Below are 55,930 nucleotides of genomic sequence, written 5' to 3' on the forward strand. Positions count from 1 at the left end.
GGCGCCATCGATCCGGGCCGCCTCGAACACCTCGGGGTCGATGCCGCGGATGGCGGCGATGAACAGCACCATGTAGAAACCGACGAATCCCCAGATCATCACGAACATCGAGGCCGGCATCGCGGTCCGCGCATCACCGAGCCACGCGTAGTTCTCGAACTGGTGCAGCCCGATCTTCGTCAGCACGGCGTCCAGGATGCCCGAGCCCGGCGTGAACACCTGGGCCCAGATCAGGCCGATCACGATCGCGGGGATCACGTACGGGAAGAACGAGACGATCCGGTAGAAGCCGGAGTTGCGCAGGCCGCGGACGGTCCCGGTGCCGGAGCCGCCGACTGTCACCAGCGTGGCCAGCGTCAGCGCCAGCACGATCGTCACCAACGGCACGACGATCGCGAGCTCGACGTTGTTGCGGACGGCCTTCAGGAAGATGTCGTCGTGGAACAGCTTGACGTAGTTGTCGAAGCCGACGAAGTTCATCCCCGAGGTGAACCCTGACCAGTCGGTCAGCGAGTACCACAGCGCCTGCACGAACGGGGAGACCACGAAGATCACGAAGACCGCCAGCGGCAGGCCGAGGAAGACGACCATGAAGCTGACCCGGTCGAAGGTCAACGGCCGGCGGCGCCGCCGGGGGGGGGGGGGCCGGGGGGCGCCCCCCCCCCCCCCCCCCACCACCCACCCCCCCCCCCCCCCGCGCGGCGGCGCCCCGCCGTGGCGTGCCCCCCCGCCGCCCCCCCCCCCCCACGACTCCGCCATCTGCCGCTGCTGATGAGGTTCCGGAGCTAGAGTGGGCATGTGCCCACCATAATGGGCACCTGCCCACTCGCGTCAACGGAAGGGGTGTCATGCCGACGGGTGTGGCCATGCGCGACGTACGCGAGCAGTTGTTCGACGCCGCCGAACGCGTGCTGCTCCGAGATGGGCCGGACGCGTTGACGAGCCGGGCCGTCACCACCGAGGCCGGCTGCGCGAAGGGCGTGCTGCATCGGCACTTCACGGACTTCGACGCATTCCTGACCGAGCTCGTCCAGGACCGGATCCGCCGGCTCGGCGGTCAGGGCGATCTGCTGCTGGGATGTGTCGGGCGCGGGGCGATCGCCGACAACCTCACCGGCTTCCTGACCGAGTTGTTCAGCTCGGTCGCCGTCGCGATCGTCGGGTTGACCATCTCCCGGGACGGACTGCGCGCCAGGCTGCGGCAATCAAGCCCCACCGGGGTTCCGATCCTGACCGAGGCCGTCGCCGCGATCGCCGGCTACCTGACAGCCGAGCGCGATCGCGGGCGACTCGACGCCGGTGCCGATGTCGACACACTGGCACTGACCCTGATCGGATCCGCGCACATGCTGTTCGCCGACCGGACCGGCACGCCGCCGAGTCCCGAGGCGGTGCAGCGGCTGGTCGGGTCCGTCGTACCTCAGACCAGCGTGGGCTGAGTGTTGCCCGCTTCGGTGATGCCGCGGCGCATATCGACGCGGGAGAGCAGGGCCAGGCCGATGAGGAAGAAGACGCCGAGGGCAACGATCGCGGGCCGGTAGGAGCCGGTGATCTGGTGGACCAGGCCGAAGACCAGCGTGCCGAGCCACGACGTACCGCGCTCGCCGGCCTGGTACAGCGAGAAGTACTCCGCCTCGCGGCCCTTCGGGATCAGCTGGCTGAACGCCGACCGGGACAGCGCCTGGGTCCCACCGAGGACGACGCCGATCGCGACGCCCATCGCCAGGAACGGCGCGATCTGCTGGGCCGGGAGCAGGAAGCCCGCGATCACGATCAGCATCCAGACCACCAGCCCGCCCATGATCGTCAGCTTGGTCCCGAACCGGCGGGCGAACCGCCCGAACGCGAGCGCACCGAAGAACGCCACGAACTGCACCAGCAGGATCGTCGCGATCAGCACCTGGGTCTCGAACCCGAGCTGCTTCTCGCCGTACGTCGACGACACCGAGATGACGGTCTGGATCCCGTCGTTGAAGAACAGGTACGCGATCAGGAACAGCAACGTCACCGGGTAGGTGCGCATGTGCTTGAGCGTCGCTGACAGCTGACCGAAGCTCTGCCGGACGATGTTGCCGCGCACGGGCTCGACCAGGACCGGTGGGCGGTTCCGCAGTTTGGTGAACGGGACGAACGTGAACGCGCCCCACCACAGGCCCGCGCTGAGCAGGCTGAGCCGGACCGCCGTCCCTTGGCTCAGGCCGAGCGCGTCGTGGGCGGTGACCACGCCGAGGTTGATCGCGAGCAGGATGAAGCCGCCGAGGTAGCCGAACGCCCAGGCACGCGACGAGACGTCGTCCCGTTCGTCCGGCCCGGCGATGTCGATGAGGATCGAGTCGTAGACGACCAGGGACGACCCCAGACACAGGTTGCCGATCAGCAGGAGGAGCGCCCCGAGCTCCCAGCGGCCGCCGCCGACGAACACCATGCAGCAGGCCGCGAGCGCGCCGGTCCAGGCGAAGCCGCACATCAGCAATTTCTTGCGCGCCATCCGGTCCGCGATCGCGCCGACGACAGGCAGGAACAGGGCCGACACCAGCGTCGCGACCGTGACCACGTAGAAGGCGAGCGAACCGGGGGACAGGCCCAGCCCCAGGACGTCGAGGTTGGTGTGGCACGGCTTGTCCGTGGTCCCGACGTACCCGCAGGCCGCGGTCTCGGCGACGGAGGTCAGGTACGGCGCGAACAGCACCGTGCCGACGGTGGTGACGTAGCCGGAGTTGGCCCAGTCGTAGAGGCTGAACCCCCAGTACTCCCGCTTGTCGACCGCCGCCGGGGCGGAGAGAAGTCCCATGCGCAGGAGTGTGTCAGGTCCGGGGTACGAAGCGGCGTACCCGCGGATAACACTTCAGTGGCCGATTTCCTGCCACTGTCCGCGCTCGATGAGCACGTCCCGGAGGACGTCGGTGCGGTCGGTGATGATGCCGTCGATCCCGGCCTCGAGCAGGCGCCGCATGACGGCCGGATCGTCGACTGTCCAGACGTGTACCTGCTTGCCCAGGGCATGGGCTCGCCGGATCAGCCCGGGCGTGAGCACTCGGAGCGGACCGTACTGCTGCGGAATCTGCAGGCAGGCCCCGCGCGCCTTCAGCGGGATGGGCAGGAACCGGATCAGCACTGTCTCCCAGTCGCCGTACCCCGTGCACAGGCGCGGCCCCAGCTCGCGCCGGATCCGGCGTACCCGGGACTGCGAGAACGACGAGACGCAGACGCGGTCGATCGCGTTCGCCGAGCGCAGTACCCCGGCGGCCGGGTGCAGCCCGTTCTCCGCCTTGATGTCGAGGTTGAACCGGATCTCCGGGAGGTGTTCGAGCAGTTCGTCCAGCCGGGGGATCGGCTCGTGGCCGTTGATCCTCGCCTTGCTCACCTCGGACCATGGCAGCTCGGCGACCACGCCGGTCCGGTCGGTAACCCGGTCGAGCTTGCTGTCGTGGAACGCGATCACGACCCCGTCACTGGTGGCGTGCAGGTCGGTCTCCAGGTATCGGTAGCCCAGTCCGACCGCGTGCTCGAAGGCGCGCAGCGAGTTCTCGTAACCGATGTTGTCCGGGTGCCTTGCGCCGCCACGGTGGGCCATCGCGATCGGCCCGTCGTGGTCGAGGTAGGGGTACACGACAGGAAGTATGTACCGTTTGCGTGGTGACGCTACTCAGCCCCCGCCCCGACCTGTGGACCCTCGACCCCGGCGTACTGCACCTGAACCACGGTTCGTATGGCGCAGTGCCGCGGCGTACCCAGGAACTGATGTCCGCCCTGCGCACCGAGACCGAGACGAACCCGATGGCGTGGTTCCGCTCGGTGGCGGACCAGTTGACCACGAGCCGTCTCGAGTTGGCGTCGTACCTGCGGACCGACCCGGCCGGCTTCGCCTTGATCCCGAACGCCAGCGCCGGGGTGACCGTCGCGCTCGCCACCGTGCCGATCCCACCCGGCAGCCGGATCGTGCTGACCAACCACGCGTACGGCGCGGTCCGGTACGCCGCCGAGCGGTTCGCCAAGGCCAATGGGGCCGAGGTTGTCGTGGTCGACGTACCGCTGGAGGCCGACGACGAGACGGTCGTATCGCTGATCGCGGGTCAGCTCGACCAGGCGTCCGTGCTCATCGTGGACCAGATCAGCTCGGCGACGGCGATGGTGTTCCCGATCGGGGACCTCGTCGCGCTCTGCCGGGATCGGGACGTGGCGATCGTGGTCGACGGAGCGCATGCACCGGCCCTCATCGACGCGCCGGCCGCCGACGGTGCCGACTTCTGGACCGGCAACTTCCACAAGTGGCCGGCCTCGCCGCGGGCGACCGCGGGCCTGGTGGTCGCGGAGAAGTGGAGGTCGGAGACGCTGCCGCTGATCGTGTCCTGGTCGGAGTACGACGAGCGGATGCCGGAGCGCTTCGACATGCAGGGCACGTACGACTACGTCCCCTGGATCGCCGCGCCCGAGTCACTGCGGGTGCTGGACGAACTCGACTGGCCGGTACGACGCTCGCAGCTGAGCAACCTGATCGACGAGGGCGCTCGCATCATCGCGAAGGCCCTGGCGACCGGTGTCGCCGAGATCGCGCGTCCCGCCGCGACGATGCGGCTCGTCGAGCTGCCGTCGTCCGTCGACCTCACCGCCGGGGAGGCGTTCAAGGTCCGGGTGTCGCGTGAGCTGAAGGCCGAGATCACGCTGACCGGCTTCGACGGCCGCGGCTTCATCCGGCTGTCAGCTCACGCCTACAACTCGCTCCAGGACTACAAGTCCCTCGCCGAGCGGTTGCCTGCGTTGCTCTGAAGGTCGCTGAACGACCGCTCGCCGTGCACCGCCAATTCGGCCAGTACGGCGGCGGGGTCGCCGGCCTCGACGAGCTCGAGCAAGGTCCGGTGCCGACCCACGTGCTCGTGGAGGTCCTCGTAGAAGTGCTCGCGGGCGTAGAGATTGCGCGCCATGCAGAGGAGCAGCTGTTGCTGCACTGACGCGTACGCCTCCTCGAGCCGCCGGTGTCCGGCGAGAGCGATCAGCGAGGCGTGGAAGCGGTAGCCGGCCTGGACGAGACTGCCGCGATCCTCGGCGTCTGCGCAGTGCTCCATCTCGGCCAGCGCCTCCTGCGCGTCCTTGAGCCGGTCCGGGAATCGCACCGGCACACCTAGCTCGATGGCGAGTCGCTCCAGCGCGGTGCGAAGCGTGAGGATCTCGAACACGTCCTGGTCGGTCAGGGTCGCCACCATCGACCCTCGACGCGGACGGGTGACGATCAGGCCTTCCTGCTCGAGCACCCGCAACGCCTCGCGCAGGGGAGGCCGGCTGATGCCCAGCTGCTCGGTGAGCCGTTCCTCGATCAGCCGCTCACCCTCGGCCAACTCACCGGCCAGAATCATCCGCCGGATCGCATCGGCCGCGAGCTGAACCAAACTCGGAGACCGCAACCGCTGCTCTGTCATGCCTCATTCTCACCTGCGATCTTGTCAGCGTCGACTATCTATTGTAGACAATAGTTCATAGACGATCTGGTCGTTGACCTGGAGGCGTCCGTGACCGATGACATCGATCGAACCTCGCCCGTGGGTTTCGCTGGGCTCGGCAATCTCGGCCATCCGATGGCGCAGGCACTGCTGCGCGACGGGTGGCGGCTCACGGTGTACGACCGCGACGAGCGGCGTACGGACGGGCTGGATGCCGAGATCGCGGCCAGGCCCGCGGACCTGGCGGGCTGCCGGGTGATCGGCCTGGCCGTGCCGGATGACCAGGCGGTGACCGAACTCGTCGACGAACTGGCGCCGGTCCTTCAGCCCGGCTCGGTCGTCCTGGTGCACAGCACGATCTTGCCCGCGACCGCGAAGCGCCTTGCACAGAAGGCGGAATCGCATCAGGTCGGGCTGCTCGACGTACCCGTGAGTGGGGGAGCGGAGAGGGCGCTGTCTGGTTCTTTGACGGTGATGGCGGGCGGTCGGGCCGAGGTGCTGAATCGGGTCCGGCCGGTGCTCGACTCGGTGGCGGAGACGGTGCTGCATGTCGGGCCGGCGGGTGCCGGAGCCGCGGTGAAGTTGGCGAACCAGTTGATGATGTTCTCGGCTCTCGCGGGGGTGCACGAGGCGCTCGAGTTGGCCGCGGCGTACGACGTACCGGAGCAGACGGTGCTGGACGCGGTGTCGACCAGCACAGGCGAGTCGTGGATCACGCGGAACTGGGGATTCTTCGACCGGGTCGCGGCGGCGTACGACGCGGGCGGAACGCCGGTACGGGACAGACCGTGGGCGAAGGACCTGTGGGACGTCGTCGCCGCGGCGCGCGACTCTGACGTGCAGGTCCCGGTGGCCGGTCTGCTCGCGCAGCACCTGGCCGAGCGGGTGGAGGCCCATGCGCGGAAGGGACCCGCCTCGTGAAGAGCTCCCGCACCGGCCGCGAAGGTCTGACCGCCTATTTGTTCCTGAGCCCGTGGCTGATCGGCATCGTTCTGCTGACGCTCGGTCCGATGCTGTACTCCGCCTATCTCGCCTTCACCAGCTACGACCTGCTGAGTCCGCCACGGTGGATCGGGCTGGACAACTTCCGTCGCATGTTCACCGCGGATCCTCGCTATCTCTCGTCGGTCCGCGTGACCCTGGTGTACGTCGTCGTGTCCGTCCCACTGCTGCTCATCGTCTCGATGGCGCTGGCGTTGTTGCTGGACAAGGGAATCCGGTTCCTGTCCGGCTACCGCGCACTGTTCTACCTGCCGTCACTGATGGGTGCGAGTGTCGCGATCGCGGTGCTGTGGCGGCAGATCTTCGGCGGCACCGGCCTGGTGAACCAGGTGCTCAGCCTGTTCGGAATCACCCGCGGCAGCTGGGTCGGGAGTCCCGGTACGGCGTTGTGGACAATCGTCACGCTGAACCTGTGGGCGTTCGGCGCGACCATGATCATCTTCCTGGCCGGTCTTCGGCAGGTGCCGGCGGAGCTGCACGAAGCCGCCGCGGTCGACGGCGCCGGACCCATCCGCCGGTTCTTCAGCGTCACGCTGCCCTTGATGACGCCACTGATCTTCTTCAACCTGCTGCTCGACACGATCCACGCGTTCCAGGCGTTCACCGGCGCGTTCGTGGTCAGCCGCGGATCCGGGGGACCGGCCGACTCGACCTTGTTCTACACGCTGTACCTGTACCAGCAGGGATTCGCCGAGCTGAAGATGGGCTACGCCTCTGCCATGGCCTGGACCTTGGTGATCGTGCTCGCTGCCTTCACCGGCTTCCTGTTCCTCACCGCGAAGCGCTGGGTCTACTACGGAGACGAACGATGACGAGCGTGTCGATCCCCGCCCGCCGCGCCCTGCTCGGCCGGCGTCGTACCACCAACCCGTTCGTCATCGGGATCATCCGGCACGCGTTCCTGATCGCCGTGCTCGTGGTGATGCTGTACCCGGTCGTGTGGATGGTCGCGGCGTCGTTCCGGCCATCGGCTGAGGTGATGAACAGCCTCGGATTGTTCAGCCGGCACTACACGCTGGACAACTACAAGCACGGCTGGTCCGCGGGTCAGCTCGACTTCTCCCGCTACTTCCTGAACTCGATCGCGATCACCGCGTTGTCGATTGCCGGCAATCTGTTCGCCTGCTCGCTGACGGCGTACGCGTTCGCCCGGCTGGAGTTCCCGTTGAAGCGCGTGCTGTTCGGGTTGCTGCTCGGCACCATGCTGCTGCCGTACCACGTCACGCTCGTGCCGCAGTACATCTTGTTCAACGAGCTGGCCTGGATGAACACCTACCTCCCGCTGGTGGTGCCGAAGTGGCTCGGCGTCGAGGCGTTCTTCATCTTCCTGATGGTCCAGTTCATCCGCACGCTGCCGCGTGAGCTCGACGACGCCGCCCGGATCGACGGGTGCGGTCACTGGCGCACATTCATCCGGATCATCATGCCGCTGTCGCTGCCCGCGCTCGGCACCACCGCGCTGTTCACCTTCATCAACAGCTGGAACGACTTCCTCGGCCCGCTGCTCTACCTGAACCGCCCCGAGCTGTGGACCGTCTCGCTCGGCCTGAACTCCTTCCTCGACGTCACCGGGGAATCGGCGTACGGCTCGCTGTTCGCCATGTCCACCCTCGCGCTGGCCCCGATCGTCGGCTTCTTCCTGGGCGCCCAGAAGCTGCTGATCGAGGGCGTCGCGACCACCGGCCTCAAGTAACCCTGTGGAGATCCTGATGAGAAGAATCGGTACGACGGCCCTGGCCTGCGCGGCCCTGTTGCTGGTTGCCGGATGCAACGGAACCTCGGTGTCCGACAGCACTGCCGGCGGTGGCTCGGACGGCAAGGACGGCAAGGGTGAGGTCAGCGGCAAGCTGCAGCTCACCTTCTGGGGTGGTGCGGCCCGCGCACAGAAGACGAACGCGGTCGCCGACATGTTCGTGAAGGAGCACTCCGGTGTCACCATCGACCGGCAGAACGCCGACTTCGGCAACTACTTCAACAAGCTGAACATCCAGGCGTCGAGCCACACCCTGCCGTGTGTCATGCAGCTGCAAGGGCGCCAGCTGAACGACTACACCAAGCGCAAGGTGCTGCTGCCATTGGACCCGATGATCGAGTCCGGCGCGATCAAGGTCGACGACATCCCGAAGGAGATCGTCGACACCGGCCGCGGCCCCGACGGCAAGCTCTACTTCCTGCCGTACGGCGCGGCGTACGACGCGGTCGGTGTGAATCAGACCCTGGCCGATCAGGCAGGTGTCGGGCTGCCACCCGACGGCTACGACTGGACGCAGTACACGGAGTGGATGACGAAGGCGTCGGCGAAGCTGCCGAAGGGGACGTTCGCGGCCGGCTCGCGTGGTGGACTGCCGAACTTCTTCATCGCCTACCAACTGGCCAACGGCAAGCAGTTGTTCACCGACGACGGCAAGCTCGGCTTCACCAAGGAGTCGCTGATCGAGTACTGGAACATGTGGGAGAAGCTCCGCACGGCCGGTACGACGATGGGCGCGGATGCCCAGGCGGATGAGCCGGAAGGCGCCGAGCAGGGCTTCATTGCCCAGGGCAAGCTGCTCACCGACAGCATTCCCGGCAACGCACTGACGCCCGCGTCCGCGACTCTGGCCAGCAAGCCCGGCGGGCAGAAGCTGACCACGTTGCCGATGCCGTCCGGCCCGTCCGGCGGCGGGAACGCGATGTTCACCTCCGGCTTCGCGATTCCGACGAACTGCGACAACATTCCGACCGCGGCGGCGTTCATCGACTTCTTCACCAACAACCCTGAGGCCGGTGCGGTCTTCAAGTCCGACAACGGCGCCGCGACGAACCAGAAGGTCCTGCAGGCCCAGGTCGACGACCCGAAGCTGGCGCCGCTGAAGAAGCACGAGCTGGAGCTGTACCAGCAGATCGTGGCGAAGAAGCCTCCGACGATCCTCTACCCGCCGGGCTACCAGGCGACGTTCGAGTCGGCGTTCACCCGCGCGTACGAGGAGATTGCCTTCGGCAAGAAGTCCGTGCAGCAGGCGGCCGACTCGTTCTTCACCGAGGCGAATGCGGGGCTGGGCGGCTGATGACCGACACGACGGGGGACGGTGCCGGCGCGCTGGAAGGCTTGCGGGTGCTGGACCTCACCCAGGTGATGGCCGGACCGTTCTGCACGATGCTACTGGCGGATCTCGGCGCGGACGTGATCAAGATCGAGAACCCCCGGACCGGCGACCAGACCAGGCGGTCGTGGGGTTACCCCGTCCACGGCGAGGACAGTCGTGCGTTCCTGGCCTTGAACCGGAACAAACGGAGCGTGTGCCTGGACCTGAAGGAGCCGGACGACCTGGCGGCGTTCCGCCGGCTGGTGGAGTCGGCCGACGTGGTCGTGGAGAACTTCCGTCCCGGCGTGACGCGCCGGCTCGGCGTGGACTACGACACGCTGGCCGCGATCAACCCGCGGTTGATCTACGCCAGCGTCTCCGGCTTCGGCCAGACAGGCCCGTACGCCGATCGGCCCGGGTACGACCTGATCGCACAGGCGATGTCCGGTGTCATGAGCATCACCGGTACGTCGGACGGCACTCCGGTCAAGTGCGGTCTGCCGGTTGGTGACCTCGGCGCCGGAATGTTCTGCGCGCTCGGCATCGTGGCCGCCGTCCATGCCCGGGCGAGGACGGGGGAGGGACAGTACGTCGAGACGTCGCTCTTCGAGGCCGCATTGGCCATGTCCGTCTGGGAGTCAACGGAGTACTGGGCCACCGGACAGATCCCACAGCCGCTGGGCTCGGCGAACCGCATGTCGGCGCCGTACCAAGCACTGCGGACGAAGGATGGGTACGTGACGCTGGGCGCGAACAACGAGCGCCTCTGGCAACGACTGTGCGCAGCTCTGGAAGCGACCGATCTCGAGGTGGACCCACGCTTCGTCACCAACACCGATCGGATGGCGCACCGCGACGAACTGGCCGCGGAGCTCGAAGACCGGCTGGCCTCCGGAACGACGGACGAATGGGTGACGCTGCTGCTCGACGCCGGCGTACCCGCCGGACCGATTCGCGACTATCGGCAGGTGCTGGACGAGGATCCCCACGTCAAGGCCCGTGGCATGGTGCAGGAGGTCGACCACCCCGTCGAGGGACGGGTCCGGGTCCTCGGGTCACCGGTCCGGATGAGCGGGACGCCGGCGCGGATCCGGCGGCATCCACCCTTGCTCGGCGAGCACACGGAGGAGGTCCTCGGCGAATGAGTTCGCTGGAGGTCGAACGCGACGGCGCGATCCTGCGGCTGACGCTGTCGAACCCGGGCCGCCGCAACGCGATCACCTGGCCGATGTACGACGCCCTGGAGCAGGTCGAGTCGACCGTCGACGGCGACCGCGACATCCGGGTGGTCGTACTGCGGGGCGCCGGGGGCGAGGCGTTCGCCGCCGGAACGGACATCCGGCAGTTCACCGACTTCACCACCGGCGAGCAGGGGGTCGAGTACGAGCACCGCGTCGGTCGCGTGCTCGGGTCACTCCTGCGGATCCGAGTCCCGGTCGTCGCGGTGGTCGAAGGTCCTGCGGTCGGGGCCGGGCTCGCACTGGCCGCATGCAGTGATCTCGTGGTCGCCACACCGGACGCCATGTTCGGCGCACCGGTCGCCCGGACGCTCGGCAACACGCTGCCACCGCCGGTCCTGGCGCGGCTGTTCCAGCGGCTCGGTGCCGGCCGGACGATGGCGATGGTGCTCACCGCTCGGTTGCTCTCGGCAACGGAGGTGGACGGCTTCGTCACGGAGGTGATCGAGCGCGAGCAGCTGACGGCCCGGGTCGAGGAGCTGTTGGAGCGGATCTGCTCCAACGCTCCGCTCACACTGGCGGCACTGAAGGAGGTCGAGCGGCGGGTCCTTCGTGACGGCGCGGCAGCGGAGGCCGACGACGTACTGGCGGCCGTGTATGCGAGCCGAGACTTCCAGGCTGGTGTGGCCGGCTTCCTCAGCCACGAACGCGTCGAGTGGGAGGGACGATGACGGTCATTGACGCGCACCACCACTTCTGGCGAGTGGCGGCGCAGAACCAGCCCTGGCGCGACGACAGGCACGACGCCATCGCGCGCGACTACACACCCGACGATCTCGCCACCGAGCTCGCCGTCGCCGGAGTCGACCAGACGGTCCTGATCCAGTCGGTCGACGAGTCTGCCGAGAACGACCGGCTGGTGCGTTACGCGGCCGAGGCGCCGTACGTCGGAGCGGTCGTCGGGTGGCTGCCGCTGTCGGATCCGGTCGCGGCTCGCGAGGAGTGGAAGCGCAGCGGCGATGTCTTCCACGGCGTGCGATGTCTGGTCGGCCGGGATCCCCTGGACTGGCTGAGCCGGCCGGCGGCGGTCGAGTTGTTCACGGATCTGGCGGCGGCTGGAGTGAGCTGGGACGTCGTACCGGTGACCGCCGAGCAGACCGCCGCGGTGATAGGTCTCGCCGAGGCCGTGCCGGACTTGCGGATCGTTGTCGACCATCTCGGCAGGCCGCCGATCGACAGCGGCGGGTGGGAGCCGTGGGCGACCCAACTCGCTCAACTCGCCGCCTCACCGCGGGTGGCGCTGAAGGTGTCGCTCGGCATCGACCTGCTCACTGCCTTGCCCACATGGCCGGACGAGGTCGATCGCTATGTCGCCTGGGCGGTCGAGTGCTTCGGTGCCGATCGGCTGATGCTCGCCAGCAACTGGCCGGTGGTCGTACTGCGGGCGTCGTACCAGGAGGCGTGGTCCGCGCTCCGCGCGACTGTCGAACGCTGCGTCTCAACCCCCGACGAACTCGCGGCCGTGCTCGGAGGTACGGCCGCTCACAACTACCGAACGAAAGGTCAGCCCTGATGACAGAGACTGCCAAGCCGAACGACCTGTCCAGCCTCTACAAGCATCTGCGGGTGGTGGATGTCGCCGACGCACTCGACGGCATCGGGTACTTCGACATCGGGCTGATGTCGCCCGAGGTCCGGCCGCTATGGCTCGGGATGAAGTTCTGGGGCCGCGCCGCGACCATCCGCGCGGTGCCGTCCAACCGGCCGATGTGGAAGCTGGACAGCACCCAGGACATCGTCGAGGCGCACCGGATCTGGTTCGAGGAGACCGGCAATGTCAGACTGCCCGGCGACCTGGAGCCCGGGCACGTCGTGGTGATGGACGCCGGCGGCGGCAAGGAGGTCGGCTTCTGGGGTTCGGAGAACGGGATGGGCGCGGTGAAGTCCGGTGCGGCCGGGATCGTCACCGACGGGTACTGCCGGGACACCGCGGAGATCGTTGCCCAGCGCACCCCGATCTGTTCGCGGGCTCGAGGTCGCACGATCATCCCCGGCCGGATCAAGGTGGTGGAGACGCAGACCACCGTCGCCTGTGGTGGCACGCAGGTGAGCCCCGGCGACATGGTCGGCTGCGACGACGACGGCGTCATCGTGGTCCCGGCCGAGGTCGCCGACGAGGTCGCGGTCCACGCCCGCGCGATCCTGCTTGCGGACATGCGGGCCCGGCGCAAGCACTACGAGGCCCTCGGCATCAAGCCGGACACCTCCGTCGACTACGAGGCAGTCGAGGCGTACTACGCCGGCGTCTGACCGACTGTCGGTGGCGGCGGTTAGGGTCGCGGACCATGATCGAGACTTCGTACAACACCGTCGCCGCCGACTACCACCGACTCCTGAAGGACATCCTGCTGGAGCAGCCGTCCGAGCGGCCCGCTCTGGACCGGTTCGCCGAGCTGGTCGGGGACGGGCCGGTCGGCGACCTCGGGTGTGGCACGGGGCGGATCACGACGTACCTCGCCTCGCTCGGACTGGATGTGTTCGGCATCGACCTGTCGCCGGGGATGGTCGGGGTCGCCCGCCAGGAGTATCCCGATCTGCGGTTCGAGGTCGGGAGCCTGTTCGACCTCGACCTGAAGGACGACGAGTTGGCCGGCGCTCTCGCGTGGTACTCACTGGTCCACACGCCGCGCGAGGATCTCCCGGCCGTGTTCGCGGAGATCTTCCGGGTCATGCGGCCGGACGGCTACCTGATCCATGGCTTCAAGGTCGGCGGTGGGAGCCGGCACCTTTCCCACGCCTACGGTCATGACGTCGATCTGGAGGTCTACACGTTCGATCCTGCCGATGTGTCCGCCCTGCTGGCCGACGCCGGGTTCGCCGAGGTCGTGACGATGCCGCGCCCGCAGATCCCGGGCGAGAAGGACCCGCAGGCGGCGGTGATCGTTCGCAAGCCGGAGTGATCAGCCCTTGACCGCGCCTGATGTCAGGCCGGCGACGATTTGGCGGTTGAAGAAGAGGAACATGATCAGGGGCGGGATCGTGATGAGCAGGATGTCCATGAACAGGAGGTTGTACTGGGTGCTGAACTGGCCGGAGAAGTTGTAGAGGGTCAGCTGGACGGTCGCGTTCTTGTCGCCGGGCAGGAAGTACAGCGGGTTCACGAAGTCGTTGAACACGTTGACCGACTGGACCACGACGACGGTGATGATGACGGATCTGAGCAGCGGGAAGATGACCCCGAAGAACAATCGCAACGGCCCGGCCCCGTCGATGATCGCCGCCTCGTCGAGCTCGCGGGGAATGGTCGCGACGAACGCCCGGAACAACAGGATGCAGAACGACAACCCGAACGCGATCTCGATCAGGATCAAACCTGGCATGGTCTTGAACAGCCCGATCTTCTGCAGCACCCAGATCGTCGGCACGACGGCCGGCGGGATGATCAGCCCGGACAGCACCAGGAAGTTGATGAAGCCGTTCCACTTGCTCTTGCGGCGCTGCAGCACGAACCCGGCCATCGCCGCCAGCACCACCATCCCGGCGACGCTGGCCACGGTCAGGATCGTGCTGTTGATGAACGCGATCACCAGCATGTAGTCGCGGGCCTTGACCACGTCGACGAAGTTCTGCACGAAGTGGAACTGGTGCGGCCAGGCGAAGTCCAGGTCCGCGGATTGCTGCCGGTCCTTCACCGCGGTCAGCACGATGAACGCGAACGGGATGATGAAGACGACGATCGAGGACACGATCGCGACCGCGCTGAGCAGGTAGCTGCGGCCCGGTCGGTGGTTGACGAGTTCGGCGGTGCTCACATGTCCACCTCCTTCCGGTTCAGGAACCACGACAGCGGCAGGATGATCGCGGTGACGACCAGGAACAGGATCACGTTGCCGGCCGTGGACAGACCGTAGAACCCGGCCTGGTACTGCTTGTAGATCACCGACGAGATCACGTCCGAGGTGAATCCGGGTCCACCACGCGTCATCGCCCAGATCAGCTCGAACGACCGCAGGCCGCCGATCAGCGACAGGATGATCACGGTGACGGTGGCCGGCTTGCACAGTGGCAGCACGATCCGGCGGAACGACTCCCACGACCCGGCGCCGTCCACCCGGGCGGCCTCCATGTACTCCCGAGGGATCGACACGATCCCGGCGATGTAGATCAGGGTCGCCAGCCCGACGCCCTTCCACACATCGACGGCGGCGATCGACATCAGCGCCCACTTCGGGTCGGTCAGCCACCCGGGTCCCTGGATGCCGAGCACGCCCAGGGCCCCGTTGATGATGCCGCGCTCGGGGTTCATCAGCACCTGGAAGAGCAGGCCGACGCCGACCGTACTGACCAGCACCGGGAAGAAGACGACCGAGCGCAGGTACCCGCGGCCGATGATCTGCGAGGTCAGCAGGACGGCGAGCAGCAGGCCGAGCACGACCTTCGAACCCGACGTCACTACGGCGTAGATCAACGTGTTGGTGAAGCCCTTGACCAGGGCCGGTTCCTGGAAGAACGTGATGAAGTTCTCCAGCCCGATGAACTTGGACTCGAACAGGCTCCACCGGGTCAGGCTGTAGTAGAACGAGGCGAACGTCGGAACGAGAAACAGGACGGTGTAGATCACCGCGGTCGGCAGGTAGAACCACAACGAGTACGGCTTGTAGACCTTCCCCCCGGCCGCCGGAGCGGCCGGGGTCGCGTCGCTACGCGAGCGCGGGCGAATCGAAGTGATGGCCACAGACCTTCACCAACCAGCCAGTCCGAGCTGCTGGGCCTGCTTCTTGACGTCCTCGTCGTACCGGGCGGCGCCGTCCTTCGCCTTCCGGATGCCGGAGCCCACCTCGACGGTGATCTGCTCCAGCGACGGGCCCTTCACCGGCGACAGGAACTCCAGCGCCAGGCTCGACGAACCCTCCTTGTCGAGGTACGGCTGCATGTCCTTGATCGACTGCGGTACGCCGTCTCCCAGCGTGCAGCCCTTGACCGCGTACGGGCCGGTCGGTGCGCCGGCCGTGTTCTGCGACGCGCAACCGTCCGGGCTGGCGACGAACGCCTGGAACTTCTTCGCCGCGTCCAGCTTGTCGCCCTCGGTGGTCTTCGGGATGTAGAGACCGCCCGGGGTCCACAGGGTCAGGCCGTTCTTGCTCGCGTCGTCACCAGGCAGCGCGAACAGGCCGACGGTCTTGGCCGCGTCGGGGTAGGTGGCGACCATGTTCGCGACCACACCGGACAGGATCGGGTAGTGCGCACCCTTGCCGGTGGCAAGCATCTTGAGACCGTCCGGGAGCTTGGCCGAGGCGAAGTCCTTGTTCTCGTACCCGGCGTCGTGGACGGCCTCGGTGTGCTCGAATCCCTTCAGCGCGGCCGGCGACGTCGCGTACTTCGCCTGGTTCTTCGTGTACTTGTCCGCGAAGTCCGGCTCGGCCGAGGACACGTTGTGGAAGTCGCCCAGCACGAACAGCTGTGAGGTCCAGGTCTCGCCGTAGGTCTGGATCACCGGCGCGACTCCGCCACCGGAGGCCTTGATCTTGGCGTTGTTGGCCATGAACTCGGCCCAGGTCTTCGGAATCTTCAGCCCGAGCTTGGTGTAGACCGGGATGCTGTAGAGGACCGCACCGCCCTGGAACCCGCCGACAGGTGCCCCGTACACCTGGTTGTCGGCGGTCACGGTCTTCTTGAAGTTCTCGTCGAGGTCGGCGACCCACGGCTCGTCGTTGACCGACAGCAGGTTCTTCTGCGGTGCGATCGCGTTGAACAGCGACCCGGTGTTGTAGTTGAAGATGTCGACCATGTCACCGGTGGACAGCCGGGTCTTGATGATGTTGTCGCCTTCGGTGCCACCCGGTCGGGTCTCCACCTTCACGGTGATGGTCGGGTTCTTCGCGTGGAAGTCCTTGGCGAGCTGCTCGGCTTCCTTCACGTCCTGATCCTGGTTGGTGGTCAGGTACGTGATCTCGACCGAAGCACCACCACCGGCGTCGTCACTGGAACCGAGACTGCCCGCGCTGCACGCGGTCAGTGCGAGTGAGCAGGCCGCAAGGACGGCCAGTCCTCTCGTGCCTGGGCGGAACGTCATCATGACCTCCAAGGGATGTTTCATCAGGGCATCTGCAGCGGGGCGGAGTCGTCCAGGTGGTTGGTCAGTTGTTGTCGAGAAGGGCTTCGAGCCTGGCCTGAAGAGCTTCGGCGCTGGGGGAGAAGCCACGGGGGCTGATGGCTTCGACCAACTGGTCCGCGGGGTGGTCGAGGTACCGCTCCAGCCGGCCGGCCAGGTCGGCGTCGTCGGCGACGACCTCGGTCTCCTGTGCCGCCGCGGAGATCTCGTCCCAGCTCGGCTCGTGGTCCATCAGTTGCCGGATGCTCGCATCCGCGGGCAGTGCCGGGGTCGCGGCGTACGTGTCGTCACCGGTCCATTCGTGCGTCCCGTGGCCGACCTCGACCTGCTCGTCCGCACCGGGTACGGCGACCTGCGCGCGGGCGCCGACCGGGACGGTCACCGTCAGCGTGATCCGGCCGTCGGCGCGCGTCCACGAGACCGCCGCCTCGCCGTACGGGGTGAGGTGCTTGGCGGAGACGCTCGTGAGGTGCGAGGAGAACAGCGGGCGTACCACGATCGTCCGGTACCCCGGATCGCCCGGTGCAAGACCTGCGACCCGCCGGTGCATCCAGTCGGCGACCGCACCGAGAGCGTAGTGGTTGAACGACGTCATCTGGCCGGGGTTGATGCTGCCGTCGGGCAACATGCTGTCCCAGCGTTCCCAGACCGTCGTGGCTCCCATCGTCACTGCGTACAGCCAAGAGGGGCAGCCTGTCTGTAGCAGGAGGCGGTACGCGAGGTCGGGATGTCCGGAATCGGCCAGCGCGTCGGCCATCAGCGGCGTACCGACGAATCCGGTGCTGATCCGGAAGCCCGATGTCCGGACGAGGTCGGCGAGACGTTCGCCGGCACGTTGACGTTGTGCGTCGGTGGGCAGCAGCGCCCACTGCAGGGCGAGCGCGTACGTCGTTGCCGCGTCACTCAGCACGCGACCGCCGTCGGTGGCGTACTCCGCTGCGAACGACTGCCGGACCCGCGCGGCCAGATCGGCGTACTCGCCGGCCAGCTCCGGGTCGCCGACGACCTCCGCGGCCTTGGCGACGACCTCGGCTGAGCGGGCCAGGTGTGCGGTCGCGATGACGTCGGGGTCGGCCTTCGCCCGGAAAGGGTTCTCCGGCGGCGCGGTCGGGTCGAGCCAGTCGCCGAACTGGAAGCCACCGGACCAGAGCAGGTCGCTGCCGGCCAGGTTCGCCATCTTGTCGACCCACGCACGCATGCTCGGCAACTGGCGGGCGAGCAGACCCGCGTCGCCGGTGCGCTCGTAGATCACCCACGGCACGATCGTTGCCGCGTCACCCCATGCGGCCGTGGCCGGACCGTTGTGCTTGAGCACGTCCGGGATCACGAACGGCACCGAGCCGTCCTTCTGCTGCTCGGCGGCCAGGTCGGCCAGCCAGTTGGTGAGGAAGCCGGCGGTGTCGAACAGGAAGCTCGCGGTGGGCGAGAAGACCTGGATGTCTCCGGTCCAGCCGAGCCGCTCGTCGCGTTGCGGGCAGTCGGTCGGTACGTCGACGAAGTTGCCGCGCATGCCCCAGACGACGTTCTCGTGGAAGCGGTTGAGCAGGTCGTGCGACGAGTCGAACCAACCGGTGCGGCGCAGGTCCGATCCCACGACGACTGCTTCGAGGTCGTCGAGCCGCAGTTCGCTGACGCCGGTGATCTCGGCGTACCGGAAGCCGTGGAAGGTCAGCGGCGAGTCCAGCGTGACCTCGTCGGGCCCGGCCAGGACGTAGGAGTCGGTGGCCTTGGCGGTCCGCAGTGGGCGTACGCCGAGCTCGCCGTTCTCGAGCACCTCGGCGTGGCGCAGGACGATCTCGTCGCCGGCCGCGCCGCCGCGGACTTTCAGGCGGATCCGGCCGACCACGTTCTGGCCGAAGTCGACCAGCGTCTTGCCCGTCGGCGAGCTCGTGATCTCGACTGCGGGCACGATCTCGGTGATGCGGACCGGCGGGCCGTCGGGTGCGACCAAGAGGTTGAGGTCGGCGTCGAGTACGTCGACCGCGGTGGCGTCGCCCGGTGTCCGGCGGAGGTCCGTGCGCTGGCCGTCGTACAGGTCGTCGGCGACGACGGCGCTCTCGCGTGCGGTCCAGGAGTCGTCGCTGCCGAAGGTGTGGACCTGTCCGTCCTCGGTCGTGACCTCGAGCTGGGCGAGTACGGCGAGACGATCGCCGTACAAGGAGTTCTTGCCGTGGAAGCCGAGCCTGCCGCGGTACCAGCCGTTGCCGACCAGGAACTCGAGCCGGTTCTCGCCGGACCGCACCAGGCCGGTCACGTCGTACGTCTGGTAGCGGAGCCGCTGCTGGTACGCCGTCCAGCCCGGGGCCAGCTCCTCGTCGCCGACACGTTCGCCGTTGAGCTCCGGCAGGTAGATGCCCTGCGCGGTGGCGTAGAGGCGGGCCTTGACGATGCCGTCGGGCAGTTCGGCGACGCCGCTCAGCAGGGGAGCGGGGGAGCCATAGCTGTTGCCTCGCGGGCTGACGAAGCGTGCACTCCAGTCGGCCGATGTGAGCAGACCGGCCTCGACTGTCGCGGGCTGGCTCCAGTCACTCCACTCGTCGTTGCCACGCACTCGCACCCGGACCTGCGCCGACTGCCGCGACGCGAGTGGGTCACCGGGCCAGGGGACAAGGACCTGGTCGGGGGACTGGACCGTGTACACCTGCGCCGAGCCGGTGGTGATCTCCACCTCGTACGCCGTCTGCGCGTACTCGGCGTCCGCGGTGGGGATCTGCCACGACAGCCGTGGGGTCGCGGTACCGATGCCCACCACGGGTCCGGCGTCGGTGCGGTGTTCGAAGCGGAGGAAGGCGGGTGCGGCGAGGTTCGACATAAGACTCCAACCGGCGAGTGAAACGATTCATTGGGTGCTGTGGCGAAACGACTCGATGCGTTACGGATTGATGGCGGAGAGGTTTCGCCTGTCCCCCGATCCTGCGACCGATCGCCGCCGGGGGCTAGCCCGGAGTGCACTCGCGCTAGCACAAAATGCACCTTGGCCCGTATCGTGAGGCATGGCCGACGAGCCAGTGAGGACCAAAGGGACGCTGCTGCACTTCGTCGAAGGGACGATCGTGCACGCGGGTCCGCATGTGCACGAGGACTGCCATCCACTGCACACGCACAGCTTCTTCGAGCTCGCGTTGGTGACGGGCGGTGAAGGGGTCCACCACAGCCAGGCCGGGCGTCAGGACCTGCGCGTCGGCGACGTGGTGGTGCTGCGACCCGGCGTGTGGCACGAGTACGAGCAATGCCGTTCGCTCGAGGTCTACAACTGCTGCTTCTCGGCCGACCTGGTCCAGCGCGAACTGGCCTGGACGCGCGAGGATCCCTTGCTGGGTTATCTGTTGTGGACTGGACCTTTCTCTGCCCAGCGGCGTGGAGTGCTCAGCACGCACCTCGACGACGAGACCCTCACCGAGGCGCTCGGACATCTGGACGGACTGCGACAGCTACGCAATCAGTCCATGCGCCGGCATCGCGGTGATCTGATCGGCTGGCTGTCGTTGTACCTGAGTTGTGTCGCGCGGACCGTCGGCGAACGCGACGAACTCGGTCGCCAGACGCATCCCGCCGTACTGGCCGCGATGCGGATGATGGAGGCGGACCCGGCGCGGCCGTGGACGCTGACCGATCTGGCGCAGGAGTTGCACCTCGCGCCCGGGTATCTGGTGCGGTTGTTCAAGTCGGCGACCGGGATGCCGCCGATGGCCTACCTGTCCCGGCACCGGGTCGAGCTGGCCGCCGTTCAGCTGCTGCACACGGACCTGCCGATCGCCCGGATCGGGGAGGCCGTCGGGTGGCCTGACCAGAACTACTTCGCCCGGCGTTTCAAGTCCCATTACGGCCTCAGCGCAAGCACGTATCGGCAACGTTTCAATTCGCCGAAGCTCACGCATTCCTTGCGCTGATCAGGAGTTCGAGGCCGTCGAGGATGCGGTCGAGACCGAAGGCGAGTCCCTGGTTCTCCTGACCGCTCGGGGTCCGTAGAGCGGCAGCGAGGCTCGGGAACCGGTCCGCCTCGGCGGCGAGGATCCCGGCGAAGGACGCGGTGAAGGCCTCTTCGGTGAGACCTTGCCGGCCGCCGGGCATGGTGGCGGTCTGCAGCGCGATCGTGCGGACGTGGCCGGACAGGACCAGGATCGAGTCGAGTTGCTCGGTGCCGTTCAGGCCGGAGCCGGTCAGGGCCCGCACACCTCGATCGAGCCAGGCGGCCTCGTTCGGCCCGACGGGGCGGCGTCCGACGGTGGACAGCAGTAGCCACGGGTGGCGGTTGAAGCCCTCGAACAGATCCATCGCCCACGCGAGCAACGCCTCGCGCCAGGACAGCCCAGGATGTTCCGGCGGCTCGCCGATGGCCAGGTCGCTCATCACCGCGACCAGCTCGGCCTTACCGGGCACGTAGCGGTAGAGCGCCATCTTGGTGACCGGCAGATCGTCGGCCACGCGCTGCATCGAGACCGCATCGAGGCCCTCGGTGTCCGCGATCCGGATCGCCGCCTCTGCAATGCCGGTCAGTGTCATCGCCGGTTTCGGCCCGCGGCTCGGCGGCTGCTGCCGCCCCCAGAGGAGTTCCGTCATCGCCGTCCTTCCCAGATCACTTGAACTGTGTCTACCATACACTTTACTGTGTCCGACAGACACAGTTAACGATGATGGAGGCAGACAGATGAAGGTTCTGGTGTCGGGTGCGAGCGTTGCGGGCCCGTCGGTGGCGCTCTGGTTGGGCCGGTCCGGTCACGCTGTGACCGTGGTCGAGGTCGCGCCGGCGCTGCGGCAGGGCGGGTACGCCGTGGACTTCCGTGGCGAGGTGAACAAGGTCGTCCTCGACAAGATGGGCGTGCTGCCAGATCTGCGGGCGCTGCAGACGGGCGGTACCGCGATGCGGTTCGTCGACGAGGACGGCCGGCAGTTGATGCGGATGCCGGAGGAGTTCGCCGGCGGCGAGCTCGAGGTGCTGCGGGCCGATCTGTCCCGAGTGTTCTACGAGCACAGCCGCGGGCAGGCGTCGTACCGGTTCGGTGACTCGATCGCGAGCCTGCGCGAGCATTCGGGCGGAGTCGATGTGCGGTTCGAGAGTGGGTTGGAGGAGACGTACGACCTGGTCATCGGGGCGGACGGCATGCACTCGGTCGTACGGCGGCTCGCGTTCGCGCCGGAGCAGGTGACCGAGCGGCATCTCGGCTACTACGTTGCCGGGTGGGAAGCGCCGAACACGGTCGGGATCAGCGGTGACGCGCTGCAGTACAACGTGCCGGGGAAGCTGGCGAGCGTCGGTGCGGACCGGCGTGACCCGGCGCTGGTGCAGACGCTGTTCGTCTTCAAGTCACCGCGGCTCAGCTACGACCGGCGCAATCCGGACGAGCAGAAGGCCATCGTTCGTGAGCACTTCGAGGACGTCGGCTGGCACGTGCCGTGGCTTCTGGACGCGTTGCCCGCGGCAACCGAGTTGTACTTCGACTCGATCAGCCGGGTGCACGTGGATCGCTGGTCGACCGGCCGGGTGGTGCTGCTCGGCGACGCCGGGTACGGCGCGACGTTCGGTGCGCTGGGCACGAGTACGGCGGTGATCGGCGCGTATGTGCTGGCGGGGGAGTTGGCGGAGTCCCGCGGCGATTACCGGGCGGCGTTCTCGCGCTACGAAGCGCGACTGCGGAAGGCGGTGCAGACCACGCAGGACGGCAGCCGGACCGGTCAGTTCCTTGCCCCGGCGACGCAGTTCGGGATCACCGCACGGAACCGGATTCTGAACACGAAGTTCTTCATGAACCAGATGCTCAGGATGGCCCAGAAATTCAGCAACCTGATCGAACTGCCGGCCTACCCGATGCTCGATCAGGGGAGCAGCGGGAGCCTCGCCAGCAACCTCTCCCAGGAGTCCGGGAACCAGCCAGGCACGCCGAGCACGGCCAGGTAGAGCCAGATCGCGATCAGCACGCAGATGAACAGCGCGACGGTGCCGAGCGTCTTCAGCCAGGCAGGCTGCTTGCCGGTCCAGGCGGTGAGCGCCGTGACCCAGTCCTTGACCTTGTAGAGCAGGCGCTGGGCCCACTCGAACTCGCTCGAGAGTACGGCGAGACCCGCGATGAACAAGGGGATCCCGCCCGGTCCCGGCAACCACCCGGTCAGCGGCGCGGCAATGAGCAGCAACCCGCCGACCACGCCCACGCCGATCCGGTAGACGAGATGCTTCGTCGGGTTCGCCCGGATGCGCCGCCGCCACTCCCACCGGTCGTCGTCAGCGTCCAGCGTGATGTTGTGATCAGTGCGGTCGGGAGTCTTCTGCTCGGCCACACGCCCAGCGTACGTGTTCGCCAAGCTCAAGCCTGGTCACGCACTGGCCGGTTTGCCGAATTCCCAGTGCCAGGGTTCCTCGCGGGAGCCGCCCTGCTCGGCCCAGGACGGGTGCACCCAGCCGTACGTCGCGGCGTGGTTCTTCATCCACTGGTACTGCTTCGTGCCGAACCGGTCGATGCCGCCGCACAGGTCGACCGCGACGCCCCAGCCGTGGTTCGACGTACCGGGGAGGGCGGCCAGCGACGGCTTGCGGGCGTACAGGTCGACCTGGGATGTATAGGAGCGGTACGAGTCGGTGATGCACAGCGTCCTGCCGAACTGGGCGCGGTAGGCGGCGGCAAGTTGCGCGTACGCCGCTGCCGCGTCGCAGCGGAGCTTGTGGCCGGAGCCGAGGCCGCACAGCTTGCTGGACGGGATCATGCCGTTGCTGAAGCCGCCCCATCCGACGCTCGCCGACCCGGTGGCCAGGAACGGCATCGGGTTGACGGGGTCGCCGCCGAGCCGGACCTCGAAGTGCAGGTGCGGTCCGGTGGAGTTGCCTTCGGTGCCGACCGCGCCGATCCGCTGCCCGGCCTTGACCTGCGTCCCGTCGGCGACGTCGATCGCGCTCAGGTGCGCGTAGAGGGTCTCGAGGCCGTTGCCGTGGTCGATCCGGACCAGATTGCCGGCCCAGGCCGGGTGCTCGACCCGGACGACACCGGACGTCGCCGCACGGACCGGCGTACCGACGGCGGCCGGGAAGTCCTGGCCGGTGTGGATGCCGGTCTCCCACATCGAGCCGGCCTGGCCGAACGGCGTACCGATCTCATAGGTGCCGTCCGCGAGCGGCCAGGTCCAGGCGCCGGTGCCGATGTCGTACGACGTCGCGGTGTTGCCGCAGCGGAAAGCGTACGAATCGGAGGTCGGGGTCGGGGCCACCTGCGGCTTCGCGGGCTTGCCCAGGGTCGGGCGCAGCGCGGAGTACAGGTTGTCCGGGACGGTGGTGACGACGACCGAGCCCTTGGCCTCGTCGGCGGCGATCATCTCGCCGTTGTCGAGGGCGACGCCGATGTGGACGAGGCCGAGCGACTTGCTGCCCATGACGAGCAGATCGCCGGGCTGGACCTGGGTCTTGGGCACCGCCTGGTAGTTCGGGTAGACCTTGCCGACCAGGTTGGGGAGTTTCGTGTAGGGCTGCCACGCGACCCGGGCCGCGCCGAGGCAGCCGTACTTGGCCGGGCCGGTCGCGCCGACGCCGTACGGCTTGCCGAGCAGGCTGAAGGCCTGGTTGACGGCGCGGATCGTCTCGGCCGGCAACACCCGGATCGTCCGTCCGCCGGTGACGGTCGACGCCGCTCCGGGCACGGGCGCACCGGCCGCGGTCAGCGGTTTCAGGCCGGCCGGGAGCTTGGCAGGGTTCTTGAGTACGGCGGCCGCCGGTGGCTTGATCTTGGCGGTGGTGAGCTCGGTCAGGTACGTCTTCCAGCGCGTGAGGGCCTGCTGGTTGCGGGCGAGCTGCAGCTGCCTGGAGAGCTCGGACGCACCGTCGAGGTCGGCGGCCTGGCCTTCCATCGCCGTTGCGGCGAACGTGGCCTTCTGCTGGACCTGCTGACTGAGCTCCTTGGCCTTGGCGGCCGCCTCGTTCGCGGCGGCTCGCTTGCCGGCGGCTTCGGACCGGGTCCGGCCGGCCTCGGACTCGGCGGCCGTCGCGGCCTTGTACTGCGCGACCTGGGTGCTGCCGAGCTGGGTGATCGCGGTCTGGCGGTCGGCGATCTCCTGCAGGTTCTCCGCGACCGGCGCGAGCGACCAGATCATCGACTCCGCACCCATCACGGTCGGGATTCCGAGCTGGTAGGCCTGTGCGGTCAGCAGGCCGAGCCGGCGGCGCTGCTCGTCGGCCCTGCCCTTCGACGCGGCCGCGGTGGTCTCGGCCTTCTTGGCGGCGGCCTCAGCGGTCTGTGCTGCCTTGAGAGCGTTGGTGTAGGCGATCGTCGCCTTGGCGAAGTCGGCCTGGACGGCGGCGGCCTCGGCCTGGAGCTCCTCCAGGGTCCGGTTGACGTCCGTCACCGACGCGGGTGGTGGTGGGGTGGGATCATCGGCGTACGCCGGCAGTGCGACCACTGCCAGCAGCGTGCCGAGTGCTGCCCATCGCAGCCCCCGACGGTTCCCCACAACCATCAGGCCCCCATTCATCTCGCCTCACGCGCGCGGAGGGAGACGGGCCCCCGCGCCAGGCCAGCGTAGGCGGCAAAAGCTCGTGGCGAAACCCTGGTCTACAGAACGTGACCATGAGGCGTGCCACAGCGCCCGCAGGTGGTGTCGGATCGATTGGAGTGACCGATTAAAGTTCACTTCATGGCCTCGCACTTTGACGTTGTTGTCCTCGGCGCAGGTCCGGGTGGGTATGTCGCGGCGATCCGCGCCGCCCAGCTCGGGCTCAAAACCGCCATCATCGAGAAGAAGTACTGGGGCGGTGTCTGCCTGAACGTGGGCTGTATCCCGTCCAAGGCGCTGCTGCGCAACGCCGAGCTGGCGCACATCTTCCGGGCGGAGGCGAAGACCTTCGGCATCAGCGGCGAGGTGAGCTTCGACTTCCCGACCGCGGTGCAGCGCAGCCGCAAGGTCGCGGACGGCCGGGTCAAGGGCGTCCACTTCCTGATGAAGAAGAACAACATCACCGAGCTCGACGGCTGGGGCTCGTTCACCGACGCCAACACCCTCGACGTGACGCTGAACGACGGCTCGTCGGAGACGGTCACCTTCGACAACTGCATCCTCGCCACCGGTGCGACCACCAAGCTGCTGCCTGGCACGCAGTTGAGCGAGCGCGTGGTGACCTACGAGGAGCAGATCCTCACCGAGGAGCTGCCGGGCTCGATCGTCATCGCCGGCGCGGGCGCGATCGGTGTCGAGTTCGCGTACGTGCTGGCGAACTACGGCGTGAAGGTGACGATCGTCGAGTTCCTGGACCGGATCGTGCCGCTCGAGGACCCCGAGGTGTCCAAGGAGCTGGCCCGGGCGTACAAGAAGCTCGGCGTCGACGTCCTCACCTCGACCCGGGTCGACTCGATCGACGAGTCCGGCGAGAAGGTCAAGATCACCGTCACCGGCAAGGACGGCACCCAGCAGACGCTGGAGGCCGACAAGGTGCTGCAGGCGATCGGCTTCCAGCCGCGCGTCGACGGCTACGGCCTGGACAAGATCGGAGTCGCGCTGACCGAGCGCGGCGCGATCAACATCGACGGCTTGTGCCGGACCAACGTGCCGAACATCTTCGCCATCGGCGACGTGACCGCGAAGCTGATGCTCGCGCACGCGGCCGAGGCGATGGGCGTGGTCGCGGCCGAGACCATCGCCGGGCACGAGACGATGGAGCTCGACTACGCGATGATCCCGCGGGCGACGTTCTGCCAGCCGCAGATCGCGAGCTTCGGTTACACCGAGGAGGAGGCCCGCAAGCTGGGCCACGACGTCAAGGTCGCGAAGTTCCCGTTCACCGCGAACGGCAAGGCACACGGCCTCGGCGACCCGACCGGTTTCGTCAAGGTGATCAGCGACGCCAAGTACGGCGAACTCCTCGGCGGCCACCTGATCGGCCCGGAGGTCACCGAGCTGCTGCCCGAGCTGACCCTGGCGCAGAAGTGGGACCTGACCACCAAGGAGCTGGCCCGCAACGTGCACGCTCACCCGACCCTGAGCGAGGCCCTGCAGGAAGTGTTCCACGGCCTCGAAGGCCACATGATCAACTTCTGATTCCGGCTTGCAGGCGAGCCCTCCGGACCAGGCGGTCCGGGGGGCTTCGTCGTTCGGGACCGAAGTCCTGAGGATCGAGGACTTTCGGCCGCAGTGCCGCAGCGGTGCCAGGTGATGGACTTCAGTGCCGGGATTCCTAGCTGAAGGCAGGCCGGATGACATCGTTTGACCTCAACGAGCCAGACAGCACCCACGAGCTGCACGCGGATGTGGAGACCTACCACCAGGGCGGCACGTGGTACACGCGGCGATGTGACAGCCCCGAGCCGTTCGCCTCCGGGGCGAGCCGGCTGCGGCTGATCGCGATCGGCGTCGAGGTCGCCCGCTGGAACGGACTCCGCCATGTCATCCGTGACTCCGACGGCACCGTCGCCGAGATCAACACCTACCTGACCGGCCCGTATCCGAGCCGCGCACCGACCGGGCAGCGCGTCCCTGGCTGAGGCATCTCAGCGGTCGGTGATGTCGCCGAGTACCGGCTTGACGTCGACGATGGGGGTGCCGTCGATGGCTTCGAGGTGATCGACGTGCAGGCGCAGGCCGTCGGTCGCCAGGATCGTCACGCGATGCAGGCCGAGCGGGTTCGGGCGGTCGGGGGAGCGGGTGCTGAAGACACCGGTCGCCGGACGGGACAGGTCACCGCGTGGATGAACGGTGAGAACGTCGCGTTCGGAGCGATGGAACCAGCTGATCAGGATCACCTCGTCGCCCGGAGCGAGGTCCTGAAGAGCGGCGCGGACAGACTCGTCGAACCCGACCCACGCGTCTGGTGCGCCTTCGTCGCCCTGACGGGGAGCCTCCGCGCGGGTTGCGAGTGACGACTCGACCCGTCCGATCGGCCGGAGGACGAGGTCGCCGCTCACAGCGGGAACCTGTAGACGGTCTGCAGCGGTTCGCCAGGCGTGTGGACATGGAGGGCGAGACCTGGGTGGGCGGTGGGGTCGACGACACCGCTGCCCGAGGTCGGGGGTTCGAACGGGAGCGGAACGGTCGAGCGAATGCCAGGAGCGCCGAGGACGGGGTGGCCGGCGAACGTCGTGACGATCGGGTTGTGCACGTGGCCGGTGAGGATCGCGGTGACGGTCTTGCCGGTCAGGACCGTCTCGAGGCCCTCGCGGTCGTGGAGCATCCACTGGTCCATGACCGGATGATGCAGCTCGAGCGGCGGGTGATGCATCGCCACGAACACCGGTCCGTCGAACGACTCCCGCAGTACGCCGTCCAGCCAGGAGAGCGAGTCGTTGGACAGCAGCCCGTGGTCCTCACCAGGCACCGTGCTGTCGACGAGGACGAACCGCGCCCCGGCCACCTCCCGGACCTGATGCACCGGATGCCCGTCGCCGGGTGAGTCGACGTATGACGCCAGGCCGGCGCGGAGCGGCGCGCTCACGTCGTGGTTGCCCGGCAGCATCAGCACCGGGATGTCAGTTGACAGCTCGGCCGCGACTTCGGCGTACTCGGACTCCAGGCCGTGGTCGGCCAGGTCGCCGGTGACGAGGATGACGTCGACCGGCCGGGTGAAGGCCTTCAGGTACGACGTGATCCGGCGGAGCCTGGATCGTGGCCCCTCCGAACCGTCGAGATGCGGGTCGCTCAGGTGTGCGATGACGATCATCCCCGCAGACTAACCACAGAACCCCGTCGGGAGATCACTGCACGGGACGAGACCGCTGCGTTCGAGGATCGGGCGTGCCTGCGGCGAGCGTACGTACTCCAGGAAGGTCGAGGTCAGCGACCCGGTCTCCGGCACCTTGTAGGTGTAGGCGTGCTCGACCTCCCAGAACTTGTACGCCCCGGCCGCGACCTTCGAGGAGTCCGGTACGACGTCGTCGACGGTCGCGATCGTGACGTCGGGGAACTTCCGGGCGCCGCCGAGCTCGGCGTAGCCCATCGCGCCGCCGATCTCGTTGACCCGGGTCAGCAGCTCCTCCGTCGTACCGACCTCGCAGCGGTGGTACTTCGCCGCCGCGGCGTCGTCGTCCTTGCGGCAGTCGTCGGACGTGATCCCGAGCTCTTGGTCGCCGCCGAGCACCTTCTCCCGGAACACCCGTCGCGACCCCGAGTCCGGGCCGACCCGGCTGACCATCCGGATCGGCAGATCCTTGCCGCCGACGTCCTTCCAGTTGGTGATCTGGCCGTTGTAGATCGCCCGCAGTTGCGCGGTGGTCAGCGACGTCACCGCGGCCGACCGGTTGATCACCACGGCGAACACGACCACCGCCATCGGTTCCCCGCGCAGCGTGGGCGCGTCCTCGGCCGGTCCGTCCGACATGGCGATCACCTTGCTCGCCGCGGTGCCGTCCTGCGCCCCCAGGTCGCTGAGGCTGCGCACACCGCTGCGGCTGCCGTTCGCCGCGATCGTGATGTCGGCCTGCGTGCAGTCGGTCACGTACGCACTGCGCAGCTCGGTCATGGTCGGTTCCACAGCGGTCGACCCGATCACCCGGAGCTGCCCCGACTCGCAGTTGTCCGGCGGCTGCAGGACGTCGACCAGGAAGAACGCGACTAGCGCGCCGACCAGCACCAGCGTGGTCGCGCCGAACATCAACGTACGGCGGCCCGGCCCGCGCGGCCGTGGTTCGTGGTAGACCCCGCCGCCGGTCGACCCACCGGCCAGGTAGCCGGAGTGGGCGACGTCGCGGCCCTTCCCGGACAGCACCAGCAGGAACTTGAAGTGGTCGCCGCGGTTGATCGCGATCCGGGGTACTACGAGCTTCTCGGTGTCGACGTAGTCGGCCGGGTTCATCCGGCTCTCCAGCATCTTGCCGAGCGAGTCCGGCTGCGACTCGACCACCTTCATCCGGACGATCTTGCGGTCCGGGAACACGAACGAGACCTTGTCCTGCATGTCGCGCGCGTCGATGTCGGTCCCGCCGGCGTTGTCCAGCCGCAGCAGCACGATGCTGGGATCCTGGACCACCGTCCCTTGGTGGACCACCTCGACGTCGACCATTTCCCTGGCGCGGTTCTGCTTCGGGTGCACCCCGATCTGCGCATCCACCTGGACCCGGTAGACGAGCCGTTTGCGGCGCAGCAGGTAGCGGTCGAGCAGCCAGACGATCGAGGTGCCGAACAGCGTCACGGCGGCAATGACGGTCTCGATGTTGATGCTGCCGAAACCAGAGAAATCGAACAATGTATCCCCACTTCTACGAGTTCCGCAGCGTAGTGGCCCGCGGTGAACGATTGCTTACCGCGCGGTGACACGCAGGCTCAGAGCTTGGCCGGTTCCGGCCCCTTCTGCGAGATTGTCCGCATGGCTGAACAGGTGGACGTGGTCGTTGTCGGACTGGGTGTGGGCGGCGAGGAGACCGCCGGGCGATTGGCACAGGCAGGGCTGCGCGTGGTCGGGATCGAGTCCCGGCTGGTCGGTGGCGAGTGCCCGTACTACGGCTGCATCCCGAGCAAGATGATGATCCGGGCCGCGAACCTGATCGCCGAGACCCGACGGGTCGACGGCATGGCCGGTACGGCGTCCGTCCAGCCGGACTGGGCGCCGGTGGCCAAGCGGATCCGCGCGGAGGCGACCGACAACTGGAACGACCAGGTCGCGGTGGACCGGCTGGTCAACAAGGGCGCGACGGTGCTGAAGGAGCGCGCCACGTTCACCGGCCGGAACACGGTCCGGGCCGGCGATCGCGAGTTCGAGGCGACCCGCGGCATCGTGATCGCGACCGGTACGATCCCGGCCGTCCCGCCGATCGACGGTCTGGCGGGTACGCCGTACTGGACGAACCGGGAGGCGATCGAGGCGGACACGCTGCCGGCCTCGATCGTGGTACTCGGTGGTGGCGCGATCGGGATGGAACTGGCCCAGGTGTTCGCCCGGTTCGGATCGCGGGTGAGCGTGATCGAAGGTGCCGCCGAGGTGCTGTCAATGGAGGAGCCGGAGTCCGGCGTACTGGCCCGCGAGGCGCTCGAGCGCGACGGCGTCACGTTCCACACCGGTCTGCACGCCAAGCAGGTCGGGTACGCCGGGAACACGTTCACCGTCACGCTGGACGACGGGTCCGCGGTCAGCGGCGAGAAGTTGCTGGTGGCAACGGGACGCCGGATCGCGACCGACGAGCTCGGCCTGGAGCAGCTCGGGCTCGACCCGAAGGCCCGCCGGATCGCCGTGGACGGCCACGTCCGGGCCGGCGAGAAGGTGTGGGCGATCGGCGACGTCACCGGTGTCGGCGTGTTCACCCACAACGCGATGTACCAGGCTGACATCGCTGTCCGCGACATCCTCGAGGAGCCCGACGCACCGACCGCGAGCTACCACGCGATGCCGCGGGTGACGTTCACCGATCCGGAGATCGGCGCGGTCGGGATGACCGAGAAGCAGGCCCGGGAGGCGGGGCTGGACGTGCGGACCGGGTCGACCCCGATTCCGGCGTCGACCCGCGGCTGGATCCACAAGGCCGGCAACGAGGGTTTCATCAAGGTGGTCGCCGACAACGAGCGTGGTGTCCTGGTCGGCGCGACCAGTGCGGGTCCGACGGGTGGCGAGGTCCTCAGTGCGCTGGCGGTCGCGGTGCATGCGGCGGTTCCTGTGCACTCTCTGCGACAGATGATTTACGCATACCCGACATTCCACCGGGCGATCGGCGAAGCACTGAAGGCTTTGTGAAATTGCTTGTTGCGATCCGGTCGCAACTAGCTCACCATTGTTCAGGTGCATGTTCCTGACGGCTTCTTCGACGCCCCGACGTCCGTCGCGACCGGTTTGATCGCGGCGGGCGCGGTCGGCTTCAGCCTGCAGCGGGCCAACCGCGAGATCCGCGAGACCGGGCCGGCGCTGGCCGGGCTGACCGCGGCGTTCGTGTTCGCGGTGCAGATGGTGAACTTCCCGGTCGGCGCGGGGACCAGCGGGCACCTGCTCGGTGGCGCGTTGGCCGCGGCGTTGGTCGGCCCGTGGTCCGCCGTACTGGTGATGTCGACGGTGCTGCTGGTTCAAGGGTTGCTGTTCGCGGATGGCGGGCTGACTGCCCTCGGTACGAACATCACATTGATGGGTCTGATCACGGTCCTCGTCGGCTACTTCCTGACGCGTGCGGTGCTGAAGGCGCTGCCGCGCCGGGTCGGCAGCGTCGTACCCGCGGCCACGCTCGGCGCGTTGGTGTCCGTCCCGGTCGCCGCGCTGGCCTTCACCGGGCTGTACGCGATCGGTGGCGCGGTCGACATCCCGCTCGGAAAGCTCGCCACCGCGATGGTCGGCTGGCACATTCTGGTCGGCATCGGCGAGGCCGTGATCACCGCGGCTGTGCTGAGCGCGGTGGTCGCGACGCGGCCCGATCTGGTGTACGCCGCGCGCCACCTGCAAGAGGACCTCGTCCTGGTCGATGCCGACGGCAACACTTCGACCGTCTCGCCGGACCGGCCGATCGCGGCCAAGCCGGCCGGACGCCCGCTCGGTGTCGGGATCGCGGTCACGCTGGTGGTGGCGGGTGGGCTGAGCCTGTTCGCGAGCGGGCATCCGGACGGGCTGGAGTTCGTCGGCGCGAAGCTGGGCTTCGAGACGGCCGCCAAGTCGTCCGCGGTCGCCGGCAGCCCGCTGGCCGACTACGGCGTCAGCGGCATCGGCAACTCCGAGGTCTCCGGTGCTCTGGCCGGCATCATCGGCGTACTGGTCACGATCGTGCTCGGCCTGGCCATCGCCAAGCTGGCCTCGGTCCGGGCGAACAAGGCATCGTGAGCGGCGACGGCCTGCTCGTGGCGGTGGACAGCCGAGTCCATCGAGTGCCCGCGCAGGTGAAGCTCGTCGCCTTGTTCGTCTTCGTCCTCGCCGTCGTGTCCACTCCGGCGGCGGTCTTCTGGGCCTTCGGTCTGTACGCCGCGATGCTCGTGGCCGCTGTGGTCATGGCCAAACTGCCGGTCCACGTGCTGTCGCGGCGGCTGGCGGTGGAGACGCCGTTCATCGTCTTCGCGCTGCTGCTGCCGTTCGTGGCGACCGGCCCGCGGATCGACGTACTCGGACTGGAGTTGTCGCAGTCCGGCGTACTCGGTGCATGGAACGTGCTCGCCAAGGGGACGCTCGGAGTGGTGGCGGCGATCCTGCTGTCCGCGACGACCGCGCCCCGCGACCTGCTGGCCGGCCTCGAACGGTTGCGGCTCCCGGCGACGCTGGTGGCGATCCTGTCGTTCATGATCCGCTACCTCAGTGTGGTGTCGGACGACCTGCACCGGATGCGGATCGCCCGGGAGTCGCGCGGGTACGCCGGTGGTCGAGTGGGCCATCTGAAGGCGGTCGCCGGGGGAGTGGGTGGCCTGTTCGTCCGCAGCTTCGAGCGCGGTGAGCGCGTGCACCTCGCGATGCGGTCCCGCGGGTACACCGGCCGGATGCCTCTGCTGAGTCAGACCGGAGCAGTCCGATCGCAATGGCTGGAAGGTCTCACGATCTCCCTGCTTGCGGTCCTCATCGCAGTCATGGCAAGGGTGGTGGGCTTGTGAGCGGTCCAGCGATTCACGTCGAGCGGCTCGTCTTCGCCTATCCGGATGGGCGGCAGGCGCTGTTCGGCGTCGACTTCACCGTCGAGCGCGGGGAGCGGGTCGCGCTGCTCGGTCCGAACGGTGCCGGCAAGACCACGCTGGTGCTCCACCTGAACGGGATCCTCGGCTCGGTGGCGGGTGGGACCGGGAGCGGCCGGATCCAGATCGGCGGGACCGGCTTGCACCGGGAGCATCTCGCCGAGGTGCGGAGGAAGGTCGGGCTGGTTTTCCAGGACCCGGACGACCAGCTGTTCATGCCGACCGTGCGCGACGACGTGGCGTTCGGACCGGCGAACCTCGGGCTGCGTGGCGCCGAGCTCGACGACCGCGTGCACGAGGCCCTTGTCCAGGTGGGCATGCAGGATCACGCCGATGTCGCGCCGCACCACCTGTCGTTCGGTCAGCGGCGACGGGTCGCGGTGGCGACCGTGCTGGCGATGCGGCCCGAGGTCCTGGTGCTGGACGAGCCGTCGAGCAACCTCGACCCCGCGGCGCGGCGGGAGCTGGCCGACATCCTGGCCGAGCTCGACGTCACGCTGTTGATGATCACGCACGACCTGCCGTACGCCTTGCAGCTGTGCGAGCGCAGCCTGCTCATGGACGACGGCCGGATCGTTGCCGATGGCAAGACTCGTGACCTGCTCGGCGACGCCGAGTTGATGAGTGCGCATCGCCTGGAGCTCCCGTACGGATTCGACCCGCTGTCGGTGTCCGGCCCGGAGCGCTGATCAGGACGTCGTGGCGGCCTCCTCGACGCTTGCCGGGGTCGACTCGAAGGCGGACCTCAGCCGGCTGCGGGACGCGGTCAGGTGGGCGTGCATCGCGGCGTCCGCGGCCTCGGTGTCGCGCTGCCGGATCGCGGTGACGATCAGGTCGTGCTCCTCCAGCGCGTCCTCGGTCACCCGGGAGTCGCGCAGCAGCCGGAACAGTTGCAGATGGCTGTGCAGCTTGGCGAAGATCTCTCCAAAGTAGCTGTTCCCGGTGGCAGCGATGATCGCCTGGTGGAACTCGGCGTCCTCGCGGGCGAAGGCGCCGTACGACATCGTGCCGGCCTGGTAGCGGACGCGCAGGTCGGCGGCGATGCCGGCGATCTGCTCGACCTCGACCCGCTGGTGCCGGCCGGCCGCGAGGCCGGCGCAGTACGGCTCGATCAGGAACCGCGCCTCGAAAAGATCCTCGAACCGCTCCGGAGTCAGTTTGGGGCTGGCGGAATATCCGATCAGATGTGTCTTGGTGACCAGATCTTCGGCCTCCAGCCGGTTCAGTGACTCCCGGACCGGGGTCTGGGACACGCCGAGCTGGCGGCTGACCACGTCGACCCGGATCCGCTCGCCGGGCTGGATCGCTCCGTCCAACAGCCATGTCTGCAGCTGCTCGTAGACGACATCACTCATCCGGGTCCGTTCGGGACGCTCGGCACCGCGTTCGCTCATCTGTCTTCCCTGTCCGGCCGGCGGGGTGGTGGGCCAGATCGTGAATCCGTATCCACAGACCATTGCAAATCATATCTGATCTGATCTAGCCTGCCAAGAATCGCCACGATCCACCGATCCACCCCTGGGATGGTCGACGTGCACACAGACCTCGCAACAGCTCAGTCCCTGGCCGAACGTCTACTCGTCACCGCGGGTGTTCCCGCCCCGGCGGCGACCCAGCAAGCCGAACTTCTCCTGGTCGCCGAGGCGAAGGGAGTGCCGTCCCACGGCCTGCTCCGCCTGCCACGTCTGCTCCGCCGGCTGGCGAACGGCACCGCGAGCCCGACGAACACGGGCAAGCACGAATGGCTCAGTCCCTGTTACCTGTCCGTCGACGGCGAGCAGGGCCTGGGACCGGTGGTCGCGCTCCGCGCTCTGGAGGCGGTCGTTCCGGCGGCCGGACGTCACGGCGTCGCGGTCTGCTCGATCACGAACAACAACCACCTCGGCATGCTCGGCTTCTACGCCGGCCGGATGGCCGAGCGCGGCGTGGTCTGTCTGGGGATGACCACGAGCGAGGCGCTGGTCCATCCGTGGGGCGGTACCGAGGCGATCCTCGGGACGAACCCGTTGGCCCTCGGTGTTCCCGCTCGGCCGCATCCGCTGGTGCTGGACATGGCAACGTCGCAGGTCTCGATGGGCAAGGTCCATGACCACGCGCTGCGCGGCGTACCGCTCGAGCCGGGCTGGGCGCTGGATGCCGCCGGCAACCCGACGGTCGACCCGGTGGCGGCCAAGTGCGGATCGATCGCGCCGTTCGGGGGAGCGAAGGGCTACGGACTCGGGCTCGGCCTGGGTGCGATGGTCACCTTCCTGACCGGTGCCGCCTACGGAACGGCGGTCGGCGGGACGCTGGACGACACCCGCCCGAGCAACAAGGGCGACCTGTTCATTTTGATGAGCGGCGGTGGGTACTCCGCCTCGGAGTACCTCGACCAGGTCCGCGGCAGCCGGCCTGCCGACCCGGCTTCACCGGTCGCGGTTCCCGGTGACGGAGCTCGGGCTCGCTATCAGGAGTCGGTGGCTCACGGCATCGAGATCGCCGACGAGTTGTGGCGCGAGCTGACCGCCCTGGACACAGCACAGGACGCAGCCCGGGATGCAGCTCAGCCCGAAGCAGTTCTGGCCGAATGACCCCGCCCACGACCGGACAAGGACCCGCCACGATGACGATCACCACTGCCTCGTTCGGCGTACAGCGATCACCGCGCACGGTGGTGTTCGGCGCCGGTCAGCGCTCGCTGCTCGGCCGCCATGCCGCGGAGTACGGGCGTAAGGCGCTGGTCTGCACGGATGAGCGACTGGCCGCCTCGGCCGAGTTCACCGAGCTGATCAACGACCTCAAGGACCACGGCATCGACGTGAGCGTGTGGTCCGACACCGCCCCCGAGCTGCCGGCCTCGGACATCGACGCCTGCTACAACGCGATGAGGTACGCCGGAATCGAGGTGGTGATCGGGATCGGTGGCGGTAGCTGCCTCGACCTGGGCAAGGCGCTGGCGTTGCTGCTCAGCCACGGCGGACCGATCGACCGGTACTACGGGGAGAACGCCGTACCTGGACCGGTCCTGCCGATCATCGCCGTACCGACGACGGGCGGGACCGGGTCCGAGGTGACGCCGGTCTGCGTTCTCAGTGACAGCCGCCGCGAACTCAAAGCAGGTATCTCGTCGGCGTACCTGATTCCCTCGGTGGCGATCTGCGACCCGGAGTTGACCTACACTTGCCCGCCCGCACTGACCGCGAGCGCCGGTGCCGACGCGGTGTCGCATCTGGTGGAATCGTTCACCGCGATCCAGCGGCCGCCCACCGCGGTCGGCGAAGGTCGCGTGTTCATCGGCAAGAACGTGATCAGCGACTCCTACGCACGCTGGGGTCTCGGGCTGCTGGCCCGGGCCCTTCCAGAGGCCTTCGAGCATCCGGACGATCGGGAGGCACGCTCCGACGTGATGCTTGCGGCGAACGCGGGTGGCTATGCACTCGGAGTCGCCGGGACCGCTGCGGCGCACGCGCTGCAGTACCCGCTCGGTGCGCTGACCCACACCGCGCATGGTGTCGGAGTCGGAGTACTCCTCCCGTACGTGATGCGCTACAACGCTCCCGCCCGGGTCGCGGAGTTCGCTGAGATCGCGACGATCTTCGGCGTACCGGCGAGTGACGGCGGACAAGCGCAGGCACTGGCCGGCATCGAGGCGGTCGAACGCCTGCTGGACCGGATCGGCATCCCACCCACGCTGAAGGAACTCGGCCTGACCGAGGACCAGCTCTCGTACGTCGCGTCGATGGGGCTGAAGTCGGCCCGGCTCGTCGACAACAACCCCCGCCCGCTGGATACCGAGGCGCTGTACGAGATCACTCGCGCCGCGTACGCCGGCGATCGCAGTAACCCGTTCTGACCAGGCCTTGGGAGCACACCAGATGATCTCTCCGCACGATCTTTTCATCGACGGTCAGTGGCGCCCGGCCGCCGACGGCCGGCGATTCGCTGTGCACGATCCGGCCGACGGGTCCGAGCTGGCACAGTTCGCGGCCGCCACCGAGGCGGACTGCCTCGCGGCGGTGGACGCGGCGGCCGACGCGCTGGCCGGCTGGGCGGCGACCCCGCCCAGGCAGCGCTCCGAGATCCTTCGGACCTGTTTCGACATCCTCACCGCCGAACGTGAGCAGTTCGCCGGCCTTATCGTCGCCGAGAACGGCAAGGCGTACGCCGACGCCCTCGGCGAAGCGAGCTACGCGGCCGAGTTCTTCCGCTGGTTCGCCGAGGAGGCGGTCCGGATCGGCGGCGACTTCCGGCTCTCGCCGTCGGGTGACAAGACGATCGTCGTCCGGCGCGATCCGATCGGGGTGTCGGTGCTGATCACCCCGTGGAACTTCCCGGCGGCCATGGCGACCCGCAAGATCGCGCCCGCTCTCGCAGCCGGCTGCTCGGTGGTGCTGAAGCCGGCGAGCCAGACCCCGCTGACCGCGTCGTACGTCGTCGAGGTCCTCCGTCGAGCCGGTGTCCCGGCGGGTGTCGTGAACCTCGTGACGCCTGTGCCGGCCGGCCCCGCGGTCAGCGCGATGCTGCACCATCCCGCCGTACGGAAGCTGTCGTTCACCGGCTCGACCGAGGTCGGCCGCCTGCTGCTGCGGGAGGCTGCGGACCAGGTGGTCAGCTCGTCGATGGAACTCGGCGGGAACGCGCCGTTCGTCGTCCTGCCTGGTGCCGACGTGGACGCCGCGGTCGAGGGCGCGATGGTCGCGAAGATGCGCAACGGCGGATCGGCCTGTACGGCGGCCAACCGGTTCTACGTGCACGACTCGCTGGTCGAGGAGTTCAGCGCCCGGATCACGGTGGCGATGAAGGGCATCACGATGGGCCCGGGCGCCGACCGGTCGAACGAGCTCGGCGCCCTGGTGTCGCCGGAGGAACGCGACAAGGTGGCCCGGCTGGTCGACCAGGCGGTCGCCGACGGGGCGACGCTCGCCCTGGGCGGTGAGACGCCGGAGGTCGGCGCCTTCTACCCGCCGACGGTGCTCACCGACGTACGGCACGGGAGCGCGATCAACCAGATCGAGATCTTCGGCCCGGTCACCGCGATCGTGTCCTTCAACGACGTCGACGAGGCGATCGCGATGGCGAACGACACCATCTACGGCCTGATCGCCTACGTGTACGGCGATCCCGCCCAGGCGCTCGCGGTCGCGCAGCGGATCGACGCCGGCATGGTCGCGGTCAACCGCGGCGTACTGAGTGATCCGGCGGCGCCGTTCGGCGGGACGAAGCAGTCCGGGCTCGGCCGCGAAGGCAGCTCCGAAGGCATCCTCGAATTCCTCGAGGAGAAGTACATCGGGATCGAGGTGTGACCGATGGCCAACGCCGTCCTTCCGACTCTGACACCGCCCGACGTCGACGGCGGACCCCCGGCCCGTAAGCGGGTGAAGGCCAAACCGAAACGGCAGAACCTGGCCGGCTGGCTGTTCGTCGGCCCGGTGATCTTCGGTGTGCTGTTCTTCCAGCTGGCGCCGGTCGCGGCGTCCCTCGTGGTGTCGCTGACGAACTGGACCGGACTCAACTCGCCGAAGTTCCTTGGCCTGGGCAACTACCGCGAGCTGTTCACCGTCGACGACACCTTCTACCCGTCGCTGCGGAACACGGTGATCTTCACCCTGGTCGTGGTCATCCTGAGCATCGGTATCGGCCTCGGGCTGGCGGTGCTGTGCAACCAGAAGGTCAAGGGCATCGGCATCTTCCGGACCCTGTACTACTCGCCCGCGGTGACCAACGTGGTCGCTATCGGCTTCGTCTGGTTCTGGCTCTACAACCCCGACAACGGGTTGTTCAACTCGACGCTGAGGACGATCGGGATCGACGGGCCGGCCTGGCTGTCCGACACCAAGACGGCCCTGATCGCGGTGATCATCGTCGCGCTCTGGCAGGGCGTCGGCTACCCGATGGTGATCCTGCTGGCCGGGCTGCAGAGTATCGACAGTTCGCTGATCGAAGCGGCCACGGTCGACGGCGCGTCGGCCTGGCGGCGGTTCTGGGCCGTCGTCGTACCGCTGCTGACACCGAGTCTGTTCTTTCTCACGATCACGCAGTTCATCACGTCGTTCCAGGTGTTCGGGATCATCTACGTGATGACGTCCGGCGGGCCGAACAACGCCACCTCGGTGTTCATCTTCCACATCTACGAGACAGCCTTCGGGCACGGCCGATTGGGCTACGCCTCGGCGATGGGCTGGGTGCTGTTCGTGATCGTCGGCGTTGTCACCGCGATCCAGTGGAAGATGGAGAAGCGGTGGGTGCACTATGACAACTGAAGCGCTGCGGATTCCGGTCAACAAACCACCACGGCACCTTTCGCGCCGGATCGTCGTCCTCTTCGTCCTGATCTTCTTCGCCGTCGTGTTCGCGATGCCGATGCTGTGGATGGTGAGCGCGTCGCTCAAGCCGGAGAACGAGGTACTGCAGTCGCCCCCGACGTTCATCCCGTCGACCTTCCAGTGGGGCAACTACTCCCAGGCCGGCGACGGACTGCTGCCGTTCTTCGTGAACAGCTGCAAGCTCGCGGCGCTGAATGTCGGGTTCCTGCTGCTGTTCGCCTCGCTGGCCGGCTATGGCTTCGCCCGGCTGAACTTCGCGTTCAAGAACCTCGCCTTCGCATTGTTGTTGTCGACAGCAATGATCCCGAGCATGGTGTACCTGGTCCCGCAGTACATGCTGTTCCGCGAGATGGGCTGGATCGACACCCACTACCCGCTCTGGATCCCGAACGTGTTGACTCCGGTCTTCGGCACGTTCCTGCTCCGGCAGGCGTTCCGCGGCGTACCGATGGAGCTGGAGGAGGCGGCCAAGCTCGACGGCGCGTCGACCTTCGGCACCTTCTGGCGGATCATGCTGCCGCAGGTGAAGCCGGCGCTGGCCGCGGTCGGCGCGCTGACCTTCATGGGCTCGTGGAACGACCTGTTCGGGCCGCTGATCTTCCTCAACTCGACGCGGCTGCAGACGATGCCGGTCGCGCTCGCGCTGTTCAAGGGTGAGTACTTCACCCAGACCAATCTGATGATGGCGGCGGCGACGCTGACGATCCTGCCGCCGTTGCTGCTCTTCCTGCTGGCCCAGAAGTACTTCGTCCAGGGCATCACGATGTCCGGCCTGAAAGGATAGCCATGCGGATCACCCGGATCGAATCGATCATCCTGCTCGACAAACTCCACCTCGTGAAGGTGCACACCGACGAGGGCCTGGTGGGCGTCGGCGAGGTCAGCCCGATGAACGCCCACGTCTCGCACAGCGTGGTGGAACACGCGCTCGCTCCGTTGCTGGTCGGCGAGGAGGCCACCGACATCGAGCGGCTGTGGCGCCGGCTGTACACGAAGCCGTACAAGCTCGGACCCGGCGGCGCTCAGCTGAACGCCATCGCCGGCATCGACATCGCACTGTGGGACCTGCTCGGCAAGGCCGCCGGACTGCCCGTCTACAAGCTGCTCGGCGGGAAGTACCGCCAGAGCATGAAGGTGTACGCGAGCTCCATGGCCCGCGGCATGACGCCACAGGAGGAGGCCGAGCGGGCGAAGTCCTTCCAGGAGAAGGGCTTCTACGGCTACAAGATCCACTCGTCGACACCGTGGATGCACGACGACGGCTTCGACCAGACCATCGCGACCGTGACCGCGGTCCGCGAACTCGTCGGCGACGACTTCCCGATCCTGGTCGACGTCAACAACGCGTACTACGAGCACACCGCGATCAAGCTGGCCCACGCACTGGAGGACCTCGGGGTCTGGCACTTCGAGGAGCCACTCGCCGCGCACGACTACGCGGCGTACGGACGGCTGGCCGACGCGGTCGTCATCCCGATCGCGGTGGGGGAGCAGGAGTACACCATCTGGCAGTTCCGCGATCTGATCACGGAGGGCCGGGTCGACATCCTGCAGCCCGATGTCATCAAGTGCGGCGGGATCACGGAGTTCAAGAAGATCGCCGTGCTCGCCGACACCTACACCAAGCCGATCACCGTGCACAACACCCAGCAGACGGTCGGTACGTCGGCACACGCCCACCTCTGGGTCAGTACGCCGGCCTGCGTGTACCCGCAGGAGTACAACATCGAGCACAACCCGATCCTGGACGACGTGCCGATCTGGCAGAACCCGCTGGTCCCGGTGAACGGGGAGATCACGCCCTGGGAGCTGCCCGGGCTGGGTGTCGAGCTGAACGAGGACGCGATCGCGAAGCTGCGCACCAACTGAGAGAGCCAACCTCCGCCCCATCCGAGCACTGCAACACCCGTCACGCGTGCCGCGTGGCGTCACCCCTGACAGAACAGGAACGACCATGACCGCAGGACAGTTTTCTCGAAGGTCGGTGCTCAAAGCCCTCGGCCTCACGACCGGGGCGATCGCGGTCGGTGCGCCGCTGGCAGCCTGCAGCGGCAACGGCGGCGCGGGAGGCGGTGGTGGTGGCAACGCCTCCTGGCTGACCTGGGACACCAACAGCGGCACCCCGCTCTACACGGTCGCCGAGAACTGGGCCAAGCAGGCCGGCAAGACACTCGACATCCAGTCGGTACCGGGCGACGACTACGACACCAAGCTGCGCACCGTCCTGTCGTCCGGCGCGGCGCCGACGGCGATCCGGATCAACGACGACTACGTCAAGGGGTACTACGCGGAGGGCTCCCTGCTCGACCTGAAGCCGTACCTGGACAAGGACGGGATCAAGGCCGAGGACTACTTCCCGGTCGCCTTCAACTTCCCCAAGCAGGAAGACGGCGCGCACGCGGCCTGGCCGATCATGACGAACCCGGGCGTCATCTACTGCAACACCGACGCCTTCGCCGAGGCCGGCGTCGAGCTGCCGCCGAAGGACTGGGCCGCGAGCGGCTGGACCTGGGACGACTTCCTCGACGCCGCGAAGAAGCTGACCAAGCCGAACGGCGAACGGTACGGCGCGCTGGTCTTCCCCGACACCTCGCTGGAGACCGTGTGGCCGGTCAACAACGGTGGCGACGGCATCTATTCGAAGGACGCCACCCGCTTCACGCTGGCGGAGTCGCAGGGTGCCGAGGCGGTCCAGTGGGTCGCCGACCTCGCCCTGGTGCACAAGGTTCACCCGGACTTCGCCACCGTCACGGCGGGCCGTCAGACCCCGAACTGGGCGCTCTCGCAACTGGGGACGGGCAAGGTCGCGATGCTGCTGTCGCTGACCAGCGGCATCCCGTACCTGCGCAGCAACGCGAAGGTGAAGTGGGACATCTTCCCGCCGCCGATGAAGGCCGCCCGCAAGACGGTCAACACGATGACCGTGCTGGCGATCCCGAAGGACTCGAAGGACCCCGACACGGCCTGGGACTTCCTCAAGTACTGCGCCGCCGCGGACGCGGCCAAGCTGCTCGCCGAGTCGCGCGGCTTCATGCCGGTCGCGAAGAGCTCGTCGGCCCTGTTCGTGCCGGACGACAAGGGACCGGCCAACCTGGCTCTGGTCACGCAGGCGCTGGACAACGCGGTGAACGAGAACTTCAGCCGCTACATCGAACGCGCCCGGACCATCTACCGGCCGGTGCTCGACGACGTCTGGAGCGGCAAGCAGACCGCCGCCGCGGCGCTGGGTAGCGTCAAGCAGAAGGTCGAAGACGTACTCGCAGGCAAGGGGTGACATGAAGATCACGGAGATCAGCGTCGAGGTGCTGTCGGAGGCCAAGGCGCATCCCGTTCGTGACGCGATCCAGTTGCTCGATCGCAACGGGCGTACCCGGGTGCGGATCGAAACCGACGAAGGCATCACCGGGGTCAGCAACACGTACTTCGGGCGAGTGGCGAGCTCGCCGGCGGTGCTGGCCTCGATCGTCACCGAGCAACTGGCGCCCGCGATCGTCGGCGAGGACCCGACGCTGATTCGCGGGATCCGGCAGAAGCTGCAGACGCTCACCGACTACCAGGGCACGGCCGGACTCTCGTCGTACGGGATCTCGGCGATCGATCTGGCGCTGTGGGACCTGCTCGGCAAGTCGCTGGACGTGCCGGTCTGGAAGCTGCTCGGTGCGCAGCGGACCGCGATCCCGACGTACGCGATGGTGGGCTGGCTCGAGCTGGACGTCACGGGCCTGGAGACCGTGTCGGCCAAGGCGATGGAGCAGGGTTTCCGGGGCGTGAAGATGAAGGTCGGCGGCGGCCCGCTGAGTGAGGACGTGCAGCGGATCAAGGCGGTCCGGGCGGTGATCGGGCCGGATGCGCCGCTGATGGTGGATGCCAACCAGGCGTTCGGGTACTCCGAGGCGCTGCGGCGGGGCCGGGTGTACGAGGAACTGGACTGCCGGTGGTTCGAGGAACCACTGCCGGCCGGTGACACCGATGCCCATGTCCGGCTGGCCGAGAAGCTGGACATCCCGATCGCAACCGGCGAGAACCGGTACGGGCAGGCGGCGTTCCGGGACCTGATCGCCCGCGGGGGAGTCGGCGTGGTGCAGCCCGACCTGAGGCGTGCCGGTGGGCTCACCGACTGTCTGGAGATCGGACTGATGGCAGCCGGCTTCGGTGTCCCGTACGCCTCGCACGGCGGGGGTGCTCACATCCACGTACTGGCCGCGTTGCCGAACACGATCTACGTGGAGAGTGGGCTGCTGCCCGCGGACGGCCGGGTCGAGTTGGTGGACGGCTGTTATCCACTGCCGCTCGGCCCCGGCTTGTCGTCGTGGAACGACTAACCGGAGACCTCGGTCTACCAGGATCGGCAACTGGCGGTGAACTTCTTACCAGACCCTTGTGTGTTACTCACGAGTCAGCGAAGGTGACGATGAGTACTTCTGTCGCCACCCCTCGCACACGCAAAGGCGGTCCGCCCCATGAAGTCCATCGCCAGTTTGCTCACCGCCGCGGCCCTCGGCGCCGCGATGCTCCTCAGTCCAGGGGTCGCCCACGCGGCCGCGCCGAACTACGTCGCACTCGGTGACTCCTACGCCTCGGGCGTCGGCACCCGCACCTACATCTCCAGCAGCGGTTCCTGCCAGCGCTCGACCAAGGCGTACGCCTACATCGACGCCGGCCGGATAGGAGCCAACCTGACCTTCGTGGCCTGCTCGGGGGCCCGGGTCGCCGACGTCACGGCGAACCAGCTTCCGTCGGTGACGGGCTCCACCAACATCGTCTCCGTGCAGGTCGGCGGGAACGACGCCGGGTTCTCGTCGGTGATCACCGAGTGCGCGAAGCCGTCCTGGCTCGGCAACTGCACCGGCGCGGTCGCCAATGCGCAGTCGATCATCAACAACACGCTGCCCGGCCGGCTGAACACCCTGTACTCGTCGATCAGGAGCCGGGCGGCGTCGGCCCGGGTCGTGGTGGTCGGCTACCCCCGGATCTTCAACGGCACCGACTGCAATGCCGGCACGTTCTTCAGCCCGGACGAGATGACTCGGCTGAACGCGACCGCCGACCTGCTCAACTCGAAGATCGCCGCCTCGGCGGGTGCGGCCGGGTTCGCGTTCGTCAACCCGACCCAGTTGTTCATCGGCCACTCCGTCTGCGGCAGCCCGGAGTGGATCAACGGCCTGTCCAACCCGGTCACCGAGTCCTACCACCCGAACGTCACCGGCCAAGCCAACTACGCCAACCTCGTCCAGCCCGCCCTGGGCTGACGAGGCAACTGTCTGCGGCACCCGTGCTCATGATGTGATGCAGGGGTGCCGCACAGGTCTGTCGACTGGCTTCTGGCCGCCCGTTTCGAGGCCAACTGCCTGGATCGTCCCGTCACCGATCCCGGTCCGGCTGCCGTGGCGGACGTCGTACGCCGAACGGCCGGCGTGCAGGGACAGGCCTGGCGTGGGGCGGCGTACGCTGTGCGGGCTCGATCGACTGCCACGACCTTCGCTGATGTGTCGCAGGCGCAGGAGATCGATCGATCCGTCATCCGCGGCTGGTTCATGCGCGGGACTCTGCAACTCGTCGCAGTGGAGGATGCCGGCCCGCTGCTCGGGCTGCTCGGGCCGAAGCTGATCAAGGACACCGAGCGCCGGTACGGCGAACTCGGCCTGACCGAGGCGATCCGGGCCGAAGCGGCCGACCTTCTCGAGGAGCATCTGCTCACCAACGGCCCGACCGGTCGCGCCGAGTTGGCCGACGTACTCGTGAAGGCCGGGCTGATCGAGGAACCGCGGGGGCAGGCCGTGTATGCGCTGATCCGGCACACCGGGCTGCTCGGACGGCTGTGTTACGGGCCCGGATATGACAAGGACGAGACCTGGGTCGCGGTCCGCGACTGGCTGGGGAACCCGCTCGTGCTGGAAGGCGATGCCGAGGAGTTGGCCCGTCGATACCTGGCGGCGTACGGCCCGGCGACGGCTCGGGATTTCGCGACCTGGTCGGGGCTGCCGGTGCCGGCCGCGCGGGCCGCGGTGCAGGCCGTGGCGACCGAGTCGTTCGAGATCGAGGGAGATGTGCTGGTCGCGGTCGAGGATCTGCCCGGGAGCGAGGCCGTGCGCCTGCTGGGGGAGTTCGACGCGTATCTGCTCGGGTATCAGGATCGGCGGCAGGCGCTGGCCGAGGAGTACCACCGGAAGGTGTTTCCGGGCGGCGGAATGCTTCGCCCGGCGGTGGTGCGGGGCGGGCGCGTGATCGGTACCTGGCGGCATGCCGATCGTTCGTACGAGCTCTTCGGCCCGCGGGTGGACCTCGCCGACGAACTCGCGGATGTGGCCCGGTTCGCCGGTTGATCGTATATGCCTGATCAGGTATATATGGGGTCATGACCGAGACCTTGAGCACGGAGAACGGCCGGACAGTACTGCGGATGCAGCGCGCACTGCGGCATCCGGTGGAGAAGGTCTGGCGAGCGATCACCGAGCCGGGGCAGCTGGCCGGGTGGTTCCCCGCCGCGGTCGAGCTGGATCTGCGGCTCGACGGTGCGGTCACGTTCACGTTCGAGGAGGACCCGGGCGCGCCCGTCGACCTCGAGAACGGTGGCGTGATCCGCGCCTACGAACCACCGCACCTGATCGAGTACACCTGGGGCGTCGAGGTGCTCCGCTGGGAGCTGGTCCCGTCGGGCGACGGGTGCACCTTGCACCTCACCGCGACGTACGACGACCGGCCGGGATCCGCGAGCTTCTCCGGCGGTTGGACGCTGTGCTTCGACGCGCTCGAGCGCGTGCTCGGCGACACCGTGCCGGAGCGCGACTACGCCGTACTGCACGAGCACTTCGTCAAGGCGTACGGGCTCGACCAGGGCGTCGTGCTGGACGACGGGGGAGTGCGGTTCGAGCGGCAGTTGGTGCGGCCGAAGGAAGCCGTGTGGCAGTTGCTCACCGGAGCCGAGTCGGCGACCGTCGGCAGCCCACCGCCGGCCGGGTTCGTTGCCAAGGGCATTGATCCTGGTGCGGTGACCGACGTGACCGAGGCGGAGCTCCTGACCTACACCTGCTCGCAGGGCGAGGTCACCTGGGCATTGCACGACGGCAACGGCGGAGCCCGCCTGGTGGTCACCCAGACCGGCCCCGCCGCCGGCCACCTAGACGCTTGGCGCGACGTGATCGAGAACCTCGCCGCCGAACTCGTTCGCTGAGGTCACGTACTCGCGGAGGTGCTCCGCGGTCAGCGTCGGGCTGCTCTCGACCAGATCGGCCGGGGTGCCGGTGAAGACGACGCGACCGCCGTCGCTGCCGGCCCCCGGTCCGATGTCGATCAGCCAGTCGGCGTGCGCCATCACGGCCTGGTGGTGCTCGATCACGATCACCGTGTTGCCGTCGTCAACGAGTTTGTCGAGCATCGCGAGCAACTGGTCGACGTCGGCCAGGTGCAGGCCGGTCGTCGGCTCGTCGAGGATGTAGATCGAACCGCTCCTGCCCATGTTGATGGCCAGCTTCAGCCGCTGGCGCTCACCGCCGGACAGCGTGGTCAACGGCTGCCCGAGACCGATGTAGCCGAGCCCCACCGCCGACAGCCGCTCGAGGATCGTGCCGGCCTGGCCCTTGGTGAAGAACTCCCGCGCCTCGGCCACCGTCATCCGCAGGACCTCGCTGATGTTCTTGCCACGCAGGCGATAGGCGAGCACCTCCGCGGTGAAGCGGGCGCCGTTGCAGTCCTCGCAGGTCGACGCGACCTCGGCCATCATCGCCAGATCGGTGTAGACGAGCCCGATGCCCTTGCAAGCCGGGCACGCACCGACCGAGTTCGCACTGAACATCCCCGGCTTCACCTTGTTCGCCTTCGCGAACTCGGTCCGGATCGGGTCGAGCAATCCGGTGTACGTGGCCGGATTACTCCGCTTCGAACCGCGGATCGGCTCCTGCCCGGCGATGATCACCCCGTCGCGTCCGGCCAGCGACCCGTGGACCAGCGAACTCTTCCCGGATCCCGCCACCCCGGTCACGACGGTGAGCACGCCGAGCGGGATGTCGACGTCGACGTTCCGCAGGTTGTGCAGCGTCGCGTTCTCGATGGCGAGCCGCCCGGTCGGCCGCCGTACGTCGTCCCGTACGGCGACGCGATGATCCAGGTACCGGCCGGTCAGCGTGCCGGACTGCTTCAACCCGTCCAGATCGCCTGCGTAGCAGAGACGGCCGCCGGCCAGACCCGCACCCGGTCCGAGGTCCACCACGTGGTCGGCGATCCGGATCGTCTCCGGCTTGTGCTCGACCACCAGCACCGTGTTGCCCTTGTCCCGCAGTTGCAGGAGCAGGTTGTTCATCCGCTGAATGTCGTGCGGATGCAGCCCGATGGTCGGCTCGTCGAACACATAGGTGACATCGCTCAGGCTCGAGCCGAGATGGCGGACCAGCTTCACCCGCTGTGCCTCACCACCGGACAACGTCGACGACTCCCGGTCCAGGCTCAGGTAGCCGAGTCCGATCGTGACCATCGAGTCGAGGGTCTGGCGCAACCCCTCGACCATCGGCCCGACGCCCGGATGTTTGACCCCGGCAACGAACTTGGCAAGGTCGCTGATCTGCATGGCCGAGCACTCGCCGATGGTCAGGCCGTCGACCGTGACCGACCGGGCCGCCTCGTTCAGCCGGACGCCACCACAGGCGGCGCAGATCTGCTGGTGCACGGCGCGCTCCGCGAACGCGCGAAGGTGGCCCTGCATCGACTCGCGGTCCTTGCCGAGGTACTGGCGCCGGAGCCGGACGACGAGGCCCTCGAACGTCAGGTTGCTCTTCCCGACCCTGATCTTCGTCTGCTCCTGATAGAGGAACTGCCGCCAGGTCTCCTCGGGATAGGCCTTGAGCGGCAGATTCGGATCGAACAGCCCGGAGTGCGCCATCACCTGCCATGGCCAGTCGCCGACGGCGTACCCGGGTGCCGTGATCGCACCCTGGTTCAGGCTCCTGCTCCGGTCGACCAACTCCTCCAGGTCGAACTCGGTGGTCCGGCCGAGTCCTTCACAGTCGGGACACATGCCCTCGGCCCGGTTGAAGCTGAACACCGACGGCGGACCGGCGTACGGCGTCCCGGCGCGGCTGAAGAGGATGCGGAGCATCGTGTGCGCGTCAGTCGCGGTGCCGACCGTGGAGCGGGCGTTGGCGCCGATCCGTTCCTGGTCGACGACGATGGCGGCGGACAGGTTGCCGAGCGAGTCGACGTCCGGCCGGCCCAGACTGGGCATGAAGTTCTGCACGAACGCGGTGTAGGTCTCGTTGATCAGCCGCTGCGACTCGGCAGCGATCGTGTCGAAGACCAGCGACGACTTGCCGGAGCCGGAGACCCCGGTGAAGACGGTGAGCCGGCGCTTCGGGATGTCGAGCGAGACGCCGGCGAGATTGTTCTCGCGGGCTCCTCGCACCTGGATGGCATCGTGATTGTCGGCAGCAAGCATCCTTCAATTGTTTCATTGAACCGGTCGTAGAAAGTTGGCCCACGGATGCACGCTCGGTCGTCCGCAGAACCCTCTACGCCCGGGTCAAGGCTTGCGGGCTCGCCGGCCGATGTCGTCGAGCAACTCCTCGAGCTGGGACGCGAGCTCGGCGCGGCCGGTGGGGGACAGGGACGCGACCAGCTCGGACTCGCGGGTCAGCACCTGGTCGACGGTCCGCTCGATCAGGTCGTGGCCGGTCTGGGTGAGAGTCACGACGACCGCGCGGGTCCCATCACCGGCGGTCCGGCGGGTGACCAGGCCGGAGTCCTCCGCACGGGCGACCCGCTGCGAGATGGCGCCGGCGGTGACGAGCGTGCGGCGGCTCAACTCACGCGTCGTCAACTCGTACGGTGCTCCGGCTCGGCGCAGCACACTGAGCAGATCGAGCGTGGCCGGGTCGACACCGAGATCGGCGAGCAGCCGCCGACGGTCGTCGGCGAAGAGCTTGGCCAGCCGCCACAGCGGAGTGACGATCTCGATCGAGTCGGTCGGCGTCCCGGGCCGCTCCCGCCGCCAGGCGCGGGCGATCTCCGCGGCGGGGTACGGGCTCGGCGTATCGAGGGGATAGGAGTCGGCCACGACCCCATGCTACGTTTAGAGCTAAACATTTAGACCTAAACGTGAGGGATGGGACGTGACGAGGACGATCGTGGTGACCGGGGGAGCGACCGGGATCGGGCGGGCGACCGCCGAGCGGTTCCGCGCGGATGGCGACGAGGTGGTGATCACCGGACGTCGCGAGGACGTGCTGGCCAAGACCGCGGCGGAGCTGGGAGCCAGGGGAGTGGTGTGCGACGCGACCGACCCGGCACAGATCGGGCGACTGCTGGATGCGCTGCCGGACCGGATCGACGTACTGGTCAACAATGCCGGCGGCAACACCGACTTCGGCGCGCCGGAAGGTGGCCTGGAGCAACTGAAGGCGAACTGGCTGGCAAACCTCGAGGCCAACCTGCTCAGTGCTGTGCTGACGACGACGGCGTTGGCGTCGCGGCTTACCACAGCGGTCGTACATCTCGGCTCGATCGCCGGTGCCCGTGGTGCCGGCTCGTACGGCGCATCCAAGGCCGCGTTGGCGATGTGGAACGTGGATGCGGCGACCGAACTCGGACGGCGCGGCATCACCTCGAACGTGGTAGCGCCTGGCTACACCGCCGAGACCGAGTTCTTCCAGGGACGGATGACCACCGAGCGCCGTCAAACGTTGCTGGAGGCAACGATGACGAACCGTGAGGGGCAGGTCGAGGACATCGCCGGGACGATCCATTTCCTGGCCTCGCCGGCCGCACGCCACCTCACCGGTCAGGTCCTGCACGTCAACGGCGGGGCACTGAGTACACGTTGACTGCGTGACATCGTGGCCAGATGTGACAATGGCGGTATGCGTGCCACCGTCAAAGACGTCGCCAAGCTGGCCGGGGTGTCCCCGAAGACGGTGTCGAACGTCATCAACGGCGTCGTGTTCGTGCGTCCGGAGACGCGGGCCAGGGTCGAGCAGGCGGTGGCCGAGCTCGACTACGTCCCCAACATGAGTGCCCGCGGCCTGCGCAACGGCCGCTCCGGGATGATCGCGCTCGCGCTACCCGACCTGCTCCGGCCGTACTCCGCGGAGATCGTCCATCTCGTGGTGGAACTCGCGCACGAGCGCGGCTGGGGCGTGCAGATCGAGCAGACCGCGGCCGAGCCCAGGCGTGAGTTCGAGTTGCTGTCCAAGGCCCGCGCGTACCTGGTCGACGGCCTGATCCTGAACCCGGTGAACCTCGACGACAGCGCCGTACTGTCGGCCGGCCCGTTGCCACCGCTGGTGCTGATCGGAGACGTGGACCAGGACCTGGTCAGCCAGGTCGCCATCGACAACGTCGCCGCGGCTCGCGACCTGACGAAACACCTGCTGGCCCAGGGATGCCGGCGAATCGCCGTCGTCGGTACGCCAGAAGTCCCACGCGGCTCGAGCGGTGCCGGCGTCCTCGCCGGTTCCGCCGAAGCCCCGGGTACGGCGGCCTCGCGGTTGCGGACCGCCGGCTATCACCAGGCGCTCGAGGACGCCGGCGTGCCGATCGATCCTGCGCTCGAGATCGGGCTGGACCGGTGGCGGCCCGAGGGCGCGGCCACGGTGGTGGGGAAGTACCTGGCCGAGCACGAACTGCCGGATGCGTTCTTCTGCTTCACCGACACGATCGCGTCGGGCACACTGTCGGCCCTGTGGAGCGCGGGCATCGCCGTACCGCAGCAGACTCTGGTGGCCGGGTTCGACAACATCCTGGAGAGCCAGTTCATGATCCCGCCGCTGACCACGGTCGACTTCGACCGGCGCGCGTTCGTCGAGGCGGCTCTCGACCTGCTCGGCGAGCGGATGAGTGACAAGAACACGCCGCCACGCCGAGTGATGATCCCGCACCGGATCGTGATACGCAACAGCACCACACGCTAGCGGACACATTTCAGCAGAAATCCACACCGGCCTCTTGTGGAGGGCATTCTAACGATGTAATCATCGGTCCCGCCGCCCGAAGGAGAGACCGTATGACATCGCTTGATCGGCATATTTCCCGGCGTCGTCTGCTCTCCGGAGCGGCCGCGCTCGCTGGTGGCGGGATGCTGTTCGGCTGCGCGCCCGGTGCGTCGCGGTCGACCGCGGACCTCGACTACTGGCATCTGATGACCGGTGGTGACGGCATCGTGATGGCCGGCCTGGTCGACGCCGTCAACGCCGCGAACCTCGGCTTCCACGCGACCCAGACCGTGCTCGCCTGGGGACCGCCGTACTACACCAAGCTGGCGATGGCGTCGGCCGGCGGCCGGGCTCCGGACGTGGCGATCATGCACGCGTCCCGGATCGCCGGCTACGCGCCCGGCGGGCTGCTCGAGCCGTGGGACCTCGACCTGCTGGCCGAGGTCGGTCTGAAGGAGAGCGACTTCCCGCCGCTGGTGTGGCAGAAGGGGATGTACGACGGCAAGCTCTACTCGATCGCCCTGGACACGCACCCGTTCGTCCTCTACTACAACACCGAGCACGCCACCAAGGCCGGCGTCACGGACGCCCTGCAGACGATGAAGAGCCCGGAGGAGTTCACCGAAGTCGCCACCAAGATGCAGGAAGTGACCGGGAAACACGGTGTCTCGTACGGCTACCTGGGCGACGGCTCGCAGATGTGGCGGCTGTTCTACACGTTCTACCGGCAACTGGGCGCGGAGATGAAGCTCGTGCCCGGCCAGAAGGCGCAGGTCGACGAGGACGCGGCGGTGAAGGCACTGTCCTTCGTCCAGTCGTTGCTCGACGACAAGATCGCCAGCCGCAGCGGCGACGGCGGTACGGCGACCAGCGAATTCCTGCACGGTGAGAGCGGGCTGTTCTTCGGCGGCGTGTGGGAACTGCCGGTGCTGAAGGACGCCAAGATGCCGGTGGATGCTCGTCCGATTCCGACACTGTTCGGCACCGACGCGGCGTACGCGGACTCGCACACGTTCGTGCTGCCGCGGCAGTCGAAGGCGTCACCGGAACGCCGCAAGCACGTGTACCAGCTGGTCGCGGAGATCCTGAAGCGGTCGGTGAAGTGGGCCGGTGCCGGCCACATCCCGGCGTACCAGCCGGTGGTCCTGAGTCCGGAGTACCAGGAGCTGAAGCCGCAGTCGAACTACGCGGGCATCCCGGCGTACGTGAACTACGACCCGGACGTCTGGTTCGGCGGCGCGGGCAGTGACTTCCACAAGTACTTCGCCGAGAACGTGCAGAACGTGTACCTCGGCAGCGGGGATCCCGCCGCCGGATTCGAAGGTTTCGTCAAGCGGCTGAACGTGCTGCTCGACCGTCCGCAGCCGGTGTGAGAGGAGAGTCATCATGTCGACCGCCATCGACGCAACCACCACGCCGGCCGAGGTCGTTGCCGAAGGCCCCGGATCCGGACAGGACCGGGCCCGGCGCGGCGAGAGCCTGACCGGATGGGCCTTCGCGGCACCGTTCGCCGTCCTGTTCGTGCTGTTCCTGGTGGTGCCCGCGATCTACGGGCTCTACCTCAGCTTCACCGGTGAGACGCTGACAGGCTCGGGTGGTGAGCTGCTCGGGTTCGCCAACTATGCCGAGGCTCTGACCGACCCGGACATGTGGAAATCACTGGGTAACACCTTGTGGTTCACGGTCCTCAGCACCGTTCCGCTCGTCGTCCTCTCGCTGGCCTTCGCGCTGCTGGTGAATCTCGGGCTTCCGGGTCGCTGGCTGTGGCGGCTGTCGTTCTTCCTGCCGTACCTGCTCGCCTCCACCGTTGTGGTGATGTTCTGGTCCTGGATGTACAACCCCAAGCTCGGGCTGATCAACGGCGTGCTGGGTGAGTTCGGGATCGCGCCGGTGGCTTGGCTGCAGGATCCGAACGTGGCGATGATCTCGGTCGTGGTCACCACGCTGTGGTGGACGATCGGGTTCAACTTCCTGCTCTACCTGGCCGCGCTGCAGAACATCCCGGAGCAGCAGTTCGAGGCGGCCGCGATCGACGGCGCCGGCAAGTGGCGGCAACTGTTCTCGATCGTGATCCCGCAACTGGCGCCGACCACCGCGCTGATCGTGACGCTGCAGATCCTGGCGTCATTGAAGGTCTTCGACCAGATCTACATGCTGACCAACGGCGGTCCGGCCGGCGCGACCCGGTCGATCGTGCAGTACATCTACGAGTCCGGTTTCACCGGCTACCGGTTCGGCTATTCGTCGGCCATCTCGTACCTGTTCTTCGCGATCATCGTGCTGGTGTCGCTGGCGCAGTACAAGCTGATCAACCGGAGGAACGCCGCATGAGTACCTACACGCTGGCCCGGAACATCAGGCAGGGGCACAAGCCGGGCGAGAACCCGTGGAGCATTTCCCGGATGGTGGCGCTGCTGGTGCTGGCATTCCTGGCCGCGACCTGGCTGGTGCCGTTCGCGTGGGCGGTGCTGACCTCGCTGAAGAGCGAAGCGGACGCCGGGGCGTCGACGATCAGCCTGAATCCGCCCGACGGCCTGGGATTCGACGCCTACCGCAAGGTGCTCTCGGCCGGCGACATCCCGTCCTGGGCGTGGAACAGCCTGATCACCTCGATGGCGATCACGTTCCTCACCGTGGCCGTCTCGGCGCTGGCCGGCTACGCCTTCTCCCGGGTCAATTTCACCGGGCGGCGCTGGCTGTACGCCGCGATCATCGGCGCCATCATCATTCCGCCACAGATGCTGATCGTGCCGTTGTTCCGCCAGATGCTCGCCTTCGACCTGGTCGACACCTACTGGGGAATCATCCTGCCGCAGACGATCGCGCCGGCGATGGTGCTCATCCTCAAACGCTTCTTCGACCAGATCCCGATCGAACTGGAGGACGCCGCCCGGGTGGACGGCGCAAACCGGCTGCGGGTGTTCTGGTCGATCGTGTTGCCGTTGTCCCGCCCGATCCTCGCGGCGGTGGCGATCTTCGTCTTCATCGGTGCCTGGAACAACTTCCTCTGGCCGTTCATCGTCACCACCGACGCGGACCTGATGACGTTGCCGGTGGGCCTGCAGACGGTGAAGAGCGCCTACGGCCTGCAATACGCGCAGAACATGGCCTCGGCGATCCTGGCGGCATTGCCATTGGTCGTGGTTTTCCTGTTCTTCCAGCGCCACATCATCAAGGGTGTCGCGACGACGGGCTTCGGTGGCCAGTAAACGCGCTACCCGGGGGTATTCATGGACAGCGGTCCCGGCACGCGGGATTCCGGTCACGATCCCTTGAAATGGTCGTCACTCTCAGCAAGGCTTCCATGATCACTTCCGCGTTCTTTCCGGGTGCGGACTGAACGGGGGAGTGTGCGGCTGCTGCCTGCGCGGCGGCCGCGCCAACCCGCCACTCGGGGGTAACAACAAGAGAAGGGGGACGCGTGTCAGCGATGACAAGGCTCGCCGAGCAGTGCCGTGATGTGAGGAGTCACGGCAACGCAGAGCTCGGACGGGCTTCGATCCAACCAGCGGTCTGCACCGGCATCCACGAGGTGAACTCGTCGATCACGCCGGGCCGGCCGCGGCGCGTGGCAGTGCTCAGGCTGAGCAACGGTATGACGACCACGTTGCGACTCGCAGAGGGCGTGCAAGCGCCGGAGCGAGGCGCCACCGTGTTCGTCCGGGGTGGCCGGGGCATGGGTGACCAACCTGCATCAGGTGGGGTCGTCCTGGCGTCGGCAGACCCGAGCTGAATCCCAGCGGCCAAGCACAGAGCTGAGTGACTCGCCGGTCTCAGATCCCAACGCCGAGCTGAGGCCGGCAAGTTTCTGGAGCCGTCCCCCTGCGGACGGCGCTCAGTCCGCCATCGGATCGGTCAGCGCGCGAATCTCGATCGGAGAATACGGAGCCTCCGGCAGCCGGGCCGCGATCTCCGTCGCCCGCTCCAGACTGCACTCGACCAGGTAGTAGCCGGCCAGCACTTCCTTCGCCTCGGTGAACGGTCCGTCGGTGACCGCCGGGACGCCGTCGTTCACCCTGACCACTCGGGCGCTCGCGGTGGTCAGCCCGAGGCCGTCGACATACTCGCCGTTCGCCTTCAGCTCCTCGGCGACGATGCGGTGCTGGTCGAGCACTTGCTCGATTCCCGCGGCGTGCAGGGCATCCCAGGTGTCGGTGTTCCCGTAGATCAGCAGCATGTATTTCATCGCGAATCTCCGTCCTGTCCTGGGTACGTCGGAGCGCCGGTGCCCTTCTCGACACCGGCGCTCAGACTATGCGTAGCGCAGGTTCTACCAGGTGGCTCCGGCCGGGGTGCGGACGGTGGTGTTGATCCGGTTGAACATGTTGGTGAGCGCGATCATCATCACGATCCCGGACAGCTGCCGCTCATCGAAGTGCTCGGCGGCCTCGGCCCAGATC

At 67.8% G+C, this 55,930-nt stretch carries 54 protein-coding genes (2 of these 54 running past the window's edge); 35 read left to right on the plus strand and 19 right to left on the minus strand.

Features of this window, described 5'->3' with window-relative positions:
* Positions 1–615, minus strand: partial view of a sugar ABC transporter permease gene (locus AB0I34_RS03920; protein ID WP_360438918.1) — the 5' portion only. The gene continues 312 nt to the left of window position 1, outside the view; only the first 615 of its 927 coding nucleotides appear in the window; it begins with the start codon at positions 613–615; the stop codon falls past the left edge of the window.
* Positions 616–848: 233 nt separating this feature from the next.
* Between AB0I34_RS03920 and AB0I34_RS03925 the strand changes: the two genes are divergently transcribed.
* The gene (locus AB0I34_RS03925) at positions 849–1,439 is read left to right on the plus strand and encodes a TetR/AcrR family transcriptional regulator (RefSeq protein ID WP_360438921.1); all 591 of its coding nucleotides are present in this window, start codon (positions 849–851) and stop codon (positions 1,437–1,439) included.
* On the opposite strand, the gene AB0I34_RS03930 is transcribed toward AB0I34_RS03925, so the two are convergent.
* A complete protein-coding gene (locus AB0I34_RS03930; RefSeq protein ID WP_360438924.1) occupies positions 1,421–2,791 on the minus strand; it encodes an MFS transporter in 1,371 nt (456 codons plus the stop codon). The genes AB0I34_RS03925 and AB0I34_RS03930 overlap by 19 nt on opposite strands.
* Positions 2,792–2,845: 54 nt before the next feature.
* Positions 2,846–3,610: a glycerophosphodiester phosphodiesterase gene (locus tag AB0I34_RS03935; RefSeq protein WP_360438927.1), complete on the minus strand. Its 765-nt coding sequence runs from the start codon at positions 3,608–3,610 to the stop codon at positions 2,846–2,848.
* 26 nt (positions 3,611–3,636) lie between these two features.
* Here AB0I34_RS03935 and AB0I34_RS03940 point away from each other — a divergent pair, with 26 nt between their 5' ends.
* Positions 3,637–4,767: an aminotransferase class V-fold PLP-dependent enzyme gene (locus AB0I34_RS03940; protein WP_360438930.1), complete on the plus strand. Its 1,131-nt coding sequence runs from the start codon at positions 3,637–3,639 to the stop codon at positions 4,765–4,767.
* On the opposite strand, the gene AB0I34_RS03945 is transcribed toward AB0I34_RS03940, so the two are convergent.
* Positions 4,728–5,414, minus strand: coding sequence for a GntR family transcriptional regulator (locus AB0I34_RS03945; protein WP_360438933.1), 687 nt, complete (start codon positions 5,412–5,414; stop codon positions 4,728–4,730). The genes AB0I34_RS03940 and AB0I34_RS03945 overlap by 40 nt on opposite strands.
* Before the next feature lie 90 nt (positions 5,415–5,504).
* On the opposite strand from AB0I34_RS03945, the gene AB0I34_RS03950 reads away from it, so the two are divergent.
* From AB0I34_RS03950 to AB0I34_RS03990, 9 genes are read left to right on the plus strand one after another with little or no spacing between them, the layout of a single operon-like run.
* The gene (locus tag AB0I34_RS03950) at positions 5,505–6,356 is read left to right on the plus strand and encodes an NAD(P)-dependent oxidoreductase (RefSeq protein WP_360438936.1); all 852 of its coding nucleotides are present in this window, start codon (positions 5,505–5,507) and stop codon (positions 6,354–6,356) included.
* Positions 6,353–7,249 carry a sugar ABC transporter permease gene (locus tag AB0I34_RS03955; RefSeq protein WP_360438939.1) on the plus strand — a complete coding sequence of 299 codons (897 nt, stop codon included), beginning with the start codon at positions 6,353–6,355 and terminating at the stop codon, positions 7,247–7,249. Before AB0I34_RS03950 ends, AB0I34_RS03955 begins: the two co-directional genes overlap by 4 nt.
* Entirely contained in the window at positions 7,246–8,130 is an 885-nt protein-coding gene (locus AB0I34_RS03960) for a carbohydrate ABC transporter permease (protein ID WP_360438942.1), read from the plus strand. Before AB0I34_RS03955 ends, AB0I34_RS03960 begins: the two co-directional genes overlap by 4 nt.
* Positions 8,131–8,146: 16 nt before the next feature.
* Entirely contained in the window at positions 8,147–9,484 is a 1,338-nt protein-coding gene (locus AB0I34_RS03965; RefSeq protein WP_360438945.1) for an extracellular solute-binding protein, read from the plus strand.
* The gene (locus AB0I34_RS03970) at positions 9,484–10,647 is read left to right on the plus strand and encodes a CoA transferase (protein ID WP_360438948.1); all 1,164 of its coding nucleotides are present in this window, start codon (positions 9,484–9,486) and stop codon (positions 10,645–10,647) included. The genes AB0I34_RS03965 and AB0I34_RS03970 overlap by 1 nt, the downstream gene beginning before the upstream one ends.
* Positions 10,644–11,411, plus strand: coding sequence for an enoyl-CoA hydratase (locus AB0I34_RS03975; RefSeq protein ID WP_360438951.1), 768 nt, complete (start codon positions 10,644–10,646; stop codon positions 11,409–11,411). The genes AB0I34_RS03970 and AB0I34_RS03975 overlap by 4 nt, the downstream gene beginning before the upstream one ends.
* Positions 11,408–12,253 (plus strand): amidohydrolase family protein, encoded by an 846-nt coding sequence (locus AB0I34_RS03980; protein ID WP_360438954.1) that lies wholly within the window; start codon positions 11,408–11,410, stop codon positions 12,251–12,253. Before AB0I34_RS03975 ends, AB0I34_RS03980 begins: the two co-directional genes overlap by 4 nt.
* On the plus strand, positions 12,253–12,990 hold the full coding sequence (locus AB0I34_RS03985) for an RraA family protein (RefSeq protein ID WP_360438957.1): 738 nt from the start codon (positions 12,253–12,255) through the stop codon (positions 12,988–12,990). The genes AB0I34_RS03980 and AB0I34_RS03985 overlap by 1 nt, the downstream gene beginning before the upstream one ends.
* 35 nt (positions 12,991–13,025) lie before the next feature.
* Positions 13,026–13,640 carry a methyltransferase domain-containing protein gene (locus AB0I34_RS03990; RefSeq protein ID WP_360438960.1) on the plus strand — a complete coding sequence of 205 codons (615 nt, stop codon included), beginning with the start codon at positions 13,026–13,028 and terminating at the stop codon, positions 13,638–13,640.
* Here AB0I34_RS03990 and AB0I34_RS03995 read toward each other — a convergent pair whose 3' ends face one another.
* Genes AB0I34_RS03995 through AB0I34_RS04010 form a run of 4 tightly spaced genes read right to left on the minus strand, consistent with a single transcriptional unit; the run spans position 13,641 to position 19,604 of the window.
* Positions 13,641–14,492, minus strand: coding sequence for a carbohydrate ABC transporter permease (locus AB0I34_RS03995; RefSeq protein WP_360438963.1), 852 nt, complete (start codon positions 14,490–14,492; stop codon positions 13,641–13,643).
* Positions 14,489–15,415, minus strand: coding sequence for a sugar ABC transporter permease (locus AB0I34_RS04000; RefSeq protein WP_360438966.1), 927 nt, complete (start codon positions 15,413–15,415; stop codon positions 14,489–14,491). The genes AB0I34_RS03995 and AB0I34_RS04000 overlap by 4 nt, the downstream gene beginning before the upstream one ends.
* Before the next feature lie 6 nt (positions 15,416–15,421).
* Entirely contained in the window at positions 15,422–16,777 is a 1,356-nt protein-coding gene (locus tag AB0I34_RS04005) for an ABC transporter substrate-binding protein (protein WP_360438969.1), read from the minus strand.
* A gap of 40 nt (positions 16,778–16,817) precedes the next feature.
* Complete coding sequence (locus tag AB0I34_RS04010; protein WP_360438972.1) at positions 16,818–19,604, minus strand: family 78 glycoside hydrolase catalytic domain; 2,787 nt, start codon at positions 19,602–19,604, stop codon at positions 16,818–16,820.
* A gap of 181 nt (positions 19,605–19,785) precedes the next feature.
* On the opposite strand from AB0I34_RS04010, the gene AB0I34_RS04015 reads away from it, so the two are divergent.
* Entirely contained in the window at positions 19,786–20,682 is an 897-nt protein-coding gene (locus AB0I34_RS04015) for an AraC family transcriptional regulator (RefSeq protein WP_360438975.1), read from the plus strand.
* Here the strand turns inward: AB0I34_RS04015 and AB0I34_RS04020 are convergent.
* Positions 20,663–21,352: a TetR/AcrR family transcriptional regulator gene (locus AB0I34_RS04020; RefSeq protein ID WP_360438978.1), complete on the minus strand. Its 690-nt coding sequence runs from the start codon at positions 21,350–21,352 to the stop codon at positions 20,663–20,665. The two genes, AB0I34_RS04015 and AB0I34_RS04020, sit on opposite strands and share 20 nt — an antisense overlap.
* 88 nt (positions 21,353–21,440) lie before the next feature.
* Between AB0I34_RS04020 and AB0I34_RS04025 the strand changes: the two genes are divergently transcribed.
* Complete coding sequence (locus tag AB0I34_RS04025) at positions 21,441–22,688, plus strand: FAD-dependent monooxygenase (protein ID WP_360438981.1); 1,248 nt, start codon at positions 21,441–21,443, stop codon at positions 22,686–22,688.
* Here AB0I34_RS04025 and AB0I34_RS04030 read toward each other — a convergent pair.
* Positions 22,607–23,065 (minus strand): PGPGW domain-containing protein, encoded by a 459-nt coding sequence (locus AB0I34_RS04030; RefSeq protein ID WP_360438984.1) that lies wholly within the window; start codon positions 23,063–23,065, stop codon positions 22,607–22,609. The two genes, AB0I34_RS04025 and AB0I34_RS04030, sit on opposite strands and share 82 nt — an antisense overlap.
* Positions 23,066–23,101: 36 nt before the next feature.
* Positions 23,102–25,225, minus strand: coding sequence for a peptidoglycan DD-metalloendopeptidase family protein (locus tag AB0I34_RS04035; protein ID WP_360438987.1), 2,124 nt, complete (start codon positions 25,223–25,225; stop codon positions 23,102–23,104).
* 177 nt (positions 25,226–25,402) lie between these two features.
* On the opposite strand from AB0I34_RS04035, the gene lpdA reads away from it, so the two are divergent.
* Entirely contained in the window at positions 25,403–26,800 is a 1,398-nt protein-coding gene (gene lpdA / locus AB0I34_RS04040; RefSeq protein ID WP_360438990.1) for a dihydrolipoyl dehydrogenase, read from the plus strand.
* A 155-nt stretch (positions 26,801–26,955) separates the two neighbouring features.
* Positions 26,956–27,243 (plus strand): hypothetical protein, encoded by a 288-nt coding sequence (locus AB0I34_RS04045; RefSeq protein WP_360438993.1) that lies wholly within the window; start codon positions 26,956–26,958, stop codon positions 27,241–27,243.
* Between the two features lie 6 nt (positions 27,244–27,249).
* Here AB0I34_RS04045 and tsaA read toward each other — a convergent pair whose 3' ends face one another.
* From tsaA to AB0I34_RS04060, 3 genes are read right to left on the minus strand one after another with little or no spacing between them, the layout of a single operon-like run.
* Positions 27,250–27,663 carry a tRNA (N6-threonylcarbamoyladenosine(37)-N6)-methyltransferase TrmO gene (gene tsaA, locus AB0I34_RS04050; protein WP_360438996.1) on the minus strand — a complete coding sequence of 138 codons (414 nt, stop codon included), beginning with the start codon at positions 27,661–27,663 and terminating at the stop codon, positions 27,250–27,252.
* Complete coding sequence (locus AB0I34_RS04055) at positions 27,660–28,415, minus strand: metallophosphoesterase (RefSeq protein ID WP_360438999.1); 756 nt, start codon at positions 28,413–28,415, stop codon at positions 27,660–27,662. The genes tsaA and AB0I34_RS04055 overlap by 4 nt, the downstream gene beginning before the upstream one ends.
* Positions 28,416–28,424: 9 nt before the next feature.
* Positions 28,425–29,936, minus strand: a complete 1,512-nt coding sequence (locus AB0I34_RS04060) for a substrate-binding domain-containing protein (RefSeq protein ID WP_360439002.1) — start codon at positions 29,934–29,936, stop codon at positions 28,425–28,427.
* A 120-nt stretch (positions 29,937–30,056) separates the two neighbouring features.
* Here AB0I34_RS04060 and AB0I34_RS04065 point away from each other — a divergent pair, with 120 nt between their 5' ends.
* From AB0I34_RS04065 to AB0I34_RS04080, 4 genes are read left to right on the plus strand one after another with little or no spacing between them, the layout of a single operon-like run.
* The gene (locus tag AB0I34_RS04065; RefSeq protein ID WP_360439005.1) at positions 30,057–31,415 is read left to right on the plus strand and encodes an NAD(P)/FAD-dependent oxidoreductase; all 1,359 of its coding nucleotides are present in this window, start codon (positions 30,057–30,059) and stop codon (positions 31,413–31,415) included.
* A 45-nt stretch (positions 31,416–31,460) separates the two neighbouring features.
* A complete protein-coding gene (locus AB0I34_RS04070; RefSeq protein WP_360439007.1) occupies positions 31,461–32,480 on the plus strand; it encodes an energy-coupling factor ABC transporter permease in 1,020 nt (339 codons plus the stop codon).
* Positions 32,477–33,235, plus strand: a complete 759-nt coding sequence (gene cbiQ / locus AB0I34_RS04075; RefSeq protein ID WP_360439010.1) for a cobalt ECF transporter T component CbiQ — start codon at positions 32,477–32,479, stop codon at positions 33,233–33,235. Before AB0I34_RS04070 ends, cbiQ begins: the two co-directional genes overlap by 4 nt.
* Positions 33,232–34,002 (plus strand): ABC transporter ATP-binding protein, encoded by a 771-nt coding sequence (locus AB0I34_RS04080; protein ID WP_360439013.1) that lies wholly within the window; start codon positions 33,232–33,234, stop codon positions 34,000–34,002. Before cbiQ ends, AB0I34_RS04080 begins: the two co-directional genes overlap by 4 nt.
* Here AB0I34_RS04080 and AB0I34_RS04085 read toward each other — a convergent pair whose 3' ends face one another.
* Complete coding sequence (locus AB0I34_RS04085; protein ID WP_360439016.1) at positions 34,003–34,707, minus strand: GntR family transcriptional regulator; 705 nt, start codon at positions 34,705–34,707, stop codon at positions 34,003–34,005.
* Positions 34,708–34,845: 138 nt separating this feature from the next.
* Here AB0I34_RS04085 and AB0I34_RS04090 point away from each other — a divergent pair, with 138 nt between their 5' ends.
* From AB0I34_RS04090 to AB0I34_RS04140, 11 genes are all read left to right on the plus strand, one after another.
* Positions 34,846–35,883, plus strand: coding sequence for an Ldh family oxidoreductase (locus tag AB0I34_RS04090; RefSeq protein ID WP_360439018.1), 1,038 nt, complete (start codon positions 34,846–34,848; stop codon positions 35,881–35,883).
* 32 nt (positions 35,884–35,915) lie between these two features.
* On the plus strand, positions 35,916–37,145 hold the full coding sequence (locus AB0I34_RS04095) for an iron-containing alcohol dehydrogenase (RefSeq protein WP_360439021.1): 1,230 nt from the start codon (positions 35,916–35,918) through the stop codon (positions 37,143–37,145).
* Positions 37,146–37,167: 22 nt separating this feature from the next.
* On the plus strand, positions 37,168–38,595 hold the full coding sequence (locus AB0I34_RS04100) for an NAD-dependent succinate-semialdehyde dehydrogenase (protein ID WP_360439024.1): 1,428 nt from the start codon (positions 37,168–37,170) through the stop codon (positions 38,593–38,595).
* 3 nt (positions 38,596–38,598) lie between these two features.
* On the plus strand, positions 38,599–39,552 hold the full coding sequence (locus tag AB0I34_RS04105) for a sugar ABC transporter permease (protein ID WP_360439027.1): 954 nt from the start codon (positions 38,599–38,601) through the stop codon (positions 39,550–39,552).
* The gene (locus tag AB0I34_RS04110; RefSeq protein ID WP_360439030.1) at positions 39,542–40,399 is read left to right on the plus strand and encodes a carbohydrate ABC transporter permease; all 858 of its coding nucleotides are present in this window, start codon (positions 39,542–39,544) and stop codon (positions 40,397–40,399) included. Before AB0I34_RS04105 ends, AB0I34_RS04110 begins: the two co-directional genes overlap by 11 nt.
* A gap of 2 nt (positions 40,400–40,401) precedes the next feature.
* Positions 40,402–41,484 carry a mandelate racemase/muconate lactonizing enzyme family protein gene (locus tag AB0I34_RS04115; protein WP_360439033.1) on the plus strand — a complete coding sequence of 361 codons (1,083 nt, stop codon included), beginning with the start codon at positions 40,402–40,404 and terminating at the stop codon, positions 41,482–41,484.
* An 85-nt stretch (positions 41,485–41,569) separates the two neighbouring features.
* Positions 41,570–42,889, plus strand: a complete 1,320-nt coding sequence (locus tag AB0I34_RS04120; RefSeq protein WP_360439035.1) for a sugar ABC transporter substrate-binding protein — start codon at positions 41,570–41,572, stop codon at positions 42,887–42,889.
* A gap of 1 nt (position 42,890) precedes the next feature.
* Positions 42,891–43,937 (plus strand): mandelate racemase/muconate lactonizing enzyme family protein, encoded by a 1,047-nt coding sequence (locus AB0I34_RS04125; RefSeq protein WP_360439038.1) that lies wholly within the window; start codon positions 42,891–42,893, stop codon positions 43,935–43,937.
* Between the two features lie 138 nt (positions 43,938–44,075).
* Positions 44,076–44,864: an SGNH/GDSL hydrolase family protein gene (locus AB0I34_RS04130; protein WP_360439041.1), complete on the plus strand. Its 789-nt coding sequence runs from the start codon at positions 44,076–44,078 to the stop codon at positions 44,862–44,864.
* Between the two features lie 45 nt (positions 44,865–44,909).
* On the plus strand, positions 44,910–45,938 hold the full coding sequence (locus AB0I34_RS04135) for a winged helix DNA-binding domain-containing protein (RefSeq protein ID WP_360439044.1): 1,029 nt from the start codon (positions 44,910–44,912) through the stop codon (positions 45,936–45,938).
* Positions 45,939–45,970: 32 nt separating this feature from the next.
* Complete coding sequence (locus AB0I34_RS04140; protein ID WP_360439047.1) at positions 45,971–46,786, plus strand: SRPBCC family protein; 816 nt, start codon at positions 45,971–45,973, stop codon at positions 46,784–46,786.
* Here the strand turns inward: AB0I34_RS04140 and AB0I34_RS04145 are convergent.
* Positions 46,733–49,039, minus strand: coding sequence for an excinuclease ABC subunit UvrA (locus AB0I34_RS04145; RefSeq protein ID WP_360439050.1), 2,307 nt, complete (start codon positions 49,037–49,039; stop codon positions 46,733–46,735). The two genes, AB0I34_RS04140 and AB0I34_RS04145, sit on opposite strands and share 54 nt — an antisense overlap.
* Before the next feature lie 84 nt (positions 49,040–49,123).
* Positions 49,124–49,657 carry a MarR family transcriptional regulator gene (locus AB0I34_RS04150; protein ID WP_360439053.1) on the minus strand — a complete coding sequence of 178 codons (534 nt, stop codon included), beginning with the start codon at positions 49,655–49,657 and terminating at the stop codon, positions 49,124–49,126.
* A 55-nt stretch (positions 49,658–49,712) separates the two neighbouring features.
* On the opposite strand from AB0I34_RS04150, the gene AB0I34_RS04155 reads away from it, so the two are divergent.
* The 5 genes from AB0I34_RS04155 (at position 49,713) to AB0I34_RS04175 (ending at position 54,739) form a co-directional block, all read left to right on the plus strand.
* Positions 49,713–50,423 (plus strand): SDR family oxidoreductase, encoded by a 711-nt coding sequence (locus AB0I34_RS04155; protein ID WP_360439056.1) that lies wholly within the window; start codon positions 49,713–49,715, stop codon positions 50,421–50,423.
* 36 nt (positions 50,424–50,459) lie between these two features.
* Positions 50,460–51,509, plus strand: coding sequence for a LacI family DNA-binding transcriptional regulator (locus AB0I34_RS04160; protein WP_360439059.1), 1,050 nt, complete (start codon positions 50,460–50,462; stop codon positions 51,507–51,509).
* 92 nt (positions 51,510–51,601) lie between these two features.
* A complete protein-coding gene (locus tag AB0I34_RS04165) occupies positions 51,602–52,903 on the plus strand; it encodes an extracellular solute-binding protein (protein WP_360439062.1) in 1,302 nt (433 codons plus the stop codon).
* A 13-nt stretch (positions 52,904–52,916) separates the two neighbouring features.
* Positions 52,917–53,861 (plus strand): sugar ABC transporter permease, encoded by a 945-nt coding sequence (locus tag AB0I34_RS04170; RefSeq protein ID WP_360439065.1) that lies wholly within the window; start codon positions 52,917–52,919, stop codon positions 53,859–53,861.
* Positions 53,858–54,739: a carbohydrate ABC transporter permease gene (locus AB0I34_RS04175; protein WP_360439068.1), complete on the plus strand. Its 882-nt coding sequence runs from the start codon at positions 53,858–53,860 to the stop codon at positions 54,737–54,739. The genes AB0I34_RS04170 and AB0I34_RS04175 overlap by 4 nt, the downstream gene beginning before the upstream one ends.
* A gap of 626 nt (positions 54,740–55,365) precedes the next feature.
* Here the strand turns inward: AB0I34_RS04175 and AB0I34_RS04180 are convergent.
* Together AB0I34_RS04180 and AB0I34_RS04185 are read right to left on the minus strand one after the other, a co-directional pair.
* Positions 55,366–55,716, minus strand: coding sequence for a YciI family protein (locus tag AB0I34_RS04180; protein WP_360439071.1), 351 nt, complete (start codon positions 55,714–55,716; stop codon positions 55,366–55,368).
* 84 nt (positions 55,717–55,800) lie between these two features.
* On the minus strand, positions 55,801–55,930 hold the end of the coding sequence (locus tag AB0I34_RS04185) for a carboxymuconolactone decarboxylase family protein (protein WP_360439074.1). Its footprint extends 326 nt past the window's final position; the window shows 130 of its 456 coding nt (coding positions 327–456); its start codon lies beyond the right edge, outside the window; its stop codon occupies positions 55,801–55,803.

This window comes from Kribbella sp. NPDC050281, from assembly GCF_040655855.1.
Taxonomy (GTDB): domain Bacteria; phylum Actinomycetota; class Actinomycetes; order Propionibacteriales; family Kribbellaceae; genus Kribbella.

What these genes read in the sequence shown, in the direction of transcription:
- AB0I34_RS03970 (WP_360438948.1), top strand. Translation starts at nt 9,484, where the DNA reads ATGACCGACACGACGGGGGACGGTGCCGGCGCGCTGGAAGGCTTGCGG.
- AB0I34_RS04100 (WP_360439024.1), top strand. Translation starts at nt 37,168, where the DNA reads ATGATCTCTCCGCACGATCTTTTCATCGACGGTCAGTGGCGCCCGGCC.
- AB0I34_RS03960 (WP_360438942.1), top strand. Translation starts at nt 7,246, where the DNA reads ATGACGAGCGTGTCGATCCCCGCCCGCCGCGCCCTGCTCGGCCGGCGT.
- AB0I34_RS04035 (WP_360438987.1), bottom strand. Translation starts at nt 25,225, where the DNA reads ATGGTTGTGGGGAACCGTCGGGGGCTGCGATGGGCAGCACTCGGCACG.
- AB0I34_RS04055 (WP_360438999.1), bottom strand. Translation starts at nt 28,415, where the DNA reads ATGATCGTCATCGCACACCTGAGCGACCCGCATCTCGACGGTTCGGAG.
- AB0I34_RS03975 (WP_360438951.1), top strand. Translation starts at nt 10,644, where the DNA reads ATGAGTTCGCTGGAGGTCGAACGCGACGGCGCGATCCTGCGGCTGACG.
- AB0I34_RS03990 (WP_360438960.1), top strand. Translation starts at nt 13,026, where the DNA reads ATGATCGAGACTTCGTACAACACCGTCGCCGCCGACTACCACCGACTC.
- AB0I34_RS04170 (WP_360439065.1), top strand. Translation starts at nt 52,917, where the DNA reads ATGTCGACCGCCATCGACGCAACCACCACGCCGGCCGAGGTCGTTGCC.
- AB0I34_RS04085 (WP_360439016.1), bottom strand. Translation starts at nt 34,707, where the DNA reads ATGAGCGAACGCGGTGCCGAGCGTCCCGAACGGACCCGGATGAGTGAT.
- AB0I34_RS03985 (WP_360438957.1), top strand. Translation starts at nt 12,253, where the DNA reads ATGACAGAGACTGCCAAGCCGAACGACCTGTCCAGCCTCTACAAGCAT.
- AB0I34_RS04165 (WP_360439062.1), top strand. Translation starts at nt 51,602, where the DNA reads ATGACATCGCTTGATCGGCATATTTCCCGGCGTCGTCTGCTCTCCGGA.
- AB0I34_RS04065 (WP_360439005.1), top strand. Translation starts at nt 30,057, where the DNA reads ATGGCTGAACAGGTGGACGTGGTCGTTGTCGGACTGGGTGTGGGCGGC.
- AB0I34_RS04125 (WP_360439038.1), top strand. Translation starts at nt 42,891, where the DNA reads ATGAAGATCACGGAGATCAGCGTCGAGGTGCTGTCGGAGGCCAAGGCG.
- AB0I34_RS03945 (WP_360438933.1), bottom strand. Translation starts at nt 5,414, where the DNA reads ATGACAGAGCAGCGGTTGCGGTCTCCGAGTTTGGTTCAGCTCGCGGCC.
- AB0I34_RS04020 (WP_360438978.1), bottom strand. Translation starts at nt 21,352, where the DNA reads ATGACGGAACTCCTCTGGGGGCGGCAGCAGCCGCCGAGCCGCGGGCCG.
- AB0I34_RS04015 (WP_360438975.1), top strand. Translation starts at nt 19,786, where the DNA reads ATGGCCGACGAGCCAGTGAGGACCAAAGGGACGCTGCTGCACTTCGTC.
- AB0I34_RS04095 (WP_360439021.1), top strand. Translation starts at nt 35,916, where the DNA reads ATGACGATCACCACTGCCTCGTTCGGCGTACAGCGATCACCGCGCACG.
- AB0I34_RS03980 (WP_360438954.1), top strand. Translation starts at nt 11,408, where the DNA reads ATGACGGTCATTGACGCGCACCACCACTTCTGGCGAGTGGCGGCGCAG.
- AB0I34_RS04175 (WP_360439068.1), top strand. Translation starts at nt 53,858, where the DNA reads ATGAGTACCTACACGCTGGCCCGGAACATCAGGCAGGGGCACAAGCCG.
- AB0I34_RS04180 (WP_360439071.1), bottom strand. Translation starts at nt 55,716, where the DNA reads ATGAAATACATGCTGCTGATCTACGGGAACACCGACACCTGGGATGCC.
- AB0I34_RS04005 (WP_360438969.1), bottom strand. Translation starts at nt 16,777, where the DNA reads ATGAAACATCCCTTGGAGGTCATGATGACGTTCCGCCCAGGCACGAGA.
- AB0I34_RS03930 (WP_360438924.1), bottom strand. Translation starts at nt 2,791, where the DNA reads ATGGGACTTCTCTCCGCCCCGGCGGCGGTCGACAAGCGGGAGTACTGG.
- AB0I34_RS03965 (WP_360438945.1), top strand. Translation starts at nt 8,147, where the DNA reads ATGAGAAGAATCGGTACGACGGCCCTGGCCTGCGCGGCCCTGTTGCTG.
- lpdA (WP_360438990.1), top strand. Translation starts at nt 25,403, where the DNA reads ATGGCCTCGCACTTTGACGTTGTTGTCCTCGGCGCAGGTCCGGGTGGG.
- AB0I34_RS03925 (WP_360438921.1), top strand. Translation starts at nt 849, where the DNA reads ATGCCGACGGGTGTGGCCATGCGCGACGTACGCGAGCAGTTGTTCGAC.
- AB0I34_RS04120 (WP_360439035.1), top strand. Translation starts at nt 41,570, where the DNA reads ATGACCGCAGGACAGTTTTCTCGAAGGTCGGTGCTCAAAGCCCTCGGC.
- AB0I34_RS04145 (WP_360439050.1), bottom strand. Translation starts at nt 49,039, where the DNA reads ATGCTTGCTGCCGACAATCACGATGCCATCCAGGTGCGAGGAGCCCGC.
- AB0I34_RS04105 (WP_360439027.1), top strand. Translation starts at nt 38,599, where the DNA reads ATGGCCAACGCCGTCCTTCCGACTCTGACACCGCCCGACGTCGACGGC.
- AB0I34_RS04045 (WP_360438993.1), top strand. Translation starts at nt 26,956, where the DNA reads ATGACATCGTTTGACCTCAACGAGCCAGACAGCACCCACGAGCTGCAC.
- AB0I34_RS04110 (WP_360439030.1), top strand. Translation starts at nt 39,542, where the DNA reads ATGACAACTGAAGCGCTGCGGATTCCGGTCAACAAACCACCACGGCAC.
- AB0I34_RS04010 (WP_360438972.1), bottom strand. Translation starts at nt 19,604, where the DNA reads ATGTCGAACCTCGCCGCACCCGCCTTCCTCCGCTTCGAACACCGCACC.
- AB0I34_RS04130 (WP_360439041.1), top strand. Translation starts at nt 44,076, where the DNA reads ATGAAGTCCATCGCCAGTTTGCTCACCGCCGCGGCCCTCGGCGCCGCG.
- AB0I34_RS04025 (WP_360438981.1), top strand. Translation starts at nt 21,441, where the DNA reads ATGAAGGTTCTGGTGTCGGGTGCGAGCGTTGCGGGCCCGTCGGTGGCG.
- AB0I34_RS04140 (WP_360439047.1), top strand. Translation starts at nt 45,971, where the DNA reads ATGACCGAGACCTTGAGCACGGAGAACGGCCGGACAGTACTGCGGATG.
- AB0I34_RS04160 (WP_360439059.1), top strand. Translation starts at nt 50,460, where the DNA reads ATGCGTGCCACCGTCAAAGACGTCGCCAAGCTGGCCGGGGTGTCCCCG.
- AB0I34_RS04115 (WP_360439033.1), top strand. Translation starts at nt 40,402, where the DNA reads ATGCGGATCACCCGGATCGAATCGATCATCCTGCTCGACAAACTCCAC.